The organism is Sphaerisporangium aureirubrum (assembly GCF_042658925.1).
GTDB lineage: Bacteria > Actinomycetota > Actinomycetes > Streptosporangiales > Streptosporangiaceae > Sphaerisporangium > Sphaerisporangium aureirubrum.
Map to the genome: position 1 here is coordinate 57672 of NZ_JBHSRF010000024.1, position 56687 is coordinate 114358.

Annotated in this window: 34 protein-coding genes (1 of these 34 only partly in view); 7 read left to right on the top strand and 27 right to left on the bottom strand. The window is 74.6% G+C overall.

Annotated elements, in window-relative coordinates:
- Together ACFP1K_RS18150 and ACFP1K_RS18155 are read left to right on the top strand one after the other, a co-directional pair.
- Positions 1 to 14705 carry the 3' portion of a non-ribosomal peptide synthase/polyketide synthase gene (locus ACFP1K_RS18150; RefSeq protein ID WP_380754464.1) on the top strand. It extends 7624 nt beyond the left edge of the window, so the window shows 14705 of its 22329 coding nt (coding positions 7625-22329); its start codon lies off the left edge, out of view; the stop codon is at positions 14703 to 14705.
- Between the two features lie 26 nt (positions 14706 to 14731).
- Entirely contained in the window at positions 14732 to 14956 is a 225-nt protein-coding gene (locus ACFP1K_RS18155; RefSeq protein WP_380754467.1) for an MbtH family protein, read from the top strand.
- A 77-nt stretch (positions 14957 to 15033) separates the two neighbouring features.
- On the opposite strand, the gene ACFP1K_RS18160 is transcribed toward ACFP1K_RS18155, so the two are convergent.
- The 7 genes from ACFP1K_RS18160 to ACFP1K_RS18190 all read right to left on the bottom strand — a co-directional run bounded on the left by ACFP1K_RS18160 (position 15034) and on the right by ACFP1K_RS18190 (position 27166).
- A complete protein-coding gene (locus tag ACFP1K_RS18160) occupies positions 15034 to 16116 on the bottom strand; it encodes an iron-siderophore ABC transporter substrate-binding protein (RefSeq protein WP_380754470.1) in 1083 nt (360 codons plus the stop codon).
- A gap of 135 nt (positions 16117 to 16251) precedes the next feature.
- Positions 16252 to 17973: an ABC transporter ATP-binding protein gene (locus ACFP1K_RS18165; protein ID WP_380754565.1), complete on the bottom strand. Its 1722-nt coding sequence runs from the start codon at positions 17971 to 17973 to the stop codon at positions 16252 to 16254.
- Between the two features lie 173 nt (positions 17974 to 18146).
- A complete protein-coding gene (locus tag ACFP1K_RS18170; RefSeq protein ID WP_380754473.1) occupies positions 18147 to 19856 on the bottom strand; it encodes an ABC transporter ATP-binding protein in 1710 nt (569 codons plus the stop codon).
- Positions 19857 to 20062: 206 nt separating this feature from the next.
- On the bottom strand, positions 20063 to 22609 hold the full coding sequence (locus ACFP1K_RS18175) for a sensor histidine kinase (RefSeq protein WP_380754478.1): 2547 nt from the start codon (positions 22607 to 22609) through the stop codon (positions 20063 to 20065).
- Positions 22610 to 22840: 231 nt separating this feature from the next.
- The gene (locus tag ACFP1K_RS18180; RefSeq protein ID WP_380754484.1) at positions 22841 to 23047 is read right to left on the bottom strand and encodes a hypothetical protein; all 207 of its coding nucleotides are present in this window, start codon (positions 23045 to 23047) and stop codon (positions 22841 to 22843) included.
- A 214-nt stretch (positions 23048 to 23261) separates the two neighbouring features.
- Positions 23262 to 24794, bottom strand: coding sequence for a SagB/ThcOx family dehydrogenase (locus tag ACFP1K_RS18185; protein WP_380754488.1), 1533 nt, complete (start codon positions 24792 to 24794; stop codon positions 23262 to 23264).
- A 47-nt stretch (positions 24795 to 24841) separates the two neighbouring features.
- Positions 24842 to 27166 (bottom strand): TOMM precursor leader peptide-binding protein, encoded by a 2325-nt coding sequence (locus ACFP1K_RS18190; protein ID WP_380754491.1) that lies wholly within the window; start codon positions 27164 to 27166, stop codon positions 24842 to 24844.
- A 421-nt stretch (positions 27167 to 27587) separates the two neighbouring features.
- Between ACFP1K_RS18190 and ACFP1K_RS18195 the strand changes: the two genes are divergently transcribed.
- The 4 genes from ACFP1K_RS18195 (at position 27588) to ACFP1K_RS18210 (ending at position 32673) form a co-directional block, all read left to right on the top strand.
- Positions 27588 to 29234, top strand: a complete 1647-nt coding sequence (locus ACFP1K_RS18195; protein ID WP_380754494.1) for an AMP-binding protein — start codon at positions 27588 to 27590, stop codon at positions 29232 to 29234.
- A gap of 6 nt (positions 29235 to 29240) precedes the next feature.
- Positions 29241 to 30389, top strand: a complete 1149-nt coding sequence (locus tag ACFP1K_RS18200; protein ID WP_380754497.1) for an acyl-CoA dehydrogenase family protein — start codon at positions 29241 to 29243, stop codon at positions 30387 to 30389.
- Positions 30390 to 30536: 147 nt separating this feature from the next.
- A complete protein-coding gene (locus ACFP1K_RS18205; protein ID WP_380754500.1) occupies positions 30537 to 32150 on the top strand; it encodes an aldehyde dehydrogenase family protein in 1614 nt (537 codons plus the stop codon).
- Position 32151: 1 nt separating this feature from the next.
- Positions 32152 to 32673 carry an SRPBCC family protein gene (locus ACFP1K_RS18210; RefSeq protein WP_380754503.1) on the top strand — a complete coding sequence of 174 codons (522 nt, stop codon included), beginning with the start codon at positions 32152 to 32154 and terminating at the stop codon, positions 32671 to 32673.
- An 84-nt stretch (positions 32674 to 32757) separates the two neighbouring features.
- On the opposite strand, the gene ACFP1K_RS18215 is transcribed toward ACFP1K_RS18210, so the two are convergent.
- The 20 genes from ACFP1K_RS18215 to ACFP1K_RS18310 form a co-directional block, all read right to left on the bottom strand.
- Positions 32758 to 33372 (bottom strand): response regulator transcription factor, encoded by a 615-nt coding sequence (locus ACFP1K_RS18215; RefSeq protein ID WP_380754506.1) that lies wholly within the window; start codon positions 33370 to 33372, stop codon positions 32758 to 32760.
- A gap of 187 nt (positions 33373 to 33559) precedes the next feature.
- Complete coding sequence (locus ACFP1K_RS18220; protein WP_380754509.1) at positions 33560 to 36145, bottom strand: glycoside hydrolase family 3 protein; 2586 nt, start codon at positions 36143 to 36145, stop codon at positions 33560 to 33562.
- Positions 36142 to 36933: a PIG-L deacetylase family protein gene (locus ACFP1K_RS18225; protein WP_380754512.1), complete on the bottom strand. Its 792-nt coding sequence runs from the start codon at positions 36931 to 36933 to the stop codon at positions 36142 to 36144. Before ACFP1K_RS18225 ends, ACFP1K_RS18220 begins: the two co-directional genes overlap by 4 nt.
- Complete coding sequence (locus ACFP1K_RS18230; protein WP_380754514.1) at positions 36923 to 38038, bottom strand: glycosyltransferase; 1116 nt, start codon at positions 38036 to 38038, stop codon at positions 36923 to 36925. Before ACFP1K_RS18230 ends, ACFP1K_RS18225 begins: the two co-directional genes overlap by 11 nt.
- Entirely contained in the window at positions 38035 to 39291 is a 1257-nt protein-coding gene (locus ACFP1K_RS18235; protein ID WP_380754517.1) for a sugar efflux transporter, read from the bottom strand. Before ACFP1K_RS18235 ends, ACFP1K_RS18230 begins: the two co-directional genes overlap by 4 nt.
- Positions 39292 to 39329: 38 nt before the next feature.
- Positions 39330 to 40877 (bottom strand): flavin-containing monooxygenase, encoded by a 1548-nt coding sequence (locus tag ACFP1K_RS18240; protein WP_380754519.1) that lies wholly within the window; start codon positions 40875 to 40877, stop codon positions 39330 to 39332.
- A 12-nt stretch (positions 40878 to 40889) separates the two neighbouring features.
- A complete protein-coding gene (locus tag ACFP1K_RS18245; protein WP_380754522.1) occupies positions 40890 to 42020 on the bottom strand; it encodes a radical SAM protein in 1131 nt (376 codons plus the stop codon).
- A complete protein-coding gene (locus ACFP1K_RS18250) occupies positions 42017 to 43228 on the bottom strand; it encodes a glycosyltransferase (RefSeq protein WP_380754524.1) in 1212 nt (403 codons plus the stop codon). Before ACFP1K_RS18250 ends, ACFP1K_RS18245 begins: the two co-directional genes overlap by 4 nt.
- Positions 43229 to 43388: 160 nt before the next feature.
- Entirely contained in the window at positions 43389 to 44639 is a 1251-nt protein-coding gene (locus ACFP1K_RS18255) for a sulfate adenylyltransferase subunit 1 (RefSeq protein ID WP_380754526.1), read from the bottom strand.
- A gap of 19 nt (positions 44640 to 44658) precedes the next feature.
- Positions 44659 to 45576 carry a sulfate adenylyltransferase subunit CysD gene (gene cysD / locus ACFP1K_RS18260; RefSeq protein WP_380754529.1) on the bottom strand — a complete coding sequence of 306 codons (918 nt, stop codon included), beginning with the start codon at positions 45574 to 45576 and terminating at the stop codon, positions 44659 to 44661.
- Entirely contained in the window at positions 45573 to 46355 is a 783-nt protein-coding gene (locus ACFP1K_RS18265; protein ID WP_380754531.1) for an SDR family oxidoreductase, read from the bottom strand. Before ACFP1K_RS18265 ends, cysD begins: the two co-directional genes overlap by 4 nt.
- The gene (locus ACFP1K_RS18270; protein WP_380754533.1) at positions 46340 to 47329 is read right to left on the bottom strand and encodes a sulfotransferase; all 990 of its coding nucleotides are present in this window, start codon (positions 47327 to 47329) and stop codon (positions 46340 to 46342) included. Before ACFP1K_RS18270 ends, ACFP1K_RS18265 begins: the two co-directional genes overlap by 16 nt.
- 34 nt (positions 47330 to 47363) lie before the next feature.
- Positions 47364 to 48245, bottom strand: a complete 882-nt coding sequence (locus tag ACFP1K_RS18275) for a family 3 encapsulin nanocompartment shell protein (protein ID WP_380754535.1) — start codon at positions 48243 to 48245, stop codon at positions 47364 to 47366.
- Positions 48242 to 49171 carry a transketolase gene (locus tag ACFP1K_RS18280; protein WP_380754537.1) on the bottom strand — a complete coding sequence of 310 codons (930 nt, stop codon included), beginning with the start codon at positions 49169 to 49171 and terminating at the stop codon, positions 48242 to 48244. The genes ACFP1K_RS18275 and ACFP1K_RS18280 overlap by 4 nt, the downstream gene beginning before the upstream one ends.
- The gene (locus ACFP1K_RS18285; protein WP_380754539.1) at positions 49171 to 49944 is read right to left on the bottom strand and encodes a 1-deoxy-D-xylulose-5-phosphate synthase N-terminal domain-containing protein; all 774 of its coding nucleotides are present in this window, start codon (positions 49942 to 49944) and stop codon (positions 49171 to 49173) included. Before ACFP1K_RS18285 ends, ACFP1K_RS18280 begins: the two co-directional genes overlap by 1 nt.
- Positions 49941 to 51887 carry a M20/M25/M40 family metallo-hydrolase gene (locus tag ACFP1K_RS18290; RefSeq protein ID WP_380754541.1) on the bottom strand — a complete coding sequence of 649 codons (1947 nt, stop codon included), beginning with the start codon at positions 51885 to 51887 and terminating at the stop codon, positions 49941 to 49943. Before ACFP1K_RS18290 ends, ACFP1K_RS18285 begins: the two co-directional genes overlap by 4 nt.
- Positions 51878 to 52912, bottom strand: coding sequence for an N-acetyl-gamma-glutamyl-phosphate reductase (gene argC, locus ACFP1K_RS18295; protein WP_380754543.1), 1035 nt, complete (start codon positions 52910 to 52912; stop codon positions 51878 to 51880). The genes ACFP1K_RS18290 and argC overlap by 10 nt, the downstream gene beginning before the upstream one ends.
- The gene (locus ACFP1K_RS18300) at positions 52909 to 53808 is read right to left on the bottom strand and encodes a RimK family alpha-L-glutamate ligase (protein ID WP_380754545.1); all 900 of its coding nucleotides are present in this window, start codon (positions 53806 to 53808) and stop codon (positions 52909 to 52911) included. The genes argC and ACFP1K_RS18300 overlap by 4 nt, the downstream gene beginning before the upstream one ends.
- The gene (locus tag ACFP1K_RS18305) at positions 53801 to 53983 is read right to left on the bottom strand and encodes a lysine biosynthesis protein LysW (protein WP_380754547.1); all 183 of its coding nucleotides are present in this window, start codon (positions 53981 to 53983) and stop codon (positions 53801 to 53803) included. Before ACFP1K_RS18305 ends, ACFP1K_RS18300 begins: the two co-directional genes overlap by 8 nt.
- Positions 53984 to 54060: 77 nt before the next feature.
- Positions 54061 to 54804, bottom strand: a complete 744-nt coding sequence (locus ACFP1K_RS18310; RefSeq protein WP_380754549.1) for a 2OG-Fe dioxygenase family protein — start codon at positions 54802 to 54804, stop codon at positions 54061 to 54063.
- A gap of 334 nt (positions 54805 to 55138) precedes the next feature.
- Here ACFP1K_RS18310 and ACFP1K_RS18315 point away from each other — a divergent pair.
- Positions 55139 to 56687 (top strand): AAA family ATPase (locus tag ACFP1K_RS18315; protein ID WP_380754555.1); only part of this gene is annotated, 1549 nt, incomplete at its 3' end.

The window sequence follows — 56687 nt, forward strand, 5'->3', positions numbered from 1 at the left end:
CCGAGCCGGTGCTGTCGCTGCTGCGGCGGGTCCAGGACGAGCGCCTGACGCTGCTGCCGTACGAGCACCTCGGCCTCGGCGCGATCCAGGCCGAGAGCGGCCACCGCCGCCTGTTCGACACCCTGTTCGTGATGCGCGACGGCGACACCGAGCAGCGGCTGGAGTCCCTGGAGGAGCGGTACGGCGCCCGCGCCGTCGCCAACGTCGACGCCACCCACTACCCGGTCAACGTCGTCGTCACCCCAGGGCGGCGCGTCAGGGTGACCGTCGCGCACCGCCCCGACGTGGTGGACCGCGCCTCCGCCGAGGCGCTGCTGGACCGCGTCGGCGTCGTGCTGGACTGCCTCACCGCCGACCTCTCCGCCCCCGCCGGGCGGCTGGACCCGCTGCCCCCCGCCGAGCGCGCCGCCCTCTCGCGGCGCTCCGCCGAGAGCCGGGTCGCCGTCCCCGAGGAGACCATCGCCGGCCTGCTCGCCGCGCAGGCCGCCCGCACCCCCGGCGCGACCGCGCTGGTGTCCGGCGACCTCGCCGTGTCGTACGCCGAGCTGGACGACCGCGTGGACCGCATGGCGCGCCTGCTGCTCGCCCGGGGCGCCGGGCCGGAGCGGATCGTCGCGCTCGGCCTGCCCCGCTCCATCGACATGGTGGTCGCGCTGTTCGCCGTGCTGCGCGCGGGCGCCGCGTACCTGCCGCTGGAGACCGACCACCCCGACGACCGGCTCGCGGCGACGCTGGACGACGCGCGGCCCATGCTGCTGCTGTCCACCTCCGCCGTGGCCGCGCGCCTGGACGGCGCCGTCCCCGGCGTGCCCCGGGTGCTGCTGGACGACCCGGCCGTGGCCGCCGAACTGGCCGCGCTGCCGGGCGGGCCGGTCACCGCGGCCGAGCGGCCGCCGTTCAGCATGGAGCACCCCGCGTACGTGATCTACACCTCCGGGTCCACGGGACGGCCCAAGGGCGTCGTCACGCCGTACCGGGGGCTGACCAACATGCAGCTCAACCACCGCGCGGAGATCTTCGCGCCCGCCGTGGCCTCGGCGGGCGGGCGGCGGCTGCGCATCGCGCACACCGTGTCGTTCGCGTTCGACATGTCGTGGGAGGAACTGCTCTGGCTGGTCGAGGGCCACGAGGTGCACGTCTGCGACGAGGAGCTGCGGCGCGACGCCGAGGCGCTGGTCGCGTACTGCGACGAGCACCGGGTGGACGTGGTCAACGTCACCCCGACCTACGCCCACCTGCTGATCGAGCAGGGGCTGCTGGAGGGGCACCGGCCGCCGCTGGTGCTGCTCGGCGGCGAGGCGGTGCCGCCCGCGCTGTGGAGCGTGCTGCGCGACACCGAGGGCACCTACGGCTACAACCTGTACGGGCCCACCGAGTACACCATCAACGCCCTCGGCGGCGGCACGCACGACAGCGAGACGCCCACCATCGGGTGGCCCATCCGCGGCACCCGCGCGCACATCCTGGACGCGTGGCTGCGGCCCGTGCCGGACGGCGTGCCGGGTGAGCTGTACCTGGCGGGCACCGGGCTGGCCCGCGGCTACCTCGGGCGGCCCGGCCTGACCGCCGAGCGGTTCGTCGCCGATCCGTCCGGCGAGCCGGGGGAGCGCATGTACCGCACCGGGGACCTGGTGCGGCGCCGGGACGGCGGGGAGCTGGACTTCCTCGGCCGCACCGACGACCAGGTGAAGATCCGGGGGCACCGGGTGGAGCCCGCGGAGGTCGAGGCCGAGCTGGCGCGGCACCCCGGGGTCGCCCAGGCCGCCGTCGTCGCGGCCGAGGACCCCGCCGAGCCCGGCGCCCGGCGGCTCGTCGGGTACCTGGTGCCCGCCGCGCCCACCGGCGAGGAGCGGGAGTCGGCCGAGCGGGCGCGGATCGGGGAGTGGCGGGAGATCTACTCCGACGAGTACGAGCGGATCGGCACCGCCGTCTTCACCGAGGACGACTTCGCGGGCTGGGACAGCAGCTACGACGGGCGGCCCATCCCGCTGGAGCACATGCGCGAGTGGCGGGACCGGACCGTGGAGCGGATCCTCGCCCTGCGGCCCCGCCGGGTGCTGGAGATCGGGGTCGGCTCCGGGCTGCTGCTGTCCCGGCTGGCGCCGCGCGCCGAGGCGTACTGGGCGACCGACTTCGCGGCCCCCGTGATCCGCAAGCTCGGCGCCGACCTGAGCCGCGACCCCGGGCTGGCCGCCAAGGTCGAGCTGCGCCACCGCGCCGCGCACGACCTGAGCGGGCTGCCCCGCGGGTTCTTCGACACCATCGTGATCAACTCCGTGGTGCAGTACTTCCCGAGCGCCGAGTACCTCACCGAGGTCCTCCAGGGCGCCATGGAACTGCTCACCCCCGGCGGCGCCCTGTTCGTCGGCGACGTCCGCAACCTCCGCCTGGCCCGCGACTTCCAGACCGCCGTCCAGCTCGGCCGCGCCGCCGATCCCGACGCCGGCAAGATCCGCCGCGCCGTCGACCGCGGCCTCGCCCTGGAGAAGGAACTCCTCGTCGACCCCGACTTCTTCACCACCCTCGGCCACCCCGCCGACCTCCGCACCAAGCGCGGCCGCCACCACAACGAACTGACCCGCTACCGCTACGACGTCGTCCTGTACTCCGGCCCCCCCGCCGTCCGCCTGGGCGACGAACCCGTCGTGACCTGGGAATCCCTCCCCGCCGGGAATGGCGGCGAGGCTCCGGAGTGGTCGTCCGCCGAGTGGTCGTCCACGGGCTGGCCGTCCACCGGCCGGCCGTTCACGGGCCGGTCGCCCGCGGAGCGGCTCGCGCGCCATCTGCGCGCCCACTCCCCGGCCCGCCTGCGGGTCACCGGCATCCCGGACGCCCGGCTGGCGAGCGAGCCCGCCCTGCCCTCCGGGGCGCCGGCGGGTGGCGGGGTGGATCCCGAGGAGCTGCACCACCTCGCCGCCGCGCACGGGTACCGGGCCCTGACCACCTGGTCGGCCACCCCCGGCGCCTACGACGCCGTCCTCGTCAGCACCGGCTGGGACGGCCAGGGGGCCGTCGCGGGCCTGTACCGGCCCGGCGGCGGCGTGGCTCCGTACGCGAACATGCCCGGGGCGAGGCAGGGCATGGACGGCCTGGTGCGGCAGGTCCGGGAGGACCTGCGGCGGCGCCTGCCGTCGTACATGGTCCCGGCCGCGTTCGTCACGCTGGACCGCCTGCCGATGAACGACAACGGCAAACTCGACGTCCGCGCGCTCCCCGAGCCCGAGCCGACGGCGTCCACCGCCGGTGGACGCGGACCGCGCACCCCCGGCGAGGAGGCCCTGTGCCGCCTGTTCGCCGAACTGCTGGGCCTGCCCGAGGTGGGCGCCGAGGACGACTTCTTCGACCTCGGGGGCCACTCACTGCTGGCGACCCGCCTGGTCAGCCGCGCCCGCGCCGACCTGGGCGCCGAGCTGGCCATCCGCGACCTCTTCGAGTCCCCCACCCCCGCCCTCCTGTCCGCCAAGGTGGACACCGCCCGCCCCGCCCGCCCCCCGGTGGTCCCCGCCCCCCGCCCCGCCCGGATCCCCCTCTCCCCGGCCCAGCGCCGCCTGTGGCTCTCCGAGCGCATCAGCGGCGGCGACGCCTACCACTTCCCGCTCGTCTTCCGCCTCCGCGCCCCCCTGGACCTCCCCGCCCTCCGCCAGGCCTTCACCGACGTGGCGGCCCGCCACGAGGTCCTCCGCACCACCTTCCCCGAACACCACGGGGAGCCGTACCAGCACATCCTCCCCACGACCGGAACCACCGTCCCGTTCACCGTCACGGACGTGGCCCCCCGATCGATCGAGGATCTGGACGAGGCGATCGGGGGCGTCGTGCGGCGCCCGTTCGATCTCGCGGAGGAGCCGCCGCTGCGCGTCGAGGTGTTCCGGGTGGCGCAGGACGATCACGTGGTGGCGGTGGTGCTGCATCACATCGCCACCGACGAGTGGTCCGACCGGCCGTTCCTCGGGGACCTCGGGGCGGCGTACCGGGCGCGGTGCGAAGGACGCGCGCCGGGGTGGGTGCCGTTGCCGGTGCAGTACGCCGACTACACGCTCTGGCAGCGGGAGCTGCTGGGGGAGGCGGACGGGGAGGCCGGGAGGCAGCTCGCCTTCTGGCGGGACGCGCTGGACGGGATGCCGGAGGAGATCGCGCTGCCGCTGGACCGGGGGCGGCCCGCCGTGCCGTCGGGGCGTGGCGGGACGGTGCGGGCCGAGGTGCCCGCGGAGACCTCCCGGGCGTTGCGGGCGCTGAGCGCCCGGACGGGGACCAGCATGTTCATGCTGCTCCAGGCCGCGACGGCGACGCTGCTGCACCGGATGGGCGCGGGTACGGACATCCCGATCGGCGCGCCGATCGCGGGACGCACCGACGCCGCGCTGGACGACCTGGTCGGGTTCTTCGTCAACACGCTGGTGCTGCGGACCGACCTGTCCGGCGACCCGTCGTTCGCCGGCCTGCTGGCCAGGGTCCGGGACGCCGACCTGGCCGCGTTCGAGCACCAGGACCTGCCGTTCGAGCGGCTGGTGGAGGCGGTCAACCCGCCCCGCGTCGCCGGCCGCAACCCGCTGTTCCAGGTCATGATGGGCTACCACTACCGGCCGGACGGCGACCCCGCGGTGCTGGACCTGCCCACCGAGTGGTGGCCGGCCCGCATCGAGACCGCCAAGTTCGACCTGGACTTCACCTTCGTCGACCACGTCGCGCAGGACCGCCTCACCCTGCTGCTGGAGTACGCGGCCGACCGCACCACCCCCGAGACCGCCCAGGCGCTCGCCGACCGCGCGATCACGCTGCTGGAGAGCGTCGCCGGGGACCCCGACCTCCCGGTCGGCCGGATCCCGGTGCTGACCGGCGCCGAGCTGCGCGCGTCCCTCGGCGAGTGGAACGACACCGCCCGCCCGGTGGAGCCGCGCACCGTCCCCGAGCTGTTCGCCGACGCCGTCAGGGCCTGGCCGGACCGCACCGCACTGGTCGCCGGCGGCCGCGGCACGACGTTCGCCGAGCTGGACGCCAGGGTAAGCGCCCTCGCGTCGCTGATCGCCGCGCACGGCGTGACCGCCGAGGACGTGGTCGGCCTGGCGCTGCCCCGTGCCGAGACCGTCCCCGCCATCCTCGCCGTGCTCGCCGCCGGCGCCGCCTACGTGCCGCTGGACCCGGCCCACCCGGCCGACCGCCAGGCGTACATGCTGGACGACGCCGCCCCCGTCCTGATCATCACCACCACCGCCCTGGCCCGCTCCCTCCCGGACCGGCGCCCCCCGGTGCTGCTGCTGGACACCTGGGACGGCGACGGCCGCGGGACGCCGCCCGCCGCCCGCCCGTCGCCGGAGTCGCTGGCCTACGTGATCTACACGTCGGGGTCGACGGGCAGGCCCAAGGGCGTGCTCGGCACCCACGGCGGCCTCAGCAACCTGTACGGCTCGAACATCGAGGACCTCATCGAGCCCGCGCGCCGGGCCGCCGGGCGGAACGCGCTGCGCGCGGTGCACGCGGCGTCGTTCAGCTTCGACGGGTCCTGGGAGCCGATGCTGTGGCTGCTGGCGGGCCACGAGCTGCACGTCGTGGACGAGGCCACCGCCGCCGAGCCGGCCGCCCTGCTGGCCTACGTCACCGGCCATGCCGTCGACTTCCTCGACCTCACCCCGACCTACCTGCAAGAGCTGGCCCACCTCGGCTTCCTCGACCCCGGCCGCCCAGGTCACCGGCCCGGGGCGATCACGGTCGGCGGCGAGGCGATCTCGGCGTCGCTGTGGGAGCGCCTGAGCGCCCTGCCCGGCACGGTCGCGCACGACATGTACGGGCCGACCGAGTGCGCCGTCGACGCCTACGGCAGGCACGGCGCGAGCCACGGCCGGCCCCGGCCGTGGGCGGCGCCCCTGGCCAACATCCGCGCGCACGTGCTGGACGCCGCCCTGCGCCCGGTCCCTGCCGGCGTGCCCGGCGAGCTGTACCTGGCGGGCGCGGGCCTGGCCCGCGGCTACCTCGGCCGCCCCGGCGCCACCGCCGAACGCTTCACCGCCGACCCGTTCGGCGCGCCCGGTTCCCGCCTGTACCGCACCGGCGACGTGGCGCGCCGCCGCGCCGACGGCTCCCTGGAGTTCCTCGGCCGCGCCGACGACCAGGTGAAGCTGCGCGGCTTCCGCATCGAACTCGGCGAGATCGAGGCCGCCCTCCGCACCCATCCCTCCGTGGCCCAGGCCGCCGTCCTGGTCCGCGAGGACACCCCCGGCGGCCGCCGCCTGGTCGCCTACACGGTCCCCGCGGAAGCGTCCGAGGTGGACGCCGCCGGGCTGCGGGCGCACGTGGCCGGGTCGCTGCCCGAGTACATGGTGCCGTCCGCGTTCGTGGCGGTGGCGGCGCTGCCGCGGTCGGTCAGCGGGAAGCTGGACCACCGGGCGCTGCCCGCGCCGGACGACTCGCCCGGCGCCGCCGTGGCACGCAGGCCGGGGGACGCCAGGGAGGAGATCCTCCGCGAGCTGTTCGCGGCCGTGCTGGGCGTGCCCAGGGTCGGCCCGGACGACGACTTCTTCGTGCTCGGCGGGCACTCCCTGCTGGCCACCCGGCTGATCGGCCGGGTGCGGGCCGCGCTGCGGGCCGAGATCGGGCTGCGCGCGATTTTCGAGGCCCCGACCCCGGCGCGGCTGGCCGGGCGGCTGCGGGCCGTGGACGGCGACCGGCCGCCCCTGGTCCCGCGCGAGGGCACGGAGGCGCCGCCGTCGTCCGCCCAGCGGCGGCTGTGGGTGCTGCACCAGGTGGAGGGCCCGAGCGCGACCTACAACCTCCCGGCGGCCTGGCGGCTGGACGGCGAGCTGGACGTGGCGGCGCTGACCGCCGCCGTCCGGGACCTCGCGGAACGGCACGAGACCCTGCGCACGGTCTTCCCCGAGCACGACGGCCACGCCCGGCGCCTGCTCCTCCCCCCGGAGTCGCTCGACGGCGCCGTGCGCGCCGAGTGGGTGACCGAGGAGGAGCTGCCGGCGAGGCTCGCGGAGGCCGCCGCGTACCCCTTCGCGCTGGACCGCGAACCTCCGCTGCGGATGTGGGTGTTCGGGCTGTCCCCGCGCGAGCACGTGCTGCTGCTGGTCGTGCACCACATCGCGACCGACGAGTGGTCGGACCGCCCGCTGTGGCGGGACCTGGCCACCGCCTACCGCGCCCGCCTGGACGGCCGGGCGCCGCGCTGGTCGCCGCTGCCGGTCGCCTACGGCGACTACGCCGTGTGGCACCGCGCCCTGCTGGGCGACCCCGGCGACCCCGCCGCCCGGCAGACCCGCCTGGCCGCCTACTGGCGCCGGGCCCTGGCCGGGCTGCCCGAGGAACTGGCGCTGCCCACCGACCGGCCGCGCCCCCTGGAGGCCGGCCATCGCGGCGGCGCGGCGGGCCTGTCCATCGGCGCGGACCTGGAGCGCGACCTGCGCGCCCTGGCCCGCGCGCACGGCGTCAGCATGTTCATGCTGGCCCAGGCCGCCGTCGCCACGCTGTTGCACCGTCTCGGCGCCGGGGACGACATCCCCCTCGGCGCGCCCATCTCCGGCCGCGGCGACGAGCGGCTGGAGGACCTGGTCGGGTTCTTCGTCAACTCGCTGGTGCTGCGCACCGACCTGTCCGGCGCGCCGACGTTCTCCGAGCTGCTGGACCGGGTGCGCGAGACGGACCTCGCCGCGTACGAGCACCAGGACCTGCCGTTCGAGCGGGTCGTGGAGGCCGTCAACCCGGTGCGGTCGCTGGCCAGGCACCCGCTGTTCCAGGTGATGGTGGTGTACCTCCCCGGCCAGGACGGCGCGCCCGAGCTGCCGGGGCTGGCCGCGCGGCCCGAGCCGCTCGGCCAGGTGACCGCCAAGTTCGACCTGAGCTTCGACTTCGTGGAACGGGGCGAGGACGGCGGCATCGAGGGCTGGATCGAGTACGACGCCGGCCTGTTCGACCACGCCACCGCCGAGGGCCTCGGCCGCCGCCTGGTGCGGCTGCTGGAGCAGGTCGCCGCCGCCCCCGCCCGCCCGGTGCGCGAGCTGGAGGTGCTGGAGGAGCCGGAGCGCGACCTGGTGCTGCGCGCGTGGAACGACACCGCCCGCGAGCTGCCCGCGCTCACCCTGCCGGAGCTGTTCCGCGCCCAGGCCGCCCGCACCCCCGGCGCGCTCGCCCTGGTCGACGGCGACCGGCGCCTGACCTACGCCGAGCTGGACGCCCGGATCGAGCGCACGGCCCGCGCCCTCGCCGCACTCGGCGCCGCCCCCGGCCGCACCGTTGCCGTCGCGCTCCCCCGCTCCGCCGAGCTCGTCGTCGCGCTGCACGCCGTGCACCGCGCCGGCGCGGCCTACCTGCCGCTGGACACCGGATACCCGCCGGAACGCGTCGCCTTCATGCTGCGCGACGCCCGCCCGGCCCTGGTCCTCCGCGACGGCCTGCCCGACGGCCCCGACGGGATACCGCCCGCGTCCTACGACCCGGCCACAGGCGCGTGGACGAATCCCCACGACACGCAGGGCGCGCAGAGCGTGGAAACGGAGGGCGCGCAGAGCGCGGAAAGGGTGGAGAGCGCGGGAGGCGCGGGAGGCGCGGGAGGCGCGGGGAGCGCGGGGAGCGCGGGGAGCGCGGGGAGCGCGGGGAGCGCGGAAGGTGCCGCGCACGCTGCGGCCCTCACCGGGGTCCTGCCTGCGGCGTACGACCCGCGGGACGCCGCGTACGTGATCTACACCTCTGGGTCCACGGGGCGCCCCAAGGGGGTGGTGGTGCCGCACGAGGGGATCGCGAACCGGCTGCTGTGGATGCAGGACGTCTACGGGCTGAGCGTGGACGACCGGGTGCTGCAGAAGACGCCGTCCAGCTTCGACGTGTCGGTGTGGGAGTTCTTCTGGCCGCTGATCACGGGGGCGGCCCTGGTGGTGGCCCGGCCGGACGGGCACAAGGATCCGGCGTACCTGGCGCGGCTCATCCGCGACGAGGCCGTCACCACCGTCCACTTCGTGCCGTCGATGCTCCGGGCGTTCCTGGAGGAGCCCGCCGCCGCCCGGTGCGACGGCCTGCGCCGGGTGCTGTGCAGCGGCGAGGCCCTGCCCGCCGACCTGGCGGCCCGCTGCCAGGCGGTGCTGCCGGCCGAGCTGCACAACCTGTACGGGCCGACCGAGGCGTCGGTCGACGTGACCGCCGTCCGGGTCGAGCCCGGCGCCGGCGTCGTGCCGATCGGCCGGCCGGTGTGGAACACCCGCGCGTACGTCCTGGACGCCGCGCTGCGGCCCGTGCCCCCCGGTGTCCCCGGGGAGCTGTACCTGGCGGGCGTCCAGCTCGCCCACGGCTACCTGCGCCGCCCGGCCCTCACCGCCGAGCGCTTCACCGCCGACCCGCACGGCGCCCCGGGCGACCGCATGTACCGCACGGGCGACCTGGCCCGCTGGCTCCCCGGCGGCACCCTGGAGTTCCTCGGCCGCGCCGACGACCAGGTCAAGATCCGCGGCTTCCGCGTGGAGCTCGGCGAGATCGAGGCGGCCCTGACCACGCACGACTCCGTGGCCCACGCCGCCGTGACCGTCCAGGACCAGATCCTCGTCGCCCACGTCGTCCCCGCCGGGGAAAGCGCGGACGCCCTCGCCGATGGGCGGCCGGTCACCGGGAACGGGGCCATCGGGCGGGCCGTGGTGGATCCGGCGGCGCTGCGTGAGCATGTGCGCGCGGTGCTGCCGGAGCACATGGTGCCGGCCGCCGTCGCCGTGCTCGACGGGCTGCCGCTCACGCCGAGCGGCAAACTGGACCGCAAGGCGCTGCCCGCGTACGACTTCGCGGGCGAGGCGGGCGCGGTGGCGCCGCGCACGGCGGGCGAGGAGCTGCTGTGCGGGGTGTTCGCCGCCGTCCTCGGTCTCGGCCGGGTGGGGGCGCTGGACGACTTCTTCGCGCTCGGCGGGGACAGCATCGTCGCCATGCAGGTGTCCGCGCGGGCCCGCGCGGCGGGGCTGCCGCTCACGCCCCGGGACGTGTTCCGGCACAAGACCCCCGCCGCGCTGGCGGCCCTCGTCCCCGGGTTCTCCGCACCGGACGGCCTCGGTGTGGCACACGGGGACGGGGACACCCAGGGGGAGATCCCGGACGTTCCTCTCATCTCGCTCACCGAGGAGGAGCAGGCGGAGGTGTCCGCCGCGGCCCCGGGTGCGTGGGTGCTGCCGCTCACCCCGTTGCAGGCGGGGCTGCTGTTCCACGCCTCGTTCGACTCCGGGGACGACGGGCCGGACGTCTACACCGTCCAGGTGGCCTACGACCTCGACGGGCCGCTCGACCCCGCGCGGCTGCGCGCCGCCGGGCAGGCGCTGCTCGACCGGCACGAGAACCTGCGCGCGGGCTTCCGGTACCTGTCCTCCGGCCGCGCCGTGGCCGTCGTGCCGCCGTCGGTCACGCTGCCGTGGCGCGAGGCCGACCTCTCCGGGCTGGACGACACGGCCCTCGCGGAGCGCTGGGACCGTTTCCTGGCCCAGGAACGGCGCCGCTTCGCCCCGGCCGAGCCGCCCCTGATCCGCCTGATGCTCGTCCGCCTCGGCCCGGACCGGCACCGGCTCGTCCTGTCCCACCAGCACCTGCTTCTGGACGGCTGGTCACTGCCCCGCCTGATCGGCGAACTGTCCGATCTGTACGCCCACGGCCCGATCCCCGGAGCTCCCGCCCGGCCGTTCCGCGAGTACCTGGCCTGGCTGGCGCGGCAGGACGCCGGCGCGTCGGGCGCGGCGTGGCGTGAGGCGCTCGGCGGGCTGGAGGGCCCCACCCATCTGGTCCCGGCCGACCCCGGCCGGCCGCCGGTCGTGCCCGCCACGCTCACCACGTCACTCGGCGCGGAGCAGACCCGGGCGCTCACCGCGCTCGCCCGCTCCCGCGGCCTCACCCTCAACACGCTCGTCCAGGGCGCGTGGGCCCTGGTGCTGTCCCGGCTCACCGGCCGCGACGACGTGGTGTTCGGCGCGACCGTCTCCGGGCGGCCCGCCGAGCTGGACGGCGTGGAGTCGATGATCGGCCTGTTCATCACCACCGTCCCGGTCCGGGTCCGGGTCCGCGGCACCGACACGGTCGCCGCGTACCTCGCCCGCCTCCAGGACGAGCAGTCCGCCCTCATGGCCCACCAGCACCTCGGCCTCGCCGCCGTCCAGCGGCACGCCGGGCTCGGCGACCTGCTCGACACCCTGATCGTCTTCGAGTCCTACCCCGACCCCGGACCCGCCGCCTCCGGCGGCGCCATGCCGCGGGTCACCGTGCGGGAGCACATGGACGCGACGCACTACCCGTTCGCGTGGGCGGTGGAACCCGGCGAGCGGCTGACGCTGACCGCCGAGTACCGGCCCGACCTGTTCGGCCGGGCCGCCGCCGAGCGCATGTCCGCCGCCATGGCGCGGGTCCTGACCGAGATGGCGGCCGGGCCCGCGCGCCCGGTCGGCGGGATCGACATCATGACCCCCGCCGAGCGCCACACCGTCCTGTCCGCGTGGAACGACACCGCCCTCGACGCGGGCCCGCACACCGTCACCGAGCTGTTCCAGGCCCAGGTGGACGCCGCCCCGCACGCGCCGGCCGTGGTCTCCGGCGCGGGCACCTGGACGTTCGCCGAGCTGGACGAGCGCGCCAACCGGCTCGCCCGCCTGCTCGCCGGGCACGGCGCGGGCCCGGAACGCGTCGTCGCCCTGTCCCTGCCGCGCACCGCCGACCACATCACCGCCATCCTCGCGGTGCTGAAGTCCGGCGCGGCCTACCTGCCCGTCGACCCCGATCTCCCCCCGGACCGCGCCGCCGCCCTGCTCGCCGACGCCCGCCCGCACCTGCTCCTCACCGCCACCGGCCTCCTGGACGGCCCCGCCACGGGGGAGGTCCCCCGCCTGGTGCTGGACGCCCCCGGCACGGTGGCGCGGCTGGCCGGGACCTCGGGCGAGAACCCCGGCGTGGTCCCCGACCCGGCGCACCCGGCGTACGTCATCTACACCTCCGGGTCCACCGGGCGGCCCAAGGGCGTGGTGGTGTCGCACGCGAGCGTGGCCAACCTGTTCCACAGCCACCGGCGCACTCTGCACGACCCGGCCAAACTGGCCACCGGGCGGCGTCACCTGCGGGTCGGCCACGCCTGGTCGTTCTCGTTCGACGCCTCGTGGCAGCCGCAGTGCTGGCTGCTGGACGGGCACGCGCTGTACGTCATGGACGACGAGACGCGCCGGGACGCCGAGCTGGCCGCCGCCTACGTCCGCCGGCACGCCCTGGACTTCATCGAGGTCACGCCGTCCATGTTCGCCCAGATGGTGGACAACGGCCTGATCGAGGACGGCGAGTGCCCGCTCGCCGTGGTCGGCGTCGGCGGCGAGGCCGTGCCGGGGCCGCTGTGGGACCGCCTGGCCGCGCTGCCCGGCACCGCGGCGTTCAACCTGTACGGCCCCACCGAGGCCACCGTGGACGCGTTGGTCGCCCGGATCGGCGACGGCGACCGGCCCGTGGTCGGCCGCCCCGTCGCCAACGCCCGCGCCTACGTGCTCGACGCCGCGCTGCGCCCGGTGCCGCCCGGCGTCACCGGCGAGCTGTACCTGGCTGGCGCGGGCCTGGCCCGCGGCTACCTCGGCCGCCCGGACCTGACCGCCGAGCGGTTCGTCGCCGACCCGTTCGGCCACCTGTCCGGCCACCCCGGCTCCCGCATGTACCGCACCGGCGACCTGGCCCGCTGGGACGAGCAGGGGCGCCTCGCGTACGCCGGACGCGCCGACGACCAGGTCAAGATCCGCGGCTTCCGTGTCGAGCCCGCCGAGGTCGAGGCCGTGCTGCGCCGCCACGACGCCGTCGCCGAGGCGGTGGTCGTCCCTCGCGAGGACCAGCGGGTCAGGCGTCTCATCGCCTACGTCGTGCCCGCCGCCGCGGCGGTGCCGAGCCCGGCGGAGCTGCGGGCGTGGGCGGGTGCGGCGCTGCCGGACTACATGGTGCCCGCGGCCGTGGTGGTGCTGGACGCGCTGCCGCTGCTGCCGAGCGGCAAGCTCGACCGGGGCGCGCTCCCGGCGCCGGACTTCACCGGAGGCGCGGGAGGCCGCGCCCCGGAGACGGAGGCCGAGCGCGCGCTGTGCGAGGTCTTCGCCGAGGTGCTCGGCGTCACCGGGCTCGGGGCCGACGACGACTTCTTCGCCCTCGGCGGCGACAGCATCGTCGCGATGGGGCTGGTCGCCCGGGCCCGCGCGGCGGGCCTGCGGCTCACCCCGCGCCAGGTGTTCCGGCACCGCACCGTCGCCGCCCTGGCCGCCGTCGCGGCCACTCTGACCCCCGGGACGGGGGAGCGGACGCACGACGACGGCACCGGCACCGTGCCGCTCACCCCGATCATGCACGCCATGCGCGAACGCGGCGGCCCCATCGACGGCTACCACCAGGTGGCGCTGGTCCAGACCCCGGCCGCCCTGGACGGGCCCGCCCTGCGGGCCGTCCTCCAGGCCGTCGCCGACCGCCACGACATGCTCCGCGCCCGCCTCGAACGCGCCCCGGCCGCCTCGCACGCGGGTCCGGGCGCGGCGAGCGGCCCCGCGGAGCGGTGGGTCCTCCAGGTCCCCGCGCCGGGGACGGTGGACGCCGCCGAGTGGATCACACGGGTGGACGTGGCCGGAGCCGGTGAGGACGGGCTGCGGGAGGCCGTCGCCGTGCAGACGGCGGCGGCGCGGGACCGGCTGGCGCCCGAGGACGGGCGGATGGTGCGGGCGGTGTGGTTCGACGCCGGGCCGGAGACCCCCGGGCGGCTGCTGCTGATGATCCACCACCTGGTGGTGGACGGGGTGTCGTGGCGTGTGCTGCTGCCCGACCTCGCCGCCGCCTGGGCGGACGTCGCGGCGGGCAGGCCGGCCACGATCCCGCCGGTCGGGCTGTCGTTCCGCCGCTGGTCGGAGCTGCTCGGCGAGCGGGCCGCGGACCCGGCGCGGGAGGACGAGCTGCCGCTGTGGACCTCGGCCCTCACCGGCGCCGATCCGCTGCCGCTGCCCCGGCCGCTGGACCCGGCGAAGGACGTGGTGTCCACCACCGGATACCTGTCCCTCACCCTGCCCGCCGAGCGGACCGCGCCGCTGCTCACCCGGGTGCCCGCCAGGTTCGGGGCGACCGTGAACGACGTGCTGCTCACCGCGCTGGCCCTGGCGGTCGCCGACTGGCGCCGCCGCCGGGGCGGCACCGGCACCTCGGTGCTGGTGGACCTGGAGGGCCACGGCCGCGAGGAGGAACTGGCGGGCGACGCGGACCTGTCGCGCACCGTCGGCTGGTTCACCAGCGTGGTCCCGGTCCGCCTGGACACCGGCCAGGCCGACCTGGACGACGCGTTCGCGGGCGGCCCGGCCGTGGACGCCGTCCTGGCCGGGGTGCGCGAGCACCTCGCCTCCCTGCCGGTGGCGGGCATGGGCCACGGCCTGCTGCGCCACCTCAACGCGGCGACCGGACCCGAGCTGGCCCGGTTCGGCGATCCGGACGTCGAGTTCAACTACATGGGCCGCTTCGGCCACCCGGAGGCGGCCGACTGGTCGTACGCCCCCGAGGAGGACGCCGCGGACCTGGACGCCGACCCCGGCATGCCGCTGTCCCACGCGCTCACCGTGAACGCCATGACCGAGGACCGGGCGGACGGCCCGCGGCTGGCGGCCCACTGGTCGTACGCCGCGGACCTGCTGTCCGAGCACGACGTGCGCGACCTCGCCACCACCTGGTTCCGAGCGCTGACCGCGCTGGTGAACCGCGCGGCCCGCGCCTGACACCCGATAGAAGAAAGGACACGCATATGAGCAACCCGTTCGAGGACGCCGACGGCTCCTACCTGGTCCTGGTCAACACCGAGGGCCAGCACAGCCTGTGGCCGGAGTTCGCCGAGGTCCCCGCCGGCTGGACGACCGCGCACGGCCCGTCCTCGCGCCAGGCCTGCCTCGACCACGTCGAGGCCAACTGGACCGACATGCGCCCGAAGAGCCTCGTCGCCCGCACCGCCGCCGGGACGGACAACACCTAGCCGTCCCCGCCGACGCCGAAGGGCCGGGCCGCGATCGTCATCGCGGCCCGGCCCTTCCGTTCGTGCGGGACCGGGGGTCAGCCGGTGGGCTGGGGGATCTCGGTGGCCGGGTCGCCGTCGACGGCGGCGGCGAGCTGCGGGACCAGGCGGTCGAGGGTGTAGGGGAGGCTCAGCGGGGAGACGAACGAGAGGGCGTTGCCGTAGTCGCCGGTCTCCTTGACGTAGACGTCACGGCCCTCGGTGACCACCTTCAGGTCGCCGTACAGCTTCTCCTGGCGGAGCTTCGCGGCGTCGGCCACCGGGTCGGCGACGATCCACACCAGGGCGCCGACGTCCAGCAGGTCGGTGCGCTCCTTGCTGATGTTGGCGCCGAACTCGTCGCCGACCGCCTTCTGCAGGTCCGGGGGCAGGGTGAAGCCGATCGAGGTGAGGATGCGGGAGCGGTTGTCCTGCGGGCCGTACACGAAGATGCCCTCGTACGGCGTGGCGACCAGCCCGGTGGCCCCGGCGAACTCGGGGTTCTGCTCCTTGACGGCGGCGAACTTGGCCAGAACCGACTCGACGACCGTCTTGGCCTCGGCCTCCTTGCCGAGCACCTTGCCGATCGTCTCGGTCTGCTTCTCCCACGGGACGCCCCAGTCGGTGAACTCCTTGGGCTGCGCCACCACCGGGGCGATCTTGGACAGGGTGTCGTACTGGTCCTTGGTGAGGCCCGAGTACACCGCGAGGATCAGGTCGGGCGCCAGCGCGGCGATCTTCTCGGGCTGAGGGCCGGTGCCGGTGTCCTTCAGCACGGTGGGCGGCGCCGCGCCGCCCAGCTTGCCGGACGCCCACGGGCCGACGGCGCCCGGGTAGCCGCCGATCCACTCGGTGGTGCCCACCGGGACCTTGCCGAGGGCCAGCACCGCGTCCTGGTCGGTGAGCCCGACGGTGACGATCCGCTGGGGCTCGGCCTCGACGGTGGTGCTGCCGTACTTGTGCTCGATGGTCACGGGGAAGGCCCCGGCGCTCGACGACGCGGGCGCGGCACCGGACGCGCTCGGGGCGGGCGTGCCCGAGCCGGAGCCACAGGCGGCGATCGTGCCGGTCAGCAGAACGGAGACGAGGGCCACGGCGAGCCGTGCGCCTCTGCGGTTGCGGAACATCAACAGGTCCTTCATCGGATCGGATGGAACGTCGCGGTGCCCGCGAAGGGATTCGGCGGGCCTCACGTGTCGTGGCCTCGGCCACGCTGCCCGGCCGCGCTCGGCGGCCGGATGGGGGGCGGGGGTGGGTCGACGGTCGGGGGACTGGGGTCAGGGGGTGCCGGACGGCGGTGGGGTGCGGGTGTCGGACCAGGCGGACCACAGGGCGGCGTAGGGGCCGCCGGAGGCGCGGAGGGTGTCGTGGTCGCCGGTCTCCACGACGCGGCCGTCGTCCAGGACGACGACGCGGTCGGCGGTGGCGGCCTGGGTGAGGCGGTGGGCCACCACCAGGGCGGTGCGGCCCTCGACGGCGCGTTCGGCCGCGCGTTCCAGGGCGCGGGCCCCGCTGCTGCCCGCCTCGGCCGTCGCCTCGTCCAGCACGGCGACCGGGGGGTCGGCGAGGATCAGGCGGGCCAGCGCCACCTGCTGCACCTGCGCGGTGGTGAGCCGGTGGCCGCCCTCGCCGACGACGGTGTCCAGGCCGTCCGGCAGCGCCTCGGCCCAGGCCAGCGCGTCCACCCGCGCGAGGGCGTCGCGCAGCTCGTCCTCGGTGGCGCCGGTCCTGGCCAGCCGCAGGTCCTCGGCGAGCGGCCCGGCGAAGACGTGCACCTCCTGGGTCACCAGCCCGACCAGGCGCCCGCCGCGCCCCGGCGCGGTCACTCGCACCGAGCCGGACACCGGCCGGTGCACGCCCGCGATGAGCTTGGCCAGCGTCGTCTTCCCCGCGCCGCTGGCCCCGACCAGCGCGACCCGCTCCCCGGCGCGCAGCACCAGGTCGACGTCGTGCAGCACCGGCCGGCCCTCCTCGTACGCGTGCCCGGCGCCGCGCACCACGACCACCGGCTCCGGCGCGTGGCCGTTCGCCGCGGGCCCGGGAGACGGCGGTTCCGCCTCGGCGGCCGGGGGGAGGGTGGCCACGCCGACGAGGCGGGCGAGGCCCGCGCCGGCGGACTGGGCGTCGTCCAGCAGGACCAGGGCGGTGTTGACGGGGGCGAAGAGGCTGTGGAAGTAGAGGGCCGCCGCGGTGGCGGTGCCGATGGACGCCGAGCCGGAGCGGACCAGCAGGAAACCGGTGATCAGCACCGCGGCCAGCCCGGCGTACTCGGCGATGTGCAGGCGGCTGTAGAACCGCAGCACCAGGCCGACGCCGCGCATGGTGAGGTCGACCGCGGCGAGCGAGCGCCGGGTCACCCGCTCGGTGTGCCCGGCCTCCAGCCGGAACGCCCGCACGGTACGCGCGCCGCCGATGGTGTCCAGGAGCTGCTGCTGCTGCGCCCCGGCGGCGATCCGCTGCCGCGCGTACAGCGGGACGGCGTTGCGCACGTACCACCGCGCCGTGTGCGCCTGCACGGGCACCGCGATGAGGGCGGCGAGCAGGAACCGCCAGTCCAGCACGGCGAGCGCGCCGAGGGTCAGCACGATGGCCAGCGACGAGCGCGCCAGCTCGGGCAGCGCGGTCCGCACCGCCTCGGCGACCCGGGTGACGTCGGCGGTGACCCGCGCGGTGAGGTCGCCCGACCCGGCCTTCTCCACCCGCTCCAGCGGCAGGTCCAGGGCCCGCTCGACGAACCGTTCCCGCAGCCGGGCCAGCACGGTCTCCCCGAGCCGGGCGACCACGGCCAGCCCGGCCGTCGTGGCGCCGCCCTGGACGAGGGCCACCAGGACGAGCAGGACGACCGGCACGGTGAGCGCGTCCGCCCCGCGCCGCCCGGCCACCAGGTCCACGATGTGCCCGAGCAGCGGCTGGGTGAGCAGCCCCACCGCCGTCGCGCCCACCATCACGCCGAACCCGGCCACCGCGCGCCACCGGTACGGCCGCACCATTTCCCGCATCGCGGCGAGGGTCTGCCGCCCGGTCGCGACCGGCAGCAGCACCCGCCCGTCCCCGGCGGCGTCGCCGCCCGGCGGGACCGGCCCGTCCACGGGCTCCCGGCCGGCCGTGCCGGGGGATAGGGCGGCGGGTGACGGTTCGGGCATGGCGTGTCCGGAGGTGTGGGGGTCGAGGGTCATGACAGCACCGCCGCGCGGTACCCGGGGTGGCGCCGGATCAGGTCGGCGTGCGGGCCGGTGCCGGCGACGCGCCCGCCGTCCAGCAGCGCCACCCGGTCGGTGGCGGCGAGCAGCGCGGGGCTGGTGGTGACCACGATCGTGGTGCGTCCCCGGCGGAACTCCCGCAGCCCGGCGGCGATCCGCGCCTCGGTGACCGCGTCGACGGCGGTGGTCGGGTCGTGCACCACCAGCACGGGCCGCCCCGCCGCCAGCGCCCGCGCCAGCGCGACCCGCTGCCGCTGGCCCCCGGACAGCGACCGGCCGCCCTCGCTGACCGGCGTCGCGAGCCCTCGCGGTGCCGTACGCGCCACCTCGTCCATCCCGGCGGCCGCCATGGCGGCGTACACGTCCGCGGCGGGACCGTCGTCGCCCGGGGGTTCCGGTGGGGGAGTGACGTTGGCCAGGAGGGTGTCCTCGAAGAGGTCGGCGTCGTGCGGGGCCACCAGGACGGCGGTGCGCAGCGCGGCGGGGGCGAGGCCGGGGAAGGGGACGCCGTCGAGCTCGACGGTGCCCGCGGCGGGGTCGGCCTCGCGGCTCAGGCACTGGAGCAGGGCGGTGGCGTCGGCGGGGTCGGTGGCGGCGACGCCGAGGAACTCGCCGGGGGCCACCCGCAGGTCCAGATCGCGCAGCCCGCCGTGGGTGACGCCGCGCAGCAGGAGCTCGCCGCGCACCGGCCGCGCCGGCCGCCCGGAGGCGGGGGCGACGGCGGGCGGGGTGGCGAGGACGCCGGCGACCCGGGCGGCGGAGGCGCGGCCCTGGGCCAGCTCGGTGGTGACCCACGAGAGCACTTCGAGCGGTCCGAGCAGGAACATGGCCAGGCCGACGGCCGAGACCAGCTGGCCCAGGCTGATGTCGCCCTGCGCGGCGAGCCTGCCGCCGACCAGGGCGACCACGGCGATGAACGTCCCGGTGAGCGCGAGCACCGTGCCGCTGCTCAGCGCCTCGGCCCGCGCGGCCCGCACGGTGGCGGCCAGCGAGTCCCTGCTGGTCCTGCGGTAGCGGGCGACCGCCGCGGCCTCGGCGCCGATGCCCTTGAGCACCCGCAGCCCGGCCACCAGGTCGGCGGCCACCCCCGAGGCGTGCGCGGCCCGCTCCTGCTCGGCCTCGCTGCGGCGCTCCAGCGGCTTGCTCAGCAGGTGGCCGAGCCACAGCAGCACGGGGGTGCCGATCAGCACCATGAGCCCGAGCGGCAGCGAGATGCGCAGCAGCACGACGGCGCCCACCAGCAGGCCCGCCAGCGCGGACAGCCCGGACAGCACGGCCATGTTCACCGCGCCGACCCGCCGGGCGTCCTCGGTGGCGATGGCGGCCAGGGCGCCGGGCAGCCGTCCGTCCTCGGTGCCGCCGCCGGGGTGCAGCACCCGCTCGACCAGCTGCACCCGCAGGTCGTGGCCCGCCCGTTCCGCCGCCCGCTCCCCGGCCCGCGCGCCGAAGCGGAATCCGAACGACAGCCCGACGTACACGACGGCGAGGACGGCGAGCAGCGTCAGCAGCGCCCCCAGGTTCCCCTCGGCCACGCCCCGGTCGATGGTGACGCCGATCAGCACCGGCACCAGCGCCTCTCCGGCCTGGTGGGCGGCGCCGAGCAGCGAGCCTACGGCGACGTCCCGCCGCTGCCCGGAGATGGCACGCCGCAGGACGTCCCCGCCTGACGGGACTGTGGGCACCGGGCACGCTCCTCGGGACGGTCGATACTTAGGTAAGGCTTACTAAGCTTAGGTAAGGCTAGACTAAGTTGACCTCGGCGGGCCACCCCCCTCCCTCCGAGCCCGGGACCCTCGGCGCGCTCGTGGCGCCCCTTTTCCCCGTCTCGCACCTGCTGCCCGGCCTGCCGGGCCGACGACGGAATCTACTTTGTAAAGGGCGCCGGCCGTCAGCGTTCCGGCGACGGGTCGAGCGGCGGCTCGGCCGTGAACGCCCGGGGCCGCGAGGGGTCGGGCGGGGACAGCGGTGCCGTGGCGGTGAGGTGGAACCAGCCGTCGCGGGTGGTGTGCGTGGTGAGGTGGCCGTCGGCGCTGGCCAGGCGGGCGATCAGGTTGCTCAGCCCGTTGCCGTGGGGGGCGGGCGGCACGGCTTCGCGGCCGGTGGCGAGGGGGTCGCCGTGCGCGGTGGACAGGCCGTCGTTGGCGATGTGCAGGTGGACGGCGGGGTGCCGCTTGGTGGTGCGCAGGGTGGCGCGGATGGTGGCGTGCCGGGCTTTGCTGTGGCGGAGGATGTTGGTGATGGCTTCGCGGACGACGGTGGCGAGGATGGTTTCGAGGGTGGGGGGGAGGGGTGGGGTGTCGATGGTGGCGTGGACGTCGATGTCGGCGGCGGTGAGGACGGAGACGGCGGAGTCGGTTTCGCCGGTGAGGGACATGGTGCGGTAGCCGCTGGCGACGGTGCGGACGTCGGCGAGTGCTTGGCGGGCGACGGTGAGGATGTCGGTGATCTCTTCCTGTGCCCGGTGCGGGTTGCCCGGGAGCAGGCGGTGGGTGAGCTCGCTTTTGAGGGTGATGGCCGAGAGGCTGTATCCGAGCAGGTCGTGCAGGTCGCGGGCCACCCGGAGGCGTTCGCGGGTCACCGCCATCCGTGCCAGCTTGTCCCGCGCCGACGACAACTCCGCGACCAGCGCGGACAACGAGCTCATGCCGTACACCACGATCCCGGTGAGCAGGCCGGAGACCGGGAGGTAGACCAGGTAGGCCGGTGACACGCCGTCCGCCAGCGCCAGCGGCAGCACGCCGAGCACGATCACCGCGTACAGCACCCAGCGCAGCAGCTCGCCGCGCACCGCCAGCAGCACCGACCCGGCGAGGAAGCCCACCATCGACCCCCACGGCCGGCCGATCCACAGCAGCGGCAGGTAGCTGACGGCCGCCTGGGCGGACAGCGTGAGCAGGCACACCCAGCGGGGCCAGCCGCGCGGGCGGCCGAAGGAGTGCGCGACCTGCAGCGCGAGGCCCGCCACCAGGCAGGCCGTGGACGCCACCAGGGCCGGCGGGTGGGCGCCGGTGTCGACCACGTTGACGAACATGATGAACGAGTAGCCCACCAGGACCGCCGCGGTGAGGGGGACCGACAGCCGCAGCGTCCACCGTGAGGACCGGCCGTCCTCGGCGTCGCCCGCGGGGTGCGGCCGCAGGAGCCGCCACGGGAACGGCCGGGGCGCCGTGTCCTGGTCCTGGCCCTGCTCCTGGGCCGGCGGGTCGCCGGCCGGCGCGGTGACGGTGAGGTGGAACCAGCCGTCGCGGGTGGTGTGCGTGGTGAGGTGGCCGCCGGCGGTGGCCAGGCGGGCGGCGAGGTTGTTCAGGCCGTTGCCGTGCGCGACGGCGGGCGCCGGGGCCGCCTGGGCGGAGAGAGGCCGGGAGCCGGCGTCCCCCGCGTCCTCGGTGCCGGGGTCGACCTCGGTGCCGTCGTTGGCGATGGCGAGGTGGACGACGCCGTCCCGCAGGGTGGCGCGGACGGTGGCGCGCTGGGCTTTGCTGTGGCGGAGGATGTTGGTGATGGCTTCGCGGACGACGGTGGCGAGGATGGTTTCGAGGGTGGGGGGGAGGGGTGGGGTGTCGATGGTGGCGTGGACGTCGATGTCGGCGGCGGTGAGGACGGAGACGGCGGAGTCGGTTTCGCCGGTGAGGGACATGGTGCGGTAGCCGCTGGCGACGGTGCGGACGTCGGCGAGTGCTTGGCGGGCGACGGTGAGGATGTCGGTGATCTCTTCCTGTGCCCGGTGCGGGTTGCCCGGGAGCAGGCGGTGGGTGAGCTCGCTTTTGAGGGTGATCGCCGAGAGGCTGTATCCGAGCAGGTCGTGCAGGTCGCGGGCCACCCGGAGGCGTTCGCGGGTCACCGCCATCCGTGCCAGCTTGTCCCGCGCCGACGACAACTCCGCGATGAGCGCCGACAACGAGCTGATGCCGTACACCACGATGCCGGTGAGCAGGGTGAAGCCGAACACGTAGGCGACGACGACCGGGGTGAGTCCCGACGACGCCATCGCCGGCAGCACGCCGGCCGCCGCCACGGTGTAGAGGATCCACCCCACCCGTCCGGGCACGGCCAGCAGCAGGGATCCGGCCATGAAGCCGGCCATCGCGCCCCAGGACCGTCCCACCCAGAGGAACGGAAGGTAGGTGGCGAGCGCCTGGGCCGACAGGGTGAGCGCCCGGTACCGCGCGGGCCATCGGCGGGGGTGGCCGAGGGAGTGCAGTGTCTGCAGCGGGAACACCACCGCCAGGCAGAGCACGAAGCCGATCAGCGCGGCCTGTCCGAGGCCGGCGGTCAGGACGTTGATGACCGTCACGACCGCGAATCCGGCGAGCATCGTCACGGTGACCGGCACGGCCACGCGCGGGGCCCATCCCTCGGGGGCGTCCTCCGGCGGCCGGGGGAGGTCCCGGGTCGGCGAGGACGGCGGCCGCTCGTCCGGGGTGCGGTCGCTCATGGTCGGGTTCCCCCAGTCGGGAGCGCTCCCATTTCCCCTGCCTTCAATAGGGGCCATGACGGGGTGCCGTGCCAGCGTATTGGAGGGGGCGCGGGATTGAGTACCCGTGCGGGAGGCGCCGGACGGCGAGGCGGCGGGGGCGGCGGCTCCCGCCGCCGGTTGCGGCGGCGGGGGTGCCGCGAAGTGCGATCAGAAGGGGTGGACGTGTCCGCGCGCGGTGCGCAGGCTGGTTCAGCCGCAGAAGGTGGGCACCGCGTACGCGGTGGACGAGCCGTCGAGGCGCTCGATGACGAGGTCGGTGGTCCGCCGGGCCCGTGGGAGCGGGGTTCCGCCGGGTGTGGAGGGAGTGGGGCGGTGACCGGCGGAGGCGGGGAGGTGCCTCGTGTGACCGGGGGAAAGCGTGGCGCGGCCGTGATTCTCGTGCACGGTGATCTGCATCGCTACTCCTTTTTTACTGCGCATCGTCCCGTGCCTGTAATTCTGGACGCAGCACTGCCGCGCGAATAGTACCCTGGTTCATCAGGCCATTGTGAATTTCTCACGTAACCGTTTCGTGATAACAGGGCAGCATATTTTCTCCCAGCCGTAACCCATTGTTTACTGAAACGGTTCAGTGGGTACCAGGGGGCTCCGGTGGGGGTGCGGGGCGGGTTCAGCCGGCGTGGTGGCGCCGCAGGACGTCCATCGCGAGGTCGGGCCAGCCGGGGTCGTTCACCGGCCGCCGGCGGCGCCCAGGGGGGCCCGAGGCGCTTCCCGACCGCCTGCCGAGCGCCAGCCCGCCGACGCAGGACTCGGTCCGCCAGTCGGTGCCGAGCACCCGCGCAGTGGTCTCGATGTCCGCCGTCCCCATCGGGCAGGTGGCGAGGCCCAGCGTCGCGCCCACCAGGTACAGCGTCTGCAGCAGGGCGCCGGTGTTCTTCAGGATGAGCGCGTAGCCCGGCCCGCTGTACTTCCACGTCATCCGGCGGAACCGCGCGGTGACGAAGACCAGGACGGGCGGCGGGGTCGTCAGGTCCGCCGACATCCGGCCCCGCTCCAGCAGCTCCTGCACCTCGGCGTGCCCGGCCGGCACGCGGTCCAGGCGGTGGCCGAGCGGGTCGTAGTGGTAGACGCCGCTCCGCAGGCCCAGGCACTCGCCGACCGCGAGGTACAGCTCCAGCTCGTAGGCGGCGGCGAAGCTCGGGTAGGGGCGGTCGCTGGTGACCTCGCCGGGGTCGCCGGGCGAGGCGAGCAGGGAGCGCACCCTGGCCGCCCGGTAGAGCACCTCGCCGATCTCCTCGGCGGTCACCGGCCCGCCGCCGAACCGGCGGGTGGGGCGCCGTCCCTCGACGGCGGCGGTCAGCGGCGGGTCGGCCGCCATCACCTGCTCCCACCGCGGCCGGTACAGCGGCACGCTCTCCGCCTCCGTGGCCGGCTTGGTGACCGGCTCGACCGTCCACCGCTCGCCCATGGGGTAGGTGGCGCCGAAGTCGTGGTCGTGCCGCCCGAGCGTGGAACGGGTGTGGAACATCAGGTCCTGCGCGGGCCAGGTGGCGAGCGCGGGGTCGGCGTCCTCGTCGAACACCGGGCGGGTCGGGCCGCCCGGCCGGGCCTGCACCACCATGCCGGCGCCCATCAGGTAGGCGAGCACGGACAGGGCGGGCCCGGCGCGGCACGGCATCGCGGCGACCGCGGAGGCGGGGGTCACGGCGCGGTTCAGCGTGCCGAGCAGCCAGACCGCCTCGGCCCGGTGCAGCACCACCCGGTGCAGCGACAGCGGCGACTCCAGGTGGTAGGCGCCGTCCTCGGCGCGCAGCACGGCGAACCTGGACAGCCGGATCGGCCGGGACGGCACGGGGGCCACCGGCCGGAACGCCGCCTGCGGGGTGAGCGGGACGACCGAGATGAGGGGCCGTTCCTGGTCCAGCCCGAGCGAGCGGATCACCAGGTGCCGCAGCCTGGCCAGCAGCCGGTCCAGCGCGGCGCGCTCGGCGGTGTCGCTGACGGCGTTCTCCAGCGACACCGGCCCGAGGCTCATCCGCCGCAGCGCCTCCACCACCCCGTGCCCGGGTCGCCGGACCACCTCGTCGCCCCAGCGGCTGTGCAGGATCACGACCCCGGCGGCGGGGTCGCTCTCGACGTGCACGTCCTCGCGCAGCGACCACAGCGGGAACCCGTCGGGCGACGTGTCCTCGGTGTCGGTCACGCTGGGTCTCCTGGTTCGTGTCGGGACGGGGGAGGAGGGAGGGGGCGTCAGAGGAACAGGGGGATCGGGTTGAGGTCCTCGTAGGCGGTCGGCGCGGGCAGGCGGCCGAGGCGCACCGGGACGTCGTACAGCCGTCCGGGGGCGAAGCGGGCCCAGAAGTGCCGCAGGCCGGGCACCACGACCTTGACCACCGGCATCCCGATGTCGGGCCGGGTCTGGTCGAGCACCAGCACCTCCAGGCCCCTGTCGCGGGCCAGGCCGGTGATGTGGGCGATGTCCTCGCCCAGGCAGGCGCGCGGCGTGAAGGGCAGGTCGGCGGCGGTGCGCGGCGCGGTCTGCGGGTCGGGCAGCAGGTACGGGTGGCGGCGGACGGTCGCGCGGGTCCACCACGCCAGCAGGCCGGGGTCGGTGGTGCCGTACCCGGTGCCGTCCGGGCGGGCGCCGAGCGTCACGGGCAGCAGCTGGCCGAGCTCGGCCAGGGCGCGGCGCAGCGCGATCCGCGGGTCGAAGTGCGCGCCGAAGCCGAGCATGATGTCCTCGGCCGGGCCGCCGGCGCGGCGGGACACCGCGGCCATCACCGGGACGCCGAGGTCGGAGGTGATGTCCAGCACCCAGACCTCCCGGCCGAGCGCGGCGTAGCGTTCGTCCACCCCGGTGATCCACGGGTCGCCGAACGACCGCAGGTCGGCCGCGGGGTGACGGGTGCGGTTGTACCACCACAGCGCGACGGCGTCCCGTTCGGCCAGCTCCAGGAAGCCCTGCACGATGGCGTCCTCCAGGCTGGACCCGGCGGCGTTGCCGTTGGAGTCGGCGCGCACCGAGGGGGTGCCGGGCGAGCCGGCGCGGCGGTAGTACAGCAGGTCGGTGGGCAGCAGCCGCGGGCGTTCCCCGGTCAGCGACCACACCGGCGTCCAGTCGATCCTCGCGTCGGGGTCGAACGGCTCGGGCACGTGCTGGAAGGCGGTGTTGACCGCGTTCCACGCGGCCCGGTCGCGGTACTGGCGCGGGTGGAACAGCTGGCAGGCGTCGGGGTGGACGGCGTCCGCGCCGAGCGCGCGCAGGCTGTCGCGCACCACCGGCTCGTCGCCCGCGCGCACCCCGCTGTACCGCTCCACCGCCTCGCACAGGGCGCTCACCCGGGCGTCGAGGTCGGTGACGCCCTTGCCGCCGCTCTGCGTGCGCAGGCCCGCGCGCACCTGCGACAGGTCCTCGCCGCCGAGCGCCAGGTTGGGGCCGGCCAGGTAGCCGTTGAGGAACGCCGGGCCGCGCGGGTCGCGCCGGATCGCCGCCGTGACGCCGGTGACCGGGTCGGCGAGCCTTCCGTAGCGCTTCCACACCTCCTCGGGTGTCAGCGCGCGTTCCCCGGTGCCGCCGGCGGCGGCCTTGGGGCGGGCGGCGGGCACCACGGGCGCGTCCACCCTGCGGGCCACCAGGCCCGGGTCGCCGCACGCGGGGCACTGCGGGCGCCGGTCCAGCGGGTGGCGGCGGCTGGCCAGGGTGAGGGTGTCCAGCGTCCACACCGTGTCCTGGCCCTCGTGCCGGTGGCCGGCCAGCCACTTGGCGGCCTCCAGCGCCACCGACAGCGCGCCGAGGGCGCGGGTCAGCGGGAGCGAGGTCTCCGGCGGGCCGGCGCCGGCCTCGCGGCGCAGGCAGACCTCGGCGCGGTGGTGGCCGAGCAGCCGCACCGCCAGGCACGACCAGCACGGCCCGGCGCCGGGCCGGAAGAAGGGGCCGATCCAGACGTCGGCGCCGCCCGTCGTGGCGGGCAGCCACGCCCGGCGGTCGGCGAGCATGGCGGTGTTGACCTGCTCCAGCGCGGGGTCGAGGTAGTCGCAGCAGAGCACGAGCGTCAGGTCGGCGTCGCGGTCGTCCTCGCCGGTGACCGCGGCGCGCAGCCCGGCCGAGCGGCAGGCCGCGATGACCGGCTCGGGGTCCACGCCGAGGGGCACCACGCCCAGCAGGGCCTTAGGCAGCGCGCCGGTGATGTGGTCGCCGTCCAGCCCGGCCAGGTCCCAGTACGCCTCGGCGCCGGCGTCGGCGTCGGGGGCGGCCGAGCGGTAGCCGATCAGGCCCGCCTCGCCCATGCGCCCCAGCACCTCCTCGATCTGCCACGGGGGCAGTTCGGAGGACGCCTCCCGGTACACCTCGTCCACGCTGTGGCTGCCGTCCAGCAGCGGGGCCAGGATCTGCGCCGGCCGTCCGGACAGCGCGGTGGTGCCCCGGGCCGACAGCAGGTAGACCGCCTCACCGGAGATCTCCGGCCGCAGGTGGCGCTTGAAGCCGATGCGCGGCGAGCGCGCCGGTCCCGGGCCGCCGTGCCGCTCCGCCGCGTGGATCCGGCGTTCGGCGGCGACGTTCGCCCGTTGATCCATTTCCCCCACGGGTGCCTCGCTTTCGGGCTCGACCGGCACGTCTTGCGGAGCCGCGGCCGTACGTTCCCTCGTCCCGGGCGCGGCGGTCCGCCGGGTGCCGTCGTGGGCCGACATGAACGACACCGTGCACCGCATTGTGCGCCGTCACCAGGCCCGCGAAACAGTTTTCCGGTCATAAAGCAGATATGAATCTCTCATACCGCCCAGGTGAGCAGCTCACTGGGCGTGAGCAGCGGCTCCAGGCAGACTGGGATACCGATTGATTCCCCACAGGAGGCCGAAAATGCATCGGATCCGCACTCGTATCGTGCGCACCGGAAAAGCGCCGGAAAAGCGTGGTGAACTGCATTTGGACCTGCGAAGTCCATCCGGCCGGACATTGCCCTATTAGTCAAAGCCGCCCGCATGGAAGGAACGGATCATGGCTCCGGTACTGGAACTGGCCGGTGAGCGCTTCCGGGCCGAGGGGGTGTGGCGCGACCGGACCCTCGCCGACGACCTGCGCGACGCGGTGTCGCGCTTCCCCGATCGCGCCGCCGTGGTGTGCCGCTACGGCGACGGCCGCCCGCCCGAGCGCCTGACCTACGCCGAACTGGCCGCGGTGGTCGAACGCCTCGCCGCGGGGCTGGTGGGCCTCGGGGTGCGGCGCGGCGACGTGGTCACCCTGCAACTGCCCAACTCCTGGCAGCTGGTCGCGCTGATCCTCGCCTGCGCCAGGGCCGGCGCGGTGGCGGGACCGGTGGCGACGATCATGCGCCGCCGCGAGGTGGAGTACATGACCGGCCTGACCGGCAGCCCCCTGTACATCGGCCCGGCGCGGCTGAAGGGCTTCTCCTTCGCCGGGATGAGCGCCGAGGTCGCCGCGGCCGTCCCCACGCTGCGCCGCCGGGTGCTGCTCGGCGCCGCCGAGGCGGGCGACCCCTCCGCGCTGGACTTCGACCTCGACCTGCTCGGCCGCCCGTGGGAGCGCGAGCTGACCCCCGGCGCGCTGGACGCCCTGGAGGCCGGCCCCGACGACATCGCCCAGATCATGTTCACCTCGGGCACGACCGGCGAGCCCAAGGGCGTCGTGCACACCCACAACACGCTGCGCGCCACCAACCAGTCGCAGATCGACGTGCTCGGCCTCACCGAGGACGAGGTCACCGCGATGGGCTCGCCCACCACGCTGCAGGCGGGCTACACCTGGAACTTCATCATGCCGCTCCTGCTCGGCGCCACCGCCGTCCAGATGGACGCCTGGGACCCGGTGCGGATGCTGGACATCATCGAACAGGAGCGGGTGACGTTCTTCATGGGCGCGCCGCCGTTCCTGATGGACCTCATCCGCGCGCAGCGCGACACCCCGCGGGACCTGTCGTCGCTGAGGATCTTCGCGACCGGCAGCGCCCCCATCCCGCCGGTGCTGGTGGAGCAGTCCCGCGACGTGCTCGGCTGCCGCCTGTACGCGCTGTGGGGCATGACGGAGAACGGCTGCGTCACCGTCACCCGCCCGCAGGACCCGCCGATGCGGGCCGCCGAGAGCGACGGCACGCCGGTGCCCGGCATGGAGGTCCGGATCGTCGACGGCGAGACCGGCGAGCCGGTCGCCCCCGGCGGCACCGGGAACCTTCAGGTGCGCGGCGCCAACCAGTGCCTCGGCTACTACCGCCGCCCCGAGCTGTATGCCGAGTCGCTGACCCCCGACGGCTGGTTCGACACCGGCGACCTGGCCAGGGACGACGGCTACGGCGGCATCCGCATCGCCGGCCGCGTCAAGGACGTGATCTCGCGCGGCGGGGTCAAGGTCCCGGTCGTGGAGGTGGAGGCCGCGCTGCTGCGCCACCCGGGCATCCAGGACGTGGCCGTGGTCGGCTACGCCGACGACCGGATGGGGGAGCGGGCCTGCGCCGTCATCGTCCCGGACGGCGCGGCCCCGGCCATGGACGACCTGCGGGCCCACCTGGACGGGCTGGACATGGCCAAGCAGTACTGGCCCGAACGGATCTTGATCGTCGACGGCCTGCCGAGGACGCCCTCCGGCAAGGTGCAGAAGTTCCTGCTGCGCGAGCGGCTCGAGGCGGAATGAGGACCCATGGACTTTCTCTTCTCTGCTGAGCAGGAGGCCCTGGCCGGGAAGGTGCGCGCGTTCGTCGACGGCCGCCTCGCCCCCGCCGCGGCCGGGTTCGACCTGGACGGCCGCATCCCTCCCGAGTTGCTCGCCGACATGGCGGCCGAGGGCTACTTCGGGCTGCGCGTCCCCGCCGAGTACGGCGGCCTGGACCTGGACGCGGTCGGCACCGGCGTCGTGCTGGAGGAACTGGCCCGCGGCGACATCACCGCCTGCTACCCGGTGCTGAACGCCGCGCTGGTCGCCGGCGTGCTGAACGCCAACTGCGACGACACCCAGAAGGCCGCGTGGCTGCCGGAGATAGCCCGCGGCGAGGCGATCGTCGCGGTGTGCATGACCGAGCGCGGGCACGGCACCGACGCCGCCGGCCTGGAGCTGAAGGCCGAGCCCGACGGCGACGGCTGGCGGCTGACCGGCGAGAAGACCTCCATCATGATCGGCGGCTTCGCCACGCACGGCCTGGTCTTCGCCCGCACCGGCCCCGAGCCCCGCTCGCGCGGCGTCACCGCCTTCTACACCCCCCTGGACGAGCGGTACGTCACCCGCACCACGCTGCCCTCCCTCGGCAACCGCTCCGGCGGCCGGTCGACCCTGGTCTTCGACGGGCTGCCCGTCGGCGCCGGCCAGGTGGTCGGCGGCACCGGCCTCGGCTTCGTGCAGGGCATGCGCGGCTTCGACTACTCCCGCGCGCTGATCGCCCTGATGGCCGTGGCCGCCGCGGGCGCCTCCATCGAGGACGCCTTCGAGCACTGCCGCACCCGTGAGGCGTTCGGCCAGTCGCTCGGCCGCTTCCAGGGCGTGTCGTTCCCGCTGGTGGAGCACGCGACGTACCTGCACGGCGCCCGGCTGGTCGCCTACGAGGCGCTGTGGCGCAACGACGCCGGGCTCCCGCACCGCGTCCCGGCCAACATGGCCAAGTGGTGGGGCCCGAGGGCCTCGGTGGACGCGGCCCACCAGGCGCTGCTCACCCTCGGCCACTTCGGCTGGTCGGAGGACCGGCCGCTGGCGCGGCGGCTGCGCGACGTGATCGGCACGCAGCTCGGCGACGGCACCGCGGGCGCCACCAAGCTGGTCATCGCCCGCGAGTTCCTCGGCCGCGAGCACGCCCCCTGACCCCTGCCCCCAGAAGCGAACGGTCCCCCGGCCCGCCCCGATCCGGCCGGAGAAGGCCCCGACCTCGGTTCGCCACCGAGCCGCCGTCCCGTCCGGTGCAGGGCGGGACGGCGGCGCATCCGAGCATCCGATGAGAGGAGACACCCGATGGGCGCACCAGGCACACCGCCCTACCGTTCCTATCCGTCCTATGTGGCGGGCCGGGACGTGGATTCCGAGCGGCACATCTACGTGATGACCGCCCGCTCGGTGCTGGAGAACGACCTGGCGGCCATCCGGCGCAAGCGCATGCTGGAGCTCGGCGAGCTCGACCCGGCCGACGCGGGCCCCGGCCTCGCCGGACGGTGCGCGCTGGCCGGCCCCGAGACCGTCCAGCAGGCGCTCGCCGCCGCCGCGGCCGCCGCCCCCCAGTGGGCCAGGACGCCCCTGGACCTGCGGCTGCGGCTCGGCGAGCTCATCCGCAAGCGCCTGTCCGACGTGCGCACCGAGTTCGTCGACATCATGGTCGCCGAGGGCCGCCCGCGGACGGTCTCGGAGTGGGAGATCGACGGCCTGATGCACACCCTCAGCCCCGAGACCCTCGGCTGGTGCGCCGAGCTGCTGCACCGCGAGTTCTCCTACGCCGGGCGCCACCTGACCATGCGGCGCCGCCCGGACGGCGTGGTGTGCGTCGCGCCGCCGCAGAACGCCCCGCACTCCAACACCATCTACGGCGCCTTCGCCCTGCTGTCGGGCAACACCGTGGTGATCCGCGCGCCGCGCAGCATCCCCCTCGGCTCCATGTACGCGGTGCGCGAGATCATCGCCCCCGCCCTGGACGAGGTCGGCGCCCCCGCCGGCACCCTGAACGCGGTCTGCGGGCCGCCGATGATGGAGGAGTGGCTCGGCAGCGAGCACGTCGACGACATCATCTACTTCGGCGGCACCGAGAAGGGCATGGCCTTCCAGAACGACTGCGTCGCGGCGGGCAAGAAGCCCATCCTGGAGCTGGCCGGCAACGACTGCGCAGTCGTGTGGCGCGACGCCGACCTCGACATGGCGGCCGGCGCCCTGGTGGAGGCGTTCAACTCCTCCGGCCAGATCTGCAACGTCCCCAACCGCGTGATCGCCCACCCGGCGATCGCCGACGAGCTGATCGAGCGGCTGGCCGTCGCGGCGGCCGGGATCCGGCCCGGCTACCCCGACGAGGAGGGTGTGATGCTCACGCCCGTGCTCGCCATGGACGGCTTCTTCTCCGTCACCGCCGACGCGCTGCGCAAGGGCGGCAGGCTGGTGTGCGGCGGGCGCCGCCTCGACGTGGACGGCTCGGTGTCGGACACCGGGTTCTTCGCCGAGCCCACGGTGGTGCGGATCGACGGCCTCGCCGGCGCCGGCGAGGTGGACGCGGTGCGGGAGGAGACCTTCTTCCCGTTGCTGCCCGTGGTGGTGCCCGAGCCGGACGTCCCGGACGACCGGCTGCTGGAGGACGTCATCACGTTCGTCAACTCCAACGCCTACGGCCTGCGCAACTCGCTGTGGGCCGCGGACGAGCGGGTCGTCGGCCGCTTCGTCGACGGCGTGGTCAACGGCGGAATGCTCAAGGTCAACGACACGTCCCACTGCGGGTTCTTCCCCTACATGCCCTCCCACGGCGGGACCGGGCTCACCGGCGGTGTGTTCGGCGAGGCCACCTACATGATGATCAGGACCACGCACCTGCAGGGCGTCTCGGCCGGCCCCGGCCGCCGGGGCGGGGACGGTGCGCCTGGAAGGGAGGCGTGAGATGGGCAAGGTAGGTGTGCGGGCCCGGGTCCGGCTGGACGCCAGGGAGGCGCTGCGCCGCCTCGCGGACGGCGGCTGGTGCGAGACGCTGCCGCGTGAGGTGGGCACGGTGCGGATCGAGCGCGAGGCCGTGGCCGGTCACGGGGAGCGGCGCGTCAGCGAGTGGGCGCTGCCGTTCCGGTCCGGCACGGTGCGCTGGCGCCAGATCGAGGAGGTGTTCCCCGAGCGGCCCGGCATCGTGTTCGAGCAGGAGGACGGCGACCTGGCCCGGCTGTCCGGCGCCTGGCGCTTCCAGCCCGAGCCCCCGGGGCCGGGCGGCGGCGACACGTGCCAGGTGACGTTCGAGCTGCGGTTCGACCTCGGGGTGCCGCTGTGGAACCGGGTCATCGACCCGCTGCTGGCCCGCGCCCTGGCCGCGGCCGCCGAGGCGGTCATCGTCACCGCGCTCGGCGAGGCCGAGCTGTCACGCGAGCCGTCGGAGGCGGCCGACGCCGAGCGCCTGGTCACCGCGGTGAGCGCGTGAGAGGGCACCGCCCGCACGGCCGGCACCGGCCGCTCCCGCCGAGCGGGGGCGGCCGGTTCGCGCGTGGCCGCGGGGGCCGGTTCCTCAGGGCACCCAGCCCGCTTCGGTGGCGATGCGGATGGCGTCCACGCGGTTGCGCGCGTTCAGCTTCATGACGATCGTCGTCAGGTAGTTGCGCACCGTCCCCGCGGACAGGTGCAGCGTGGCGGCGATCTCGGCCGCCTCGGCGCCCTGCGCGGCCAGCCGCAGCACCTGAAGCTCGCGCTCCGACAGCGGGTTGTCCCCGACGTCCCAGGCGCTCAGCGCCAGCTGCGGGTCGATGACCCGCTTGCCGGACGCCACGTTGCGCACCGCCTCGGCCAGGTGGTCGGGCGGCGCGTCCTTCAGGATGAACCCCGACACGTGGGCGGCCAGCGCCCGCCGCACCGTGCCCGGCCGGCCGAGGCTGGTCAGGATGAGGGCGCGGCAGGTGGGCAGCCGCTCACGCAGCAGCGCGGCGGCCGTCAGCCCGTCCATGCCCGGCAGGTCGATGTCGATGACCGCCACGTCCGGCCGGTGCTCCATCGCGGCCGCCACGATCGTGTCGCCCCGGTCGACCTGGGCCACGACGGTCAGGTCCGGCTCCAGCTCCAGCAGGGCCACCAGCGCCCCGCGTACCATGTGCACGTCCTCGGCGAGGAGGACCTTCAGAGTACGCACCTGCGGGTCCCGACCTCCTGGGGCTCAGGTTGATCTCCGGCTGACTACGCAAAGCGTATGTGTCTCCGCCAACGGTGCGTAAGCATGCGGGTCTTGAAATTTTACTTCTAACATGACTGGACGGCGGGAGTTCGCGCTCCCGCCGTCCTTTCGCCGGCCACGGTTTCCGGTCCGCGGCCGGTGCCGGTCAGCCGGTCGGCCAGCGGACCTCGCCGACGTCCAGCCGGGCCCGGCCCTCGGTGTAGAGCATGAACGGCACGTCCACGTGCCGCAGCCGGGTGCCGGCCCGCTCCAGCTCGGCCAGCGGCACGGTCACGGTGCGCCACTCCCCGGGCGGCAGGGCGCGCAGCAGGGGCGCCACGTCCACGCCCGGCTGCCCTGGGTAGTCGTCGTGGCAGCACAGGTACATCGGCAGCTCCGGCGGCTCGGCGACGCGCGCGTCGAACGCCACCCGGCCGCCCGCCTCCGCGTGGCCGCGCAGGTCGGCGGGCCGCCCGCCGGCGTCCTCGGCGTAGACGAACGCGATGTACCCCTGGAAGTCCAGCGACAGCGCGGGACCGCCGCCCGGGTGGTCCACCGGCCGGGACTCGACGATCAGCGTGGAGGTGGGCCCCTCCAGGGACAGATCCTCCCGCGACCAGGTGTTGTGGCCGCCGGTCCGCATGACGTACCCGCCGCCCGACCGGGCGCCGAGCACCTCCAGCGGACCGGTGGCCGGGGGAGCGGGGGGCTCGGGGCGGCCGGGGTCCACCGGCAGCGTGCCGGTGTGCGCGGTGTCGCGCAGCGACAGCCCGAAGCCGTAGGGGAACAGCGGGGCGTGCTCGCCCTCGGGGGCCTGCTCCTCGGGCGGCACCCGGTAGCCGGGGATGTGCGGCGGGATCCGGTTGACGCTCATCGACCGCTTGCTCCGCGGCCAGCCGAAGGTGAGCCGTCCCTGGAAGTCGTGGCGCGGCGCGTCGTCCTCCCCGGCGAACAGCACGTCGGTGATCCCTCCGCCCTCGGTCCCGGGCAGCCACGCCACCACGAAGGCGTCCGACAGGTTGATCTCCTCGGTGACGTACAGCGGCCGGCCGGTGAACATCACCGTCACCACCGGCACCCCGGCCTCCCGCAGCGCCCGCAGGGTCGCGAGGTCGCGGGCGTAGGACCGCTTGAGCGCGGCGTACTCCACGGTGCCCCACGGCTTGATGGTGCCGCGCATCTCGGCGTAGGAGTCCTCCCCGACGGCGACCACCGCCACGTCGAACTCCCGGGGGTCGGTGTGCTCCAGGTAGGGGTCCACCCGGCAGCGCTCCTCGCCGGTCACCGCGCGCACCGCCATGGCGAGCGTCGTGGCGCCGGGCAGGTCGGACATGTCGACGTCGTGGCCCTGCCAGCTGATGGTCCAGCCCCCGGCCTGCTTGCTGATGTCGTCGGCGCCGCCGCCGGTCACCAGCACCCGCGCGCCGGGGGACAGCGGCAGCACGCCGCCGTCGTTCTTCAGCAGGACCAGCGACTTGCGCACCGCCTCGCGGGACAGGGCGCGGTGGCCGGGGTGGCCGAGCACCGACTCGTCCCCGGCGAGGGACCGCTCCCTCGGGCGCGGCTTGTCCCACAGCCCGGCGCGCGCCTTGACCCGCAGCACCCGCGTCACCGCGTCGTCGATCCGCGACATCGGGATGATCCCGGCGACCACCTGGTCGCGGGCGGTGCGGTACACCGACCGCCAGGCGTCCCGGCCCGCGACCATCAGCACGTCGAGCCCGGCGTTGATCGCGTACCCGGCGTCGCCGAGGGTGCAGCCCGCCACCTCGGCGTGCGCGTCCCAGTCGCTGATGACGATGCCGTCGAAGCCGACGGCGTCCTTCAGCACGTCGGTGATCAGGTACCGGCTGCCGTGCACCTTGTGGTTGTACGGCGCGGGGCCGCCGGGGGTGTGGTCGTAGTTGGCGGGGTCCTCCCAGCCGCTGAACGACGCCATCACCGCCTGGGCGCCCGCCTCGATGCCGGACAGGAACCCCCGCGCGTGGATGTTGCGCAGCAGCTCCTCCGGGCAGCGTGCCACGCCGCGGTCCACGCCCTCGGCCGTGGCGCCGTCGGCGATCCAGTGCTTGATGGTGGAGACGACGCGCGTGTCCCCGGTCAGGTCCGCGGCGCCGCCCTGCAGGCCGGCCACCATGGCGCGCGCGTAGGCGTGCACCACCTCGGGGTCCTCGGAGTAGCCCTCGTAGTGGCGGCCCCAGCGGCGGTCGCGCGGCGTGGTGACGGTGGGGGCGAAGGTCCAGTCCATCCCGGTGGCGGCGATCTCGCGCGCGGTGGCCTCGCCGATCCTGCGCACCAGGCCGGGGTCGCGGGCGGCGCCGAGGCCGATGTTGTGCGGGAAGATCGTGGCGCCGTGCACGTTGTTGTGCCCGTGCACCGCGTCGGTCGCCCACATGAACGGCACCCGGAACGGCCGGTCGGCGTAGGCCTCCTCCACGGCCTCCCAGTACGCGTCGACCGTCTCCACCCACCGCTTGACCTCGGCGCGCCGGTCGCCGTCCGGCCAGATGCCCGCGCCGTTCAGCGCCGAGCCGATCTTGTACTCGCGGGCGTCCTCCGGGGTCAGCTCGGCCAGCTCCGGCTGGATCATCTGGCCGAGCTTCTCCTCCAGCGTCATCTGCCGCACGATGTCCCGGACCCGCTCCTCGACCTCCGGGTCCGTGCCGAAGGCCGAGCGCACCCTCGGCCATCCGGCCAGGTACGCCAGCCCGGGGATCCCGGGCGCCTCCGCCGGGCCGGTGCGCTCGCTCATCTCCGGTTCCCTTCGGGTGCCCCGGCCGCCTCAGGGGCGTACCGGAAGCCGGGCGTCATGTCGCGGGGCACGATCCAGAACTCCTCGGCGCGGCGGGCGAGCACCCGGCGCGCGAACTCCTCGGGGACCACCGGGCGGTCCTGCGCGGGGGAGAACAGCGTCACCTGGGTGCGGTGCTCCTCCAGCGCGGCCCGCTTGCGCTCCAGCCACGCCGACACGTCGGTGCGGGCCGGGCGTTCCCCCTCGGGGGCCGGGCGGTCCGGCGCGACGCGGTTGGTGAAGGCGAACGCGGCCTCGGTGTCCTCGTCCCACACCACGTACCTGCGCAGCCGGGGCGTCAGGCCGAGGTCCGCCAGGGCGTCCGCCACGGCCTCGCCGGTCAGCCGGTGGTCGGCGTTCAGCTCGCGCACCTCGTGCGGCAGGTACACCTCGGCGACGTCCGCGCGGTCCCGCAGCAGGGCGGTCACCTCGGCGCGGAACCGGGGCATCGTCTCCGACAGCAGGGTGTCGGTGTGGCCGAGCCACACCACGTCCCCCGGCCCGAGGCCGAGGGCCTTGGCGGCGGCCTTGGCCTCGCCGCGGCGGATCACCGCCAGCTCGGCGGGGGAGGGGTCGGCCTCGATGCCGAGCACCGCGCTGTGCGACCGCGACCCGTCGGTGGCGAACACGATCGTCACGGGCACGCCCGCCGCGGCCAGCCGGGCGACGACGCCGCCGCAGGCGATGACCTCGTCGTCGGGGTGCGGCGCGAACACCAGTACGGGCCCGTGCCCGGGCTCACCCCGCATGCTCCACCACCTGCGGCGCCGGGCCCCCGAGGCCCGTCAACGACTCCACGACCTCGATGCCCGCCACGGCCGCCAGGGCCTCCACGGGATCCATGGCGTCCAGAGCGTCCAGGACGTCCAGGGAGTCCCCGGCGGTCGCGGCGTCCAGCGCCGCCGTCGCCTCAACGGCCTCCATGATCTCCACGGCCGTCGCCGCGGGCGCGGCGGCACGGGCCGCGAGGTAGTCGGCGCACGACGGCAGGCCGTTCTCCCGGATCACGTCGTTGATGGCGAAGAAATGGTTGCCGGTGACCAGGCGCATGATCGGGGTGTCGTACTTGGCGGCCATGTAGCGATAGTTGGCGGCGGCCCCGGCGACGTTGTCCTCGTAGCTCTTCTCGTGCGGGTGGTGGACGGCCACGGCGTCCCGGCCCAGCACGAACCGGGCGCCCGCCCGGAACAGCCGGTAGCCGAGCTCCACGTCCTCGCCGCCCCAGCTGGTGAACGCCTCGTCGAACCCGCCGATCTGGCGCAGCAGCGCGGTGGGCGCCGACACGTTGCACGTCCAGTAGATCAGCCACGGCGCGGGCAGGGACCCGATGTCGTCGCCGTAGCGCGCGTAGAACTCCTCGCGGATGTCCACCCACTTGCCGAGCCCGCGCAGCTCCCGGATGGTCGCGTCGGGGTCGCGCACGTCGATGGCCCGCTCCATCAGCGCGCCGTCCTCGTTGTCCTCGTTGAAGCAGAACACGTAGCCCACCACCGCGACCGGCCCGGCCCGGTGCTCGTGCTCGGCCAGGTAGGCGCGCAGGGTGTCCTCCCCGAGCAGCACGCCGGAGTCCACGAACACGCAGACCTCCGCCCGCGCGTGGGCGATGCCTGTGTTGCGGGCCTTGGCCACCCGGTACCCGAGGTCCTCCTGGTGGAAGTACCGCAGGTCCAGCCGCCCGGCGTACTCGCGCGCCACGTCGGCGGTGTCGTCGGACGAGCCGTCGTCGACCACCAGGACCTCGAACGACCCGGGCGGCAGCGTCTGGCGCGCCAGCGAGTTCAGGGTGAGGCGCAGCAGCCGGGACCGGTTGTAGGTCGGGACGACCACGCTGCACCGCGGCGGTGTGGAGTTCATGCTTTCCTCCTGAGGAGCATGGAGAGCAGCGCGGCCGCCGAGAGCGCCGCGCAGGCCCAGAAGACATTGGTGAAACCCACCCACTGCGCGATCAGCCCGGTCAGGATTCCGCCGAGGAAGATGCCGGTCTTGAAGGCGCTGGAGTACAGCGACGAGGCGACCCCGGGGCGGTCGGGCATGGAGTCCTGAAGGACGGTCACCGGGATGCTCATCGCGACGGCCGTCCAGAGCGCGTTCGGGATCTGCAGCAGCAGCAGCGCGAGCTTGGTCGTCGCCAGCGGCAGCAGGCAGAAGAACAGGGTGGCGCACAGCGCGGCCCCCATGATGACCCGCCAGTGGCCGAGCCGGTCGGCCTTGGCGCCGATGTACACCATCGCCGGGACCTCCAGCGCCGAGGCGAGGCCGAGTACCAGCCCGGTGAAGCCCGCGTCGAAGCCCAGGTCCTTGGTGATGAACAGCGCGATGTCGATGGCGTACATGCAGTTCACGGTGATGAGCAGCACGATGACGACCAGCAGGGCCTTCACCTTGGGGGTGAGGCCGGCGAACGGGCTGCCCACGGGGGCGGGGGCGCGCACCTCGGTGGCGACCGCCCCGGGGGCGCCCGCCTCCACGGCCGCCGCGCCGGGGCCGTCCACGACGGCCGGGGCCTTGCGGCGGCTCACGTCGGGCAGGCCCCAGAAGCAGATCAGCGCCCCGCCGAGGTACAGCGCGGCGGCCACGAGGTACATGTTGCCGAAGCCGACGGCGGCGATCAGGCCGAAAGCCAGCGGCGGGCCGAGGATCCAGGCCAGCGAGGTGACCGAGCGCAGCGTCGAGCTGAAGAAGGTCACCGGGTGGTCGCGGGCCTCGGCGAACTCCCGCGTGTAGGCGTACAGCTGCGGGAAGGTGGTGCCGCCGAGGCCGAAGAACACCGCCGAGCAGACCAGCAGCAGCCAGTAGTCGCGCAGGGTGAAGTAGGACAGGGCGCCGGCGGCGGCGAAGACCGAGCAGACGGCGAGGACGAGCCGGCGGTTGCCGAGCCGGTCCGACAGCACCCCCACCCCGAGGTCGGCGCTGATCTCGGCGACCGCGCGCCCGGCGACGAACGCGCCGATCATGAGCGGGGTCGCGCCGATCACGTCGGACAGGAACAGGCTGACGGTGGGGACCACCATCGCGCCGCCCACGCCGATCATCGCCGTGGCGGCCGCGAGGCGGGTGACGGAGCCGTCCATGAAGATCCTCAGGCCACCGGTCTTCGTGGGGTGCACGATGTCTCCTTAGGTGGGCGGGGCGTGGCCGGCGGGGGCTAGCCCGCCCCGGTGAGTTGCCGATAGGGCAGCCACGGCTCGATCCGCCGTCGCGGTGGCACGCCCAGCGAGCCGAGGTGGTCGTCCGGGCCGATCCGGCCCGCGGCGAGCAGCGCGTCCCGGGTGGACAGGGGCAGCGCGGCGAGCACGCGGTGCTTCAGCGCGGTGAGGTCGAACAGCGCGTCGCACGGGGCCGGCCTCGCTTCCGGGGCGCCGGAGGGGGACAGGTTCGCGGGGACCACGGCACTGGAGACCAGCCGCCAGTAGTCGCCGAAGTGCGTGGCCGGATCCGGCAGCGTCCCGCCGGCGAGACCGATCCGGATACTTTCCAGCCAGCAGTCGTAATAACGTCGCCGGGCGGGAAGGTGCTTTTCGCACCAGGCGGCCCTGCTCAGCGGCCCTGGCAGCTCCGCCTTCCCCGACAGCACCGCCAGCGCCCAGCCCGCGACCGCCTCGAAATAGGGGCACGCGGTGCCGAACGCGTCGGTGGCCACCGGGGTGTTGATCACCATCAGCGTGGTGTCGCCGCGGTGGAAGAAGTGCTCGTACAGGTCCTCCTGGCGCAGCCCGTCGACGAACCCGTAGTCGGGCGGCTCGTAGCCGAGGCACGTGATCACCGTGTCGTAGCGACCGGTGCCGCCGTCCTCGAACACCGCGACGCCGCCCTCGCCGAGCCGCGACAGGGCCGCCCGGGGGCGCACCTCGCCGCGGTGCACCGCCGGGACGATGCGGTCGTTGACGTGCACCGCGCCGTGGAAGCCATCTTCCGGCAGCAGGCCCGTGGCCCGGTACATCCGCATGTAGTCCGGCATCAGCCCGGCGAGGAACGCCAGGTACTCACCGAAGGGCATCTCCTCCAGCGCGACCCGGCCGATGTAGGAGAACAGCAGGTCGTTCGGGACGTCCCCGCACACCCGGGGCAGGAACAGCGCGCGCCCGCGCACCGCCCAGTCCACCGACGCGGCCTCGCCCGCCAGCTCGGCGGCGATGTCCGCGCCGCTGACGCCGCCGCCGGCCACCAGGACCCGCCGCCCGCGCAGGTCCCGCGGGCGGCGGTAGTCCTTGGCGGTCATCAGGTGGAACCCGCGCGGCTCGGCGGGCGCGCCGGGCAGGCCCTTCGGCCGCCACAGCTCGCCGTTGGCCACCATCACGGCGTCGAACGCCTCGGTGACGTCCCGGCCCCGGTGGCGCGCCGTGACGCGCCACCGGTCGCCGGGCCGGTGGACCCGGACCACCTCGTGCCCGGACCGGATCGCCGGGAGCACGCCGAACCGTTCGGCGTAGGCCCGCAGGTAGGCGTGCATCCCCGCCACCGAGGGGAACTCGTCCTCGCCCGGCCCGGCGGCGGGGAAGGGGAAGTCGGAGAACGGCAGGCAGTCGCGCGAGGTCTGGGTGCGCACGCCCTCGTAGGCGCCGAGCGACGCCGGGTTCCAGATGCCGCCCACGTCGTCGTGCTTCTCGTACACCACGACGTCGTGGCCGTACTCCATCGCCTGCTTGGCGCCGGTGAGGCCCGCGGGCCCCGCGCCGATGACCGCGATACGCATGGTCGGCCGCCTCTAGATGAACGGGTCGAAGTCGTCGACGAGCCGCACCGGTCCGGGGCGGCCGGGCAGCGCGGCGATCTCCACGTTGGCCTGGTGCCTGGCGCAGTGGAACCGGCAGTCGCGGCCGGGGTTCACCACGGTGGTGTCGGCCCGCGCCCACAGCTCCGCGAACGACGTGTCGTCGTCCAGGTCGCCGAGCTTGGCGGCCTGGTTGCCCCGGTGGTAGGGGCACACGAAGACGCCGTTGGGGGTCACGGTGGTGCGCAGCTCGGCGATGTGGCAGGTCGAGTAGTCCTTCGGCTGCACCGGGTCCAGGCCGCGCCGCACCGTCTCCCAGTTGGAGGAGCCGAGCAGGTGGAAGGTGTCGTCCTCCAGTTCCCGCAGCCGGGCGAGCTGCCCCTCCACCAGCGCGATGTCGCCGGGGGACTGGCCGACGGTGAAGTGGTCGTCGTCGAGCATCGCCTTCAGCTCGAAGTAGTCGCAGCCGATGTCCTTGGCGAGGGCCCCGGCGGCGTACACCTCGTGGTAGTTGGTGTCGGTGACCCGCCCCTCGGCGTCGAAGCGCTGCATCAGCAGGAACGAGTAGCCGAGGGCGCCGCGCTTGCGCCCGGCGAACTCCCGCATGTTGTGCACGATCAGCGGGAACACGCTGCTCTTGCGGCGGCTCGGGCGGAACTTGTCGTAGGTCGCGAGGGTGCCGGCGTCCATCGACACCCGCACCCAGGAGGCCATCTCGGTCAGCCGGTCCATGTGGTGGCCCATGAGCGTGCCGTTGGTGACCAGGCCGATCTGGATGCCGGCCTCGTACAGCACCTCGATAATGGCGCCGATGGCGCGGTGCATCAGCGGCTCGCCGCCGCCGATGAGGATCACGGCCTTGACGCTGGACTCGGCCAGCTCGTGGGCGAGCCGCACGATGCGGTCCTTGGAGAACTGGCCCTTGTGCAGCACGCCGGAGCTGATGCACTCGGGGCAGGCCAGGTCGCACAGCGTGGTCGGGTCCAGGTCCACCACCAGCGGGGACGGCAGGCGCAGGCCGTGCGCGACGTCGGCCACGCCGGGGAAGATCGAGCGCTGGTACAGCTTGCCCGCCAGGTCCAGGTTGCGGTCGATCCTGTCGGTGCCGATGCGGGTGATGGTCATGACGCACCCGCCGCCGCGGACGCGAAGCGGTCCAGCCGGCCGATGACCTCGCCCGCGCGCCAGCTCAGCGGCGGGATGTGCGCGTTGACCAGCTCGCCGTCGGTGCGCAGCGCCGAGGCCGGAGGGTGGCGCAGGTGGATCAGGGTGTCGTCGTAGCTGTCGTAGGCGTTGGCGAAGTCGAAGCGGTAGTTGAAGTCGATGTCCTCGCCGCCCCAGCCCTCGTAGCGCTCGTCCATGCCGCCGATGCGGTGGAACGCGCTGGTGCGCACCCACAGGCACGCGCCGGGGCCGCGGCGCAGCGTGAAGCCGCGCAGGTGGTCGAGGTCCGGCTCGCCGGCGCCGTCGCGCAGCCGCTCGCGGATGGCCCGGGAGGTGGACACGGTGTCCAGGCACAGCATGTTGCGGTAGGTGAGGTGGCCCATGACACCGGGCCGCCCGAAACGGCGGGCGTTGCGCTCGACGAACCAGCGGTCGGCCAGCACGTCGGCGTCCAGGATGCAGATCACCTCGGGCCGTCCGGGGCTGTTCACCACGCCGGCGTTCACCGCCCACGACTTGTTGAACGAGCCGGCCTTGGGGGCGAACATGTAGTGGTCGGCGTAGGGCTCGATCACCTCGCGCCACCGTGGCTCGGCGTCGGACTCCACGACCGTCACCCGGTAGCAGGCACGCGGATAGGACTGGTCGCGCAGCGACAGCAGGCACGAGATCAGGTTGCGCAGCCGGACGCCGCCGGTGTCGCGGTCGCGGAACGGCACCACGATCAGCACCTCGGGGTCGGCGCCGGGCGGCAGGCCCTCACCGGGCGGCAGGGCGCGCAGCTCCTCCAGGGTGACCGTCGCGAGCTCGGGCTCGCGGACGTAGCGGGCGCCGACGTGGTGGCCGAGCCGGTTGTTGCACTCGGCCTCCCACGCCAGGTCGAACAGCGCCTCCAGGCCGGGTCCCTGCGCGGCGGGCGTGCACAGCGCGGCGCGCAGCGCCTCGTACTTGCCGGGGCAGGCGGGGTCGGCGATCAGGCTCTCGCCGAGGGCCCGGACGCGCGGATCCTCCGCCCGCCCGATCGCCTCCACCACCGCGGCGGTCCAGGGGCGGGCGCACTCCCAGTAGTAGAGCCCCGAGTGCGGGGCGTCGTGGTCGGCGGCCACCACCAGGGAGTCCGCGACCGCGGTCGCGAGGACTTGGGGGTCCGCGGGCTTCAGCGTGGGCATCGTGGTCTCCTTCCAGGCGCCGGGCACGGGTCGGCCCGGCGGAACGTGAGAACGGGGGAAACGTGTGACGCCGGGGAACGCCGTGGTCACGACGCTATTCGGGCGCCCCCGGCCCGGTCAGCGGCCCGCGCTACTCCATCGGGGCGCGGGCCTACTCAATTCAGTCGATCCCGGCGAAGCCGGTGATCATGCCCGCGGCCACCGTGCTGTTGGTGGCGTCGTCGATGAGGATGACGCCGCCGGTCAGGCGGTTGCGGGTGTAGGGGTCGCAGAACAGAGGGGTGGTGACCCGCAGGCCGACGCGGCCGATCTCGTTGCGGTGCAGCCGGGTGGCGTCCGGGTCGCGGTGCAGGGTGTCGATGTCCAGGCGGTACCGCAGGTCGCCGACCAGCGCCCGCGCGGTGCGGGTGGTGTGCTTGACGGTCAGCGTGGTGCGCGGCGACATCGGCCGGTCGCCCATCCAGCACACCATCAGGTCCAGGTCCTGGGTGACCGCGGGCACGTTGCGCGGGCGGCACAGCATGTCGCCGCGCGAGATGTCCAGGTCGTCGGCCAGCCGGATGGAGACCGACATGGGGGCGAACGCCTCGTCCACCGGCCCGCCGGGCGCCTCGACCGCGGTGACGCGGGTGGTGAGGCCCGACGGCAGGTGCGTCACCTCGTCGCCGGGCCGCACCGTGCCGCCCGCGATCTGGCCGGCGTAGCCGCGGCCCTCGCCCGACCTGATCACGTACTGCACGGGGAACCGCAGGTCGACCAGGTTGCGGTCGGAGGCGATGTGCGCGGTCTCCAGCAGGTGGAGCAGCGACCCGCCCTCGTGCCAGCCCATCTCGGCGGAACGCGTCACCACGTTGTCGCCGTTGAGCGCGGAGACCGGCACGAACGTCAGGTCCTTGACGGTCAGCTTGGCGGCGAACGCGGTGAACTCCTGCTTGATGCGCTCGAACACCTCCCTGCTGTAGCCGACCAGGTCCATCTTGTTGACGCACACCACGATGTGCGGCACCCCGAGCAGGCTGAGCAGCAGGGCGTGCCTGCGGCTCTGCTCCAGCACGCCCTTGGTCGCGTCGACCAGCACGATGGCCAGGTCGGCGGTGGACGCGCCTGTCACCATGTTGCGGGTGTACTGCAGGTGGCCCGGGGTGTCGGCGATGATGAACTTGCGCTGGGGCGTCGCGAAGTAGCGGTAGGCGACGTCGATGGTGATGCCCTGCTCGCGTTCGGCGCGCAGGCCGTCGGTGAGCAGCGCCAGGTCCACCCGGTCGCCGCCGCGCGCCACGCTCGCGCGCTCCACGGCGTCCAGCTGGTCTTCGAAGATCGATTTGGAGTCGTACAGCAGGCGGCCGACGAGCGTGCTCTTGCCGTCGTCGACCGAACCCGCCGTCGCGAACCGGAGAATGTCCATGGTCATAGCCAGCTCGATTCGATGGTCAGAAGTAGCCTTCGCGCTTGCGGTCCTCCATGGCCGCCTCGCTGGCGCGGTCGTCGGCCCGGGTGGCGCCGCGCTCGGTGGTCCGCGCCGCCGCCACCTCCCGGACGATCGCCTCCACGTCCGCGGCCACCGAGTCGACCGCGCCGGTGCAGGTCATGTCGCCCACCGTGCGGAACCGCACCGTGGTCTCGAAGACCGGCTCGTCGTCCGTCCTGGCGACGAAGGGGTTCTCGGCGATCAGCATTCCGTCGCGCTCGAACACCCGCCGGGTGTGCGCGAAGTAGATCGACGGGATCTCCAGGCCCTCCCGGGCGATGTACTGCCAGATGTCCAGCTCGGTCCAGTTGGACAGCGGGAAGGCGCGGATGTGCTCGCCGGTCCTGATGCGGGTGTTGAACAGGTTCCACAGCTCGGGCCGCTGGTTCTTGGGGTCCCACTGGCCGAACTCGTCGCGGAACGACAGGATCCGCTCCTTGGCGCGGGCCTTGTCCTCGTCCCTGCGGGCGCCGCCGAACACCGCGTCGAAGCGGTGCTCGGCGATGGTGTCCAGCAGGGCCGTGGTCTGCAGCCGGTTGCGGCTCGGCCACCGGCCGGCCGGTTCGGCCACCCGGCCGGAGTCGATCGCGGCCTGCACCGAGCCGACGACCAGGCGCATGCCCAGCTCGGCCACCCGCCGGTCGCGGAAGTCCAGCACCTCGGGGAAGTTGTGCCCGGTGTCGACGTGCACCGCCGGGAACGGGATGGGCGCCGGCGCGAACGCCTTCTCGGCCAGGCGCAGCAGCACGATGGAGTCCTTGCCGCCGGAGAACAGCAGCCCGGGACGCTCGAACTCGGCAGCGACCTCGCGGAACACATGGACGGCCTCGGCCTCCAGCGCGTCGAGCTGCGCCAGCCGGTAGTCGGTCGTGACGGTCATCCGAACCCCCTGGTGTTGCCGCCGTCCACCACCATGACGGTGCCGGTGACGAACGCCGCCTGCTCACTGGCCAGGAACGCGGCGATCGCCCCGAAGTCCCCGGGGTCGCCGACGGTGCCGAGCGGGATCTCCGCGGTGACCTCCTTGAGGCCCGCCTCGACGTCCCCGGCGCCGCGGGCCTCAAGGAAGCCCTCGAACGCGGGGGTGCGGTGGCAGCCGGGCGCCAGCACGTTGACGGTGACGCCGGCCGGGCCGAGCGTGTGCACCAGGCCCTTGGCGAAGCCGAGCAGCCCGAGCCGGGCCGTGGCCGACAGCGCGGTGCCCGGCAGCGGCTGGCGCACCGCCTCGGAGGTGACCATCATGATCCGGCCCCAGCCGCCCTCCACCAGGTAGGGCAGCGCGGCCAGCGCGATGGTGATGTGCGGCAGCATCGAGCCCTCCACGGCGGCGCGGTAGTCGCCGGGGGTGAAGGCGTCGGCGCGGCCGTGCGGCACGCCGCCGGCGTTGGTGACGACCACGTGCAGGGCGCCGAGCCCGGCCGCGGTGGCGCGCACCCACGCGGCGGTGGCCGCCTCGTCGCGCACGTCCAGCACGGTGCTCATCACCCGGCCCGGCCCGGCGGCGTCCACGGCCGCGTGCGCGCGGGCCAGCCGTTCCGGGTCGCGGGCGGCGATGGAGACGTGGGCGCCCTCGGCGGCCAGCGCGCGGGCCGCGCCGAGCCCGAGCCCGCTGCTGGCCGCGGACACCAGGGCCACGCGTCCGGTCAGTCCGAGGTCCATGTCAGGCTCTCCCTCCCGGTCCGGGCGCGGGCGGGCGCCGGGGCCAGCGGATAGCGGTATCGGGCCAGCAGCGGCAGCGCCACCGCGGTCGCGGTGGCCGCGTGCCTGGCCGGCAGGTCGGTGCGCCACCGCTCCTCGGACCTGATCCGCGTGGCGCCGCGGGTCAGCCGGTCGGGGTTGCCGGTGACGGTGTGGTTGACGCCGAGCGTGACGGTGCCGGTGGCGTCCACCGGCGGGGCGTCGTCCAGCCCGGCGAACGCGAGGACCTCCTCCAGCACCCCGGCGGGGTCGGCGGAGAAGTCCTCGTGCCGGACGCGCAGATACCGGCCGGGCGCCGCGGCGCCCACCATCTCGGAGGCCAGGTTGAATCCGAGCCAGTACCCGGTGCTGCGCGCGGGGCTCATGATCTCGATGTACTGCTTGACGCTCAGGTGGGACAGCGCCACGGCGCGCGGGTCGCGCACCATGTGCAGCACCCGCACGTCCAGGTCGGGCCGCCCGATCAGGGCCGCCGCCTCGGCGGGGTACTTGGAGCCGTCCACCACGAGCCGCTCGCCGCCGGCGGCGGCGAGGGCCCGGTAGAGGTCCGCCGTGCGGTCCAGGACCTCGGCGGCGGCGGGCGGCGCGGGCCGTCCGGCGCGGCTCTCGGCGAGCCGCGCCCGGGTGTGCCGGGTGCGCAGGTGGGCGTGCTGCGCCGCCACCATGCGCTCGGCCACCGACACCGCGTCGCCCGCGTCGCCCATGGCGCCGGCCGTCCTCGGGCCGGTCGCCGAGGACCACACGGGGCAGTCGCGCACCTGCTCGCCGCAGCCGCACACCGAGTTGGTGCCCGACCGCAGCAAGCCGTTGCGCCACAGATAGTGCAGCTCACCGGCGTGCACCACGCCAGGCAGCTCGTTCAGCACGTTGCCGAGCAAGGTGGTCCCGCTGCGCAGCCAGCCGGTGATGTAGAGAACCTTCGTTCGTTCGGTCATGAGTGGTGCACCTCCCGGTGAGGGTCGGGGCGTATCAGGAGCGGGACAGCAGCAGGAAGTGCTGCGGCAGGTGCACGGCCAGGCCCATCCGCGAATGCGCCCGCACCATGTCCTCACCGTTCGGCCCCGACTTGCGAAGCAGCGTGATGGTGGACACGTTGGGATCGAGCAGGGTCACCGCGGCCCGGAAGTCGCCGAGCAGCGCCTGGCCGCGCGGCATCATCCGGGTGCGGGCCACCTTGACGCCCACCGAGTTGAGCTTTCCGAGGGTGCCGTCGCGCAGCAGCTGCCAGTACAGCGCGGGGTGGGCGACGATGCCGTCGCAGGAGCCCCCGGTGTCCTCCACCCGGGCCGCGGCGGTGGTCAGCGCCTCGCCGACGTCCTCGATGAAGGGGCCGGTGCGCAGGCCGGGCAGCGACAGCAGCCCGGAGATCCTGCCGTCGGCGGTGCCGTGCAGCAGCGACTCGTTCTCCACGACCCCCATGCGGACCAGCACACGGAAGTCGATGAACGCCGCCAGCAGCGCGGGCTCGTCGAGCAGGCCCTCGGGCACCGCCACGTCGACGTACAGGTCGGTCAGCTCGGCGGACCGGACGCTGGACCCGAACACCGCCTCCGGGGTGCTGCCGTAGGTGTTGCCCGGCGTCTCGCGGCCCTGCGTGATGGCCTCGTGCACGTAGGCGGTGGGCCGGTCCGACACGCTGGCCACCTTCAGCAGGTGGCGCACCGTGTAGCGGGGCCGGGTGGTGAACAGCGGGAACGCCGACGGGAGGTACCCGTGGATCGGGACGCTCACGTCGTCGTCGCCGCGGTCGCGGGAGACGGCCCAGGCGAACTCCTCACCTGGAGTGCGCCGGGTCAGGGCGGGGTCGGACAGGGTTTGGCGTGTGACCTCGTGGACGGTGCCTGCGGTCATGTGATTCCCCCTTGCGAGGTTCTCGGCGCGGGGACCGCCGCCGCCAGGACGGCGGGGACGGTGAGCCCGAGCGCGGTCAGGATGTCGTCGTGGCCGCCGCCCTCCGACGGCCACGAGGGTCCGGCGTTCACCGCGCGGACCTCGTGCTGCGGCAGGAGCAGCGCCAGGGCCGCGGCGACGCCGCCGGCCTCCCGGTGCTCCTCCACCACCACCAGCCGCCTGGCGCCGGCGGCCAGCTCACCGGCCGCCAGCGCCAGGCTCTCGTCGTCCACCCAGCACAGGTGGGCGTGCGCCAGCCGGGGGTCCTGCTCGGCGGCCCGCCCGCACAGCTGCGCGGGCTTCTCGCCGACCGACACCAGGCAGGTCGTGGTGCCGTCGCCGGCCGGGGTCACCCAGCCCACCTCGCCGTGTCCGGCGGGCGCGAACGGCGCGTCGTAGGTCTCGTTGCGTGCCAGCCGCACGTAACACGGCCGGTCGGCGGCGGCCGCCGCCCTGATCACCTCCCTTGTCTCGGCCTCGCCGCACGGGACGGCGATCCGCAGGCCGGGAAGGCTGCGGGCCACCGCCAGGTCCTCGAGGCTGTGATGGGTGGGCCCGAACCAGCCGCCGGAGACCCCGCCGTACGGGCAGACCAGTACGACGGGCGCGCCGAGGTAGCCGAGCCCGAGCTTGACGCTCTCCGCCGCCCGCCACGTGCCGAACGCGGCGAACGTGCTGAGGAACGGGCGCAGCCCCGCCGAGGCGAGGCCCACCGCGATGTCGACGGCCGCGCCCTCGGCGATGCCGAGGTTGAGGAAACGGCCGGGATGCTTTTCGGCGAAGGGGTGCTTGGGGCCGCCCAGGTCGGCCTCCAGGCAGATGATCCGCTCGTCCCCGGCGGCCAGGGCGGTCAGTTCGTCCTTGTAGGCGTCGCGTCCGGACAACATCAGACCATCGCCGCCTTCCACTGCCGGGCGCGGGCGGGGGTGATCTTCACGTAGTGGGACGAGGCCCGTCCCTCGGCGGCGGGCACGCCCTTGGCCTTGACGGTGGCGGCGAGCACCACGCGGGGCCGCTCACCGGGGACGAGGGCGTCCATCAGCTTCTCGATGTCGTGCCCGTCGGTCTCGACCACCTCGAAGCCGAACGCCGCGAACCGGGCCGGCAGGTCGGTGAGCGGGGAGATGTCGGACACGTACCCGTCGTTCTGGCCGCCGTTGACGTCGACCACGAGGGTCAGCCCGCTGATGCGCTTGGCCTGGACGACCTGAAGGGTCTCCCAGATCAGGCCCTCCTGCAGCTCGCCGTCGCCGACGACGGCGATGGCGCCGCCCGGCTCGCCGAGCAGCCGCCGCGACAGCGCCCAGCCGGCCGCGTACGCCGCGCCGTGGCCGAGGCTGCCGGTGGGGAACCGCACGCCCGGCACCTTCGGGCCCGGGTGCCCGGTGTAGGGCTCCCCGGCCAGGCCGTAGCGCGGCGCCGGGTCCTCCTCGATCACGCCGATCTGGTGCAGCACGGCGTACAGCGCGGCGGCGGCGTGCCCCTTGCTGAGCACCACCTCGGTGCCGGGCCTGGCGGCCGCGACCGCGTAGGCGGCCACCAGGATGTCCAGTACCGACATGCTGCCGCCGAGATGGCACCCCACCTCGCCGGCCGCCATGTCGACCACCGAGCGCCGGGCGCGCAGCGCGCGCTCGTTCGCCAGGTCGATGTCGTTCACGTCCGCTCGCCTCCAGTCGTCGCGCCGACCGGCACGGCGGGGGCGCCGCCGGCCAGCCAGCGGCGTACCGCGTCGTCGAGCACGGTCCTGGCCAGCCGGTACTCCCCGGCGTCCAGGCGCTCGTGCGGGGTGTGGTCGAGCGAGGAGTCGCCCGGCCCGTAGGCCACCATCGGCACGCCGTGCCAGGTGGTGGCGAGGGTGTTCATGTCGCTGCTGCCCTTCTTGGCCAGCAGCCGCGGGGGCCCGCCCGTCGCGGCGCGCAGCGCCCGGGTGAACGCCCTGACCAGCGGGCTGGTGCGCGGCGTGGCCACCGCGGGGGTGCGCAGCAGCGTCTCGGCGCGCACCCGCGCGGGCAGCGCCCGGCGGATCGCGTCGGTGACCGCGGCCGGTGTGATCGACGGCGGCACCCGCACGTCGACGACGGCCTCGGCCGACTGCACGCCGTCCCGGCTGCCCGCGCGGACGCTGAGCACCGCGAACAGCGTGTCCGCGCCGAGCGCCGCGACCGCGGCCTCGGCCGCGGTCACCGCGTCGGTCATCCGGCCCGCCGCGGTGCGGGAGTCCTTGGCCGCGGTGTGCGCCGACGGCTGCGACACGCTCAGCAGGGTCTTGCACACGCCGTGGTAGCCGACGGTCAGCGCGGACGCGCCGCTCGGCTCGCCGGTGATGACCGCGTCCGCGGTGTAGTGGTCGCGGGCGTGATGGGCGCCCGCCGCGGAGCGTTCCTCCTCGACGGTGCCGATCACCTGGACCGAGGCGTCCTCCGGCACGTCCAGCCCGGCCAGCGTCTCCAGGAACGCCGCCAGGCTGCCCTTGGCGTCGACGCAGCCGCGGCCGGTGATGGTCCCGCCGTCCCAGCGCACCGGCCAGCGGTGCGGGACGGTGTCCATGTGGCCGATCATCAGCAGGCGCCGCGGGCCGTCGCCCTTGGTGGCGACCAGGTTGCCCGCCGGGTCGATCCGGGCGGCGACGCCCCGGTCGGCGCACCACCGCACCAGGAACTCGGCCAGGTCCCGCTCGTCGCCCGACACCGATCCCAGCTCCACCATGCGGGCCAGCAGCCCGAGGTCGGGCGCGGGCGCGGGGGCCCGCCAGAAGCGGGTGCCGTCCCGGGTGTCCAGCGTGTGCGGGCCGGTGATCACGACGTCGGGCGTGCCGGCCAGCGCCAGCTCGGCCGCGCGGACCTTCTGCTTCATCCGCCCGCCCGCGTAGGACATCCCTTCGCCCACGGTGGCGTGCGGCAGCGTGCTCGCCGGGTCGGCGGGGTCGGTGAGCAGCCCCGCCGTGCCGGTGACCAGGCGCAGGTGGTCGGCGTCGAGGGCCAGCGCCACCTCGGCGGCCAGCACGTCGGCGTCCACGTTGAGCGGCGACCCGCCGTCGCTCGCGGCGACCGGCGGGGACACGCACACGACGTCGAACACCTCCAGCAGCTCGGCCAGCCGCGCGGCGTCGACGTCCCGCACGGTGCCCGCGCGGTGGTCGCGCACGAACCGCTGGCGGTCGCCCTCGAAGGCCCGCAGCGGCCCGCCCGGCGTGGCGGTGACCAGCCCGCCGCCCAGGCCGGTGGCGGCGGCCCCGGTGGTGGTGTGGACCGACAGGCCGCGGCGGGTCAGCTCGTCCCGGATCCGGGGCAGGGTGATCTGCTCGTAGGCCTCGACGATGTAGGGGATCTCGTCCGGCGGGCAGTAGCGCACCTCGTCGCCGCCGCGCAGCGTCAGGGTGCGGATCGGGCGGCCGATCAGCGCGTAGTGCAGCGTGATGTCGGCCGCGCCGCCCGTCACCACCAGCACGCGTGCGCCGCGGGACCGCAGCTCGGCGAGCTCGTCGTACACCCGCGCGTGGCGCAGCGTCGCGCTGCCGAGCTTGACCACGTGCAGGGCGCGGTGCGGGTTGACCGCCTTCAGCGCGTCCGGGACGTAGCCCGGGGTCCCGGTCACGGCCATGCCCCCACCTCCGCCAGGCCGAGGCCCTCGTCGAAGCCGAAGATGAGGTTCATGGCCTGCACGGCCTGCCCCGCGCCGCCCTTGAGCAGGTTGTCCAGGGCGGCCACCGCCACGCAGCGCCCGCCCTCGGCCGACGCGCCGACCTCGGCGGTGTTGGAGCCGTTGACCGTCTTGAGCATGGGCAGCGCCATCGGCGAGCGCCCCCCGGCGACCCGGACGAAGCGCGCGTCCGCGTACGCCTTGGCGTACGCCCTGCGCACCTCGGGCGCCCCAGCGTCCGGCCGCAGCCAGGTGTAGGCGGCGGCGTACACCCCCCGCACGACGGGGAGGCTGAACGCGGAGAACTGCAGGTCGGGAGTGGTGCCGGTGAACTCGCCGATGGCCTGGCGGATCTCCGGGGCGTGCCGGTGGCCGTGCAGCTTGTGCGCGCGCACGTTGCCGTCGCGCAGCGCCGGGTGCTCGGCCCCGCCGTGGCCGCCGCCGCTGGAGCCGGTCTTGGCGTCGACCACCACGCGCGGCTCCACCAGCCCGGCGGCGAACAGCGGGTACAGGGCGTAGATCGCGGCCGAGGCCATGCAGCCGGGCAGGTTGACCACCGGCTCGGCGGGCCTCGGGCAGAACTCCGGCACGTAGTACGGGATCGGCTGGCGCCACCCGGCGGCCGACTCAGGGTAGTGCTCGGCGACCTCCGCCGCGTCGTGCAGCCGGTAGTCGCCGCCGAGGTTCAGCACCAGGTCGGCCTCGGCGCTGACGTCGTCCAGGACCTTGGGCAGCACCCCGCCCGGCAGGCAGCTGAACGCCACGTCGACCTTGGTCAGCTCGTCCAGGGAGCGCATCCTTCGCCCGGCGACCGGGGAGTTGCGCAGCCCCGACACGACCTGCCCGAGGGGGCGGCCGGCGTACTGCTGGGAGGACAGGAACACCGGCTCGGCCTTGGGGTGGGCGGCCAGCAGGCGGATCAGCTCGGCGCCGATGAAGCCGCTGGCGCCGAGGACGGCGACCTTGACCTTGTCGTTCTCACTCATGCCGCCCTCCCCTCGGGCGCCAGACGGAGATCCCGGCCGTCCAGGACCGACCGCACGTACGCGGCCAGGTGACCGGGCACGTCCACGCCGTGCACCGCGACCGAGCGGGTGAACTCGGGGTTGGTGTTGACCTCCAGGACGAACATCTCGCCGGTGCCGGCGTGCTCGCACAGGTCGATCCCGTAGAACCCGGGGCCGAAGGCCTCGACCACGCGCTCGCACAGGTCCACCGAACGCGAGGTCAGCGGGGTCGGCTCCACCTTGCCGCCGAGCCGGGTGTTGGTGCGCAGGTCGTCGCTCACCTGCCGGTAGGACACCAGCGGCCGGTCGCCGACCACGACGACCCGCAGGTTGTGGCCGGGCTTCGGCACGTACTGCTGCACGATGACCGGGTAGCTGCGCTCGCCCGGGTCGAGGGACTCGCGTCCCCCCACCCAGGCGGCGAACTCGGCGTCGTCGCGGATGTGCACGATGCCGCGGCCCCAGGAGCCGCTGACCGGCTTGATGACGGCGTCGCCGCCGAGCGCGTCGATCTGCTCGCGCACCTGCTCGGCGGAGAAGGCGATCCTGGTGTCGGGGTGGGCGATGCCGTGCCGGGCGAACCGCAGCGCCTGCAGGTCCTTCGACAGGCACAGCCGCACCGCGTGCGGGTTGTTCAGTGCCGGCACGCCGGCCTGCTCGAACCGGTCGCTCATCGCCGCCAGTTCCCGGTGGGACACGTTGCGCAGCAGCACCAGGCGCGGGGCGAGCGAGGGGTCGTTCAGGAAGGACGCCGTGTGCCGGGGGGTCACCGACCGCGCGGTGACACCCACCGCGCGGAGCGCCGAGAGGACCAGTCGCTCCTCGGGGCGCATGATGGTGACGGAGACCAGCACGTCGGCGGGGTTCTCACTCACCCCAGTCCTCCTCGATCTCCGGAGCCAGGTCCAGCCGGACCGGGGCCACGTCGAGCACCTCGTGCTCCTGGCCGCAGCCGCGGCAGGCCAGGATGTCGCCGAGCTCGATCTCGTCGGGCACGGCGATGTCGGTCTCGCACTGCAGGCAGGCGGGGGCCAATGTGGTGTTTGCCATGGGGAACAACTCCTCGGCGTGCTGGCGGATACGCGAATTCAGTGATGGGCCGGTTCTCTCGTTCCCGGCCGGTGTGGTCAGGCGCTGCGGGGAAGCGCGAAGGCGTGCGATTCGGCGCGCTCGAAATCGATGATCATCATGTCCCGGACGGCGTAGGTGGAGTCCGTCGGAGTGATGGGGGTGACCTCGTGCTCCATCGTCCGGTCGTCGAGCACGAGCGTCTCCATGGGGCGCTCGAGCGTGTGCTCCAGCGCGGGCCGTCCGCCGCCCTTGCGGTACACGCGGCTGTGGCCGCCGGCGCAGCGGTCCCGGCCGACCAGATGCATGATCACGTAGTCGTGGCCGTCGTTGTGGCGGCCCTCGGGCGCCGGCGCCGAGCTGTCGGAGCCGGTGGCCGTGATGCGGATCATGTGCACGGTGATCAGCCAGGCGCCGTCCTCGCCCTCGATTCGCCTGATCAGGCCGAGATCGTGTTCCAGGGCGGCGCGGAAGCAGGGGTTGTCGTAGACCTCGTCGGCGATCGGGGCGAACGTGCGCCGCTGCCCCCCGTACACCGAGTTGACCTCGCTGCTCTGGTAGAAGACGCCGTGCGCCATGCGCTCCATGCCCAGGCCCGACCCGGCCGGCGCCAGGAGCTGCCCGAGCCTGCGGTTGCGCGTCGTGCCGTGCTCACGGACGACGTAGCGGTCCGGCGGCAGGTCCTCCCAGAAACGCGCGAAGTCGCTCCAATCGGCGTCGGCCGGGGCCGGCAGGCGTCCGTGGCTCCAGCCTTTCTCCACGACTTCCGCGGGCCAGGGGGCGGTTTTCTTCGTTATACGCATCGAGCCGCTTTCTCGTGAAGGTGGATGTTTTTCCTGTGACGTGACTCCGATCCGATCGGAGGGCGAAAGCCCTGTCGGAATAAAAGATATGCACTGATTTATGGGGATGTAATACCCGGCATTGCTCTGTTGGCCTGCGTGTACTACTCAAGGACGGCGGATCGCGTACTCACCGGCGGCCCTGACGTGCACGGGGACGGTCATTCGCCGTGATGGCTTACCGGTGCCCATGTGAATAATTCATAATGCCCTGATGATCGGCGCACTGGTCTTATCGCGCGTGCGTGAAGAGAATTAATTCGCACACGCATATCGAGGACATCGGAGTGCTCAGATGACGCTCGAGGCTTCCATGGCGCCGCCCCGCGACGGCCGGCAGGCCGCCGGACGGCGTCCCACGCTCACGCCCTCCCCAGCCCAGCCGGCGGCCGGGCGATCCTCGATGTTCGTGCCGCGCTCGTGGGTGGCGCTCACCGAGCTAGGACGCGTGTTCGTCGGCCGCCGGGCCGAACTCGGCCGGATCGCGGCGGCCGTCGCCCACCCGGACCTCACCGGGGCCGCGCTCGTCGGCGACGGCGGGGCCGGCAAGAGCCGGCTGCTCACCGAGGTGATCCGCGCCGCGCCCAAGAGCACGTTCGTCATCCGCGCCTGCGCCATCCGCGCCACCGCAGGAGTGCCGTTCGGGGCGTTCGCGCAGTACCTCCCCGCGCCGCTCATGGACACCGCGTTCAACGGCAACGTCCTGCGCATGGCGGCCGACGCGCTGATCGCCCAGGCGGGCGGGCGCGACCTGCTGATCGTCATCGACGACGCCCACCTGCTGGACGAGGCGTCGGTCGCGCTCACCTTCCAGATGGCGCGCCACCGCGAGGCGTTCGTGCTCGCCGCCTCCCGCGCGGGGGAGAACATCGCCGAGCCCGTCGCCGGGCTGTGGACCGGCGGCCTGGCCGAGTGGATCGAGGTGCGCCCCTTCACCCGCGACGAGGTGGCGTGCCTGCTGGAGGGCACCCTCGGCGGGCCCGTCGAAGGGGCGCTGGTTCAGCGGGCCTACGAGACCACCGGGGGCAACGCGTTCCTGCTGCGCGAGCTGATCACCGCGATGCTGGAGACCGGCGCGCTGGCCCCCGGCGAGGGCGTCTGGCGCTGCCCCGGACGGCTGCCCGTCACCACCCGGCTCGCCGGGCTGGTCGGCAAGCGCCTGGAGGGCCTGCCGCCCGACTGCCACCGCGTGCTGGAACTCCTCGCCTTCGGCGAGCCCATCAGCCCCGAGATCCTGGCGAGCCTGGTGTCCCACGGCGCCGTGGAGACCGTGGAGTCCCGCGGCGTCATCAAGATCGACCGTCCCGGCCAGGCCCGCCTCGCCTACCCCTTCTACGGCGAGGTCCTGCGCGCCCGCGCGCCCCGGCTGCGCGCCCACCGCTGCCGCGCCGAACTGGCCGACGCCGTCGAGGCCGCCGGTCCCGGCCGCCACGACCACCGCCGCGTCGTCGCCTGGCGCCTGGAGAACGGCGTCCACCCCCCGCCCCAGGGCCTCACCGCCGCCGCCAGGGACGCCTGGTCCAACCGCGACCTCCCCCTGACCCGCCGCCTGGCCGGCCACGCCCTCTCCACCGGCCGCTCCCTGGAGATCGCCGAACCCTTGGCCTACACCCTCTTCTTCACCGGCCACCCCCACGAAGCCGAATCCGAACTCTCCCGCCTCACCCCCCTCCACCCCCCACCCAGCCCGCCGGACGACCCCGCCCCCGAACGCTCCCGCCCCACCGCATCCACCCCCCTCCGGCCCTCGTCCAGCCCCCCGGGGGACCCCGAATCCGAACGGCCCCGCCCCACCACCCCCGCCCACGTCCGGCGCTCGTCCAGCCCGCCGGGGGACCCCGGAC

What these genes read in the sequence shown, in the direction of transcription:
- ACFP1K_RS18230 (WP_380754514.1), bottom strand. Translation starts at nt 38,038, where the DNA reads ATGAACTCCACACCGCCGCGGTGCAGCGTGGTCGTCCCGACCTACAAC.
- ACFP1K_RS18305 (WP_380754547.1), bottom strand. Translation starts at nt 53,983, where the DNA reads ATGGCAAACACCACATTGGCCCCCGCCTGCCTGCAGTGCGAGACCGAC.
- ACFP1K_RS18310 (WP_380754549.1), bottom strand. Translation starts at nt 54,804, where the DNA reads ATGCGTATAACGAAGAAAACCGCCCCCTGGCCCGCGGAAGTCGTGGAG.
- cysD (WP_380754529.1), bottom strand. Translation starts at nt 45,576, where the DNA reads ATGACCGTCACGACCGACTACCGGCTGGCGCAGCTCGACGCGCTGGAG.
- ACFP1K_RS18190 (WP_380754491.1), bottom strand. Translation starts at nt 27,166, where the DNA reads ATGGATCAACGGGCGAACGTCGCCGCCGAACGCCGGATCCACGCGGCG.
- ACFP1K_RS18245 (WP_380754522.1), bottom strand. Translation starts at nt 42,020, where the DNA reads ATGACCATCACCCGCATCGGCACCGACAGGATCGACCGCAACCTGGAC.
- ACFP1K_RS18290 (WP_380754541.1), bottom strand. Translation starts at nt 51,887, where the DNA reads ATGGCCGTGACCGGGACCCCGGGCTACGTCCCGGACGCGCTGAAGGCG.
- ACFP1K_RS18180 (WP_380754484.1), bottom strand. Translation starts at nt 23,047, where the DNA reads ATGCAGATCACCGTGCACGAGAATCACGGCCGCGCCACGCTTTCCCCC.
- ACFP1K_RS18280 (WP_380754537.1), bottom strand. Translation starts at nt 49,171, where the DNA reads ATGTTGTCCGGACGCGACGCCTACAAGGACGAACTGACCGCCCTGGCC.
- argC (WP_380754543.1), bottom strand. Translation starts at nt 52,912, where the DNA reads ATGAGTGAGAACGACAAGGTCAAGGTCGCCGTCCTCGGCGCCAGCGGC.
- ACFP1K_RS18270 (WP_380754533.1), bottom strand. Translation starts at nt 47,329, where the DNA reads ATGACCGAACGAACGAAGGTTCTCTACATCACCGGCTGGCTGCGCAGC.
- ACFP1K_RS18155 (WP_380754467.1), top strand. Translation starts at nt 14,732, where the DNA reads ATGAGCAACCCGTTCGAGGACGCCGACGGCTCCTACCTGGTCCTGGTC.
- ACFP1K_RS18225 (WP_380754512.1), bottom strand. Translation starts at nt 36,933, where the DNA reads ATGCGGGGTGAGCCCGGGCACGGGCCCGTACTGGTGTTCGCGCCGCAC.
- ACFP1K_RS18200 (WP_380754497.1), top strand. Translation starts at nt 29,241, where the DNA reads ATGGACTTTCTCTTCTCTGCTGAGCAGGAGGCCCTGGCCGGGAAGGTG.
- ACFP1K_RS18240 (WP_380754519.1), bottom strand. Translation starts at nt 40,877, where the DNA reads ATGCGTATCGCGGTCATCGGCGCGGGGCCCGCGGGCCTCACCGGCGCC.
- ACFP1K_RS18250 (WP_380754524.1), bottom strand. Translation starts at nt 43,228, where the DNA reads ATGCCCACGCTGAAGCCCGCGGACCCCCAAGTCCTCGCGACCGCGGTC.
- ACFP1K_RS18205 (WP_380754500.1), top strand. Translation starts at nt 30,537, where the DNA reads ATGGGCGCACCAGGCACACCGCCCTACCGTTCCTATCCGTCCTATGTG.
- ACFP1K_RS18210 (WP_380754503.1), top strand. Translation starts at nt 32,152, where the DNA reads ATGGGCAAGGTAGGTGTGCGGGCCCGGGTCCGGCTGGACGCCAGGGAG.
- ACFP1K_RS18195 (WP_380754494.1), top strand. Translation starts at nt 27,588, where the DNA reads ATGGCTCCGGTACTGGAACTGGCCGGTGAGCGCTTCCGGGCCGAGGGG.
- ACFP1K_RS18265 (WP_380754531.1), bottom strand. Translation starts at nt 46,355, where the DNA reads ATGGACCTCGGACTGACCGGACGCGTGGCCCTGGTGTCCGCGGCCAGC.
- ACFP1K_RS18165 (WP_380754565.1), bottom strand. Translation starts at nt 17,973, where the DNA reads ATGCGGGAAATGGTGCGGCCGTACCGGTGGCGCGCGGTGGCCGGGTTC.
- ACFP1K_RS18275 (WP_380754535.1), bottom strand. Translation starts at nt 48,245, where the DNA reads ATGACCGCAGGCACCGTCCACGAGGTCACACGCCAAACCCTGTCCGAC.
- ACFP1K_RS18175 (WP_380754478.1), bottom strand. Translation starts at nt 22,609, where the DNA reads ATGAGCGACCGCACCCCGGACGAGCGGCCGCCGTCCTCGCCGACCCGG.
- ACFP1K_RS18220 (WP_380754509.1), bottom strand. Translation starts at nt 36,145, where the DNA reads ATGAGCGAGCGCACCGGCCCGGCGGAGGCGCCCGGGATCCCCGGGCTG.
- ACFP1K_RS18160 (WP_380754470.1), bottom strand. Translation starts at nt 16,116, where the DNA reads ATGAAGGACCTGTTGATGTTCCGCAACCGCAGAGGCGCACGGCTCGCC.
- ACFP1K_RS18255 (WP_380754526.1), bottom strand. Translation starts at nt 44,639, where the DNA reads ATGACCATGGACATTCTCCGGTTCGCGACGGCGGGTTCGGTCGACGAC.